Origin of the sequence: Couchioplanes azureus (genome assembly GCF_014648355.1) — a bacterium.
Lineage (GTDB): Bacteria > Actinomycetota > Actinomycetes > Mycobacteriales > Micromonosporaceae > Actinoplanes > Actinoplanes azureus.
This window is the reverse complement of record NZ_BMQY01000001.1, coordinates 918,392-976,062: the sequence shown is the minus strand read 5'-3', so window position 1 is coordinate 976,062 and position 57,671 is coordinate 918,392. Positions and strand designations below refer to the sequence as shown.

48 protein-coding genes and 5 pseudogenes are annotated in these 57,671 nt (G+C 69.1%); 33 read left to right on the top strand and 20 right to left on the bottom strand.

The features are described 5' to 3' along the window. Positions 1-63 precede the first annotated feature (63 nt). Entirely contained in the window at positions 64-1,965 is a 1,902-nt protein-coding gene (locus IEY99_RS04555) for a UvrD-helicase domain-containing protein (RefSeq protein ID WP_229798229.1), read from the bottom strand. Further along, entirely contained in the window at positions 1,965-4,010 is a 2,046-nt protein-coding gene (locus IEY99_RS04550) for an ATP-dependent nuclease (RefSeq protein ID WP_189199527.1), read from the bottom strand. Before IEY99_RS04550 ends, IEY99_RS04555 begins: the two co-directional genes overlap by 1 nt. Positions 4,011-4,487: 477 nt before the next feature. On the opposite strand from IEY99_RS04550, the gene IEY99_RS04545 reads away from it, so the two are divergent. The 6 genes and pseudogenes from IEY99_RS04545 (at position 4,488) to IEY99_RS35190 (ending at position 10,433) form a co-directional block, all read left to right on the top strand. Further along, a complete protein-coding gene (locus tag IEY99_RS04545; RefSeq protein WP_189199525.1) occupies positions 4,488-4,829 on the top strand; it encodes an STAS domain-containing protein in 342 nt (113 codons plus the stop codon). A gap of 106 nt (positions 4,830-4,935) precedes the next feature. Next, on the top strand, positions 4,936-6,822 hold the full coding sequence (locus IEY99_RS04540; RefSeq protein WP_189199523.1) for a SpoIIE family protein phosphatase: 1,887 nt from the start codon (positions 4,936-4,938) through the stop codon (positions 6,820-6,822). A gap of 2 nt (positions 6,823-6,824) precedes the next feature. After that, a complete protein-coding gene (locus tag IEY99_RS04535) occupies positions 6,825-7,283 on the top strand; it encodes an ATP-binding protein (RefSeq protein ID WP_373293281.1) in 459 nt (152 codons plus the stop codon). A 90-nt stretch (positions 7,284-7,373) separates the two neighbouring features. Then, positions 7,374-9,251: pseudogene (locus IEY99_RS35200) on the top strand (PAS domain S-box protein); the annotation flags it as partial. Next, positions 9,247-9,567, top strand: a pseudogene (locus tag IEY99_RS35195) (PAS domain-containing protein); the annotation flags it as partial. The pseudogenes IEY99_RS35200 and IEY99_RS35195, both read left to right, overlap by 5 nt. A 20-nt stretch (positions 9,568-9,587) precedes the next feature. Next, positions 9,588-10,433, top strand: coding sequence for a sensor histidine kinase (locus IEY99_RS35190; protein ID WP_373293300.1), 846 nt, complete (start codon positions 9,588-9,590; stop codon positions 10,431-10,433). A gap of 216 nt (positions 10,434-10,649) precedes the next feature. On the opposite strand, the gene IEY99_RS04525 is transcribed toward IEY99_RS35190, so the two are convergent. Together IEY99_RS04525 and IEY99_RS04520 are read right to left on the bottom strand one after the other, a co-directional pair. After that, entirely contained in the window at positions 10,650-11,480 is an 831-nt protein-coding gene (locus tag IEY99_RS04525; protein WP_189199518.1) for an ATP-binding protein, read from the bottom strand. A 258-nt stretch (positions 11,481-11,738) separates the two neighbouring features. Next, on the bottom strand, positions 11,739-12,038 hold the full coding sequence (locus IEY99_RS04520; protein ID WP_505661148.1) for an STAS domain-containing protein: 300 nt from the start codon (positions 12,036-12,038) through the stop codon (positions 11,739-11,741). Positions 12,039-12,531: 493 nt separating this feature from the next. Here IEY99_RS04520 and IEY99_RS04515 point away from each other — a divergent pair, with 493 nt between their 5' ends. Then, positions 12,532-13,014 (top strand): ATP-binding protein, encoded by a 483-nt coding sequence (locus IEY99_RS04515; RefSeq protein ID WP_189199514.1) that lies wholly within the window; start codon positions 12,532-12,534, stop codon positions 13,012-13,014. Positions 13,015-13,300: 286 nt separating this feature from the next. Here IEY99_RS04515 and IEY99_RS04510 read toward each other — a convergent pair whose 3' ends face one another. The 3 genes and pseudogenes from IEY99_RS04510 to IEY99_RS04500 all read right to left on the bottom strand — a co-directional run. Then, the gene (locus IEY99_RS04510; RefSeq protein ID WP_189199512.1) at positions 13,301-14,482 is read right to left on the bottom strand and encodes a tyrosine-type recombinase/integrase; all 1,182 of its coding nucleotides are present in this window, start codon (positions 14,480-14,482) and stop codon (positions 13,301-13,303) included. A gap of 3 nt (positions 14,483-14,485) precedes the next feature. Beyond that, positions 14,486-14,695, bottom strand: coding sequence for a helix-turn-helix transcriptional regulator (locus IEY99_RS04505; RefSeq protein ID WP_189199510.1), 210 nt, complete (start codon positions 14,693-14,695; stop codon positions 14,486-14,488). Next, positions 14,692-15,168: pseudogene (locus tag IEY99_RS04500) on the bottom strand (site-specific DNA-methyltransferase); the annotation flags it as partial. The gene IEY99_RS04505 and the pseudogene IEY99_RS04500, both read right to left, overlap by 4 nt. Between IEY99_RS04500 and IEY99_RS04495 the strand changes: the two are divergent. Both IEY99_RS04495 and IEY99_RS04490 read left to right on the top strand, forming a co-directional pair. Beyond that, positions 15,152-15,466, top strand: a complete 315-nt coding sequence (locus IEY99_RS04495) for a winged helix-turn-helix transcriptional regulator (protein ID WP_189200626.1) — start codon at positions 15,152-15,154, stop codon at positions 15,464-15,466. The pseudogene IEY99_RS04500 and the gene IEY99_RS04495 sit on opposite strands and share 17 nt — an antisense overlap. A 3-nt stretch (positions 15,467-15,469) precedes the next feature. Beyond that, a complete protein-coding gene (locus IEY99_RS04490; protein ID WP_189199508.1) occupies positions 15,470-16,132 on the top strand; it encodes an A24 family peptidase in 663 nt (220 codons plus the stop codon). Positions 16,133-16,162: 30 nt separating this feature from the next. Here the strand turns inward: IEY99_RS04490 and IEY99_RS04485 are convergent, their stop codons facing one another. Both IEY99_RS04485 and IEY99_RS04480 read right to left on the bottom strand, forming a co-directional pair. Continuing rightward, on the bottom strand, positions 16,163-16,660 hold the full coding sequence (locus tag IEY99_RS04485; RefSeq protein WP_189199506.1) for an SLOG cluster 4 domain-containing protein: 498 nt from the start codon (positions 16,658-16,660) through the stop codon (positions 16,163-16,165). Between the two features lie 24 nt (positions 16,661-16,684). Then, positions 16,685-18,088 (bottom strand): NsdA family TPR-like regulatory protein, encoded by a 1,404-nt coding sequence (locus tag IEY99_RS04480; RefSeq protein WP_189199504.1) that lies wholly within the window; start codon positions 18,086-18,088, stop codon positions 16,685-16,687. A 643-nt stretch (positions 18,089-18,731) separates the two neighbouring features. Here IEY99_RS04480 and IEY99_RS04475 point away from each other — a divergent pair. The 9 genes and pseudogenes from IEY99_RS04475 to IEY99_RS04435 form a co-directional block, all read left to right on the top strand. Next, positions 18,732-18,971, top strand: coding sequence for a hypothetical protein (locus IEY99_RS04475; RefSeq protein WP_189199502.1), 240 nt, complete (start codon positions 18,732-18,734; stop codon positions 18,969-18,971). A 33-nt stretch (positions 18,972-19,004) separates the two neighbouring features. After that, the gene (fxlM, locus tag IEY99_RS04470; RefSeq protein WP_229798107.1) at positions 19,005-20,627 is read left to right on the top strand and encodes a methyltransferase, FxLD system; all 1,623 of its coding nucleotides are present in this window, start codon (positions 19,005-19,007) and stop codon (positions 20,625-20,627) included. A gap of 67 nt (positions 20,628-20,694) precedes the next feature. Beyond that, the gene (locus IEY99_RS04465) at positions 20,695-20,886 is read left to right on the top strand and encodes an FxLD family lanthipeptide (protein WP_189199500.1); all 192 of its coding nucleotides are present in this window, start codon (positions 20,695-20,697) and stop codon (positions 20,884-20,886) included. Positions 20,887-20,966: 80 nt separating this feature from the next. Further along, the gene (locus tag IEY99_RS04460) at positions 20,967-24,080 is read left to right on the top strand and encodes a lantibiotic dehydratase (protein ID WP_189199498.1); all 3,114 of its coding nucleotides are present in this window, start codon (positions 20,967-20,969) and stop codon (positions 24,078-24,080) included. Further along, positions 24,077-25,237 (top strand): lanthionine synthetase C family protein, encoded by a 1,161-nt coding sequence (locus IEY99_RS04455; protein ID WP_189199496.1) that lies wholly within the window; start codon positions 24,077-24,079, stop codon positions 25,235-25,237. The genes IEY99_RS04460 and IEY99_RS04455 overlap by 4 nt, the downstream gene beginning before the upstream one ends. Continuing rightward, the gene (locus IEY99_RS04450) at positions 25,219-26,151 is read left to right on the top strand and encodes a thiopeptide-type bacteriocin biosynthesis protein (RefSeq protein WP_189199494.1); all 933 of its coding nucleotides are present in this window, start codon (positions 25,219-25,221) and stop codon (positions 26,149-26,151) included. The genes IEY99_RS04455 and IEY99_RS04450 overlap by 19 nt, the downstream gene beginning before the upstream one ends. Next, positions 26,148-27,299, top strand: a complete 1,152-nt coding sequence (locus tag IEY99_RS04445) for a hypothetical protein (protein ID WP_189199492.1) — start codon at positions 26,148-26,150, stop codon at positions 27,297-27,299. The genes IEY99_RS04450 and IEY99_RS04445 overlap by 4 nt, the downstream gene beginning before the upstream one ends. Positions 27,300-28,249: 950 nt before the next feature. Further along, entirely contained in the window at positions 28,250-30,220 is a 1,971-nt protein-coding gene (locus IEY99_RS04440; protein WP_189199490.1) for a Vgb family protein, read from the top strand. Positions 30,221-30,588: 368 nt separating this feature from the next. Continuing rightward, positions 30,589-30,711 (top strand): annotated as a pseudogene (locus IEY99_RS04435) (transposase); the annotation flags it as partial. Between the two features lie 118 nt (positions 30,712-30,829). Here the strand turns inward: IEY99_RS04435 and IEY99_RS04430 are convergent. Continuing rightward, positions 30,830-31,636: a GAF domain-containing protein gene (locus IEY99_RS04430; protein WP_189199488.1), complete on the bottom strand. Its 807-nt coding sequence runs from the start codon at positions 31,634-31,636 to the stop codon at positions 30,830-30,832. 62 nt (positions 31,637-31,698) lie between these two features. Beyond that, positions 31,699-32,298 carry a recombinase family protein gene (locus IEY99_RS04425; RefSeq protein WP_189199486.1) on the bottom strand — a complete coding sequence of 200 codons (600 nt, stop codon included), beginning with the start codon at positions 32,296-32,298 and terminating at the stop codon, positions 31,699-31,701. Between the two features lie 235 nt (positions 32,299-32,533). Between IEY99_RS04425 and IEY99_RS04420 the strand changes: the two genes are divergently transcribed. Further along, positions 32,534-34,189: an ATP-binding protein gene (locus tag IEY99_RS04420; protein ID WP_189199484.1), complete on the top strand. Its 1,656-nt coding sequence runs from the start codon at positions 32,534-32,536 to the stop codon at positions 34,187-34,189. 188 nt (positions 34,190-34,377) lie between these two features. Then, positions 34,378-34,791, top strand: coding sequence for a response regulator (locus tag IEY99_RS04415; protein ID WP_189199481.1), 414 nt, complete (start codon positions 34,378-34,380; stop codon positions 34,789-34,791). Positions 34,792-34,910: 119 nt separating this feature from the next. Here IEY99_RS04415 and IEY99_RS04410 read toward each other — a convergent pair whose 3' ends face one another. Further along, the gene (locus tag IEY99_RS04410; RefSeq protein ID WP_189199479.1) at positions 34,911-35,189 is read right to left on the bottom strand and encodes a hypothetical protein; all 279 of its coding nucleotides are present in this window, start codon (positions 35,187-35,189) and stop codon (positions 34,911-34,913) included. Positions 35,190-35,269: 80 nt separating this feature from the next. Beyond that, positions 35,270-35,941 carry a hemerythrin domain-containing protein gene (locus tag IEY99_RS04405; RefSeq protein WP_189199477.1) on the bottom strand — a complete coding sequence of 224 codons (672 nt, stop codon included), beginning with the start codon at positions 35,939-35,941 and terminating at the stop codon, positions 35,270-35,272. Between the two features lie 318 nt (positions 35,942-36,259). Between IEY99_RS04405 and IEY99_RS04400 the strand changes: the two genes are divergently transcribed. Then, positions 36,260-36,949 (top strand): GAF domain-containing protein, encoded by a 690-nt coding sequence (locus IEY99_RS04400; protein ID WP_189199475.1) that lies wholly within the window; start codon positions 36,260-36,262, stop codon positions 36,947-36,949. Next, positions 36,946-37,554 (top strand): IS1096 element passenger TnpR family protein, encoded by a 609-nt coding sequence (locus tag IEY99_RS04395; RefSeq protein WP_189199473.1) that lies wholly within the window; start codon positions 36,946-36,948, stop codon positions 37,552-37,554. The genes IEY99_RS04400 and IEY99_RS04395 overlap by 4 nt, the downstream gene beginning before the upstream one ends. Positions 37,555-37,620: 66 nt before the next feature. On the opposite strand, the gene IEY99_RS04390 is transcribed toward IEY99_RS04395, so the two are convergent. Continuing rightward, positions 37,621-37,938, bottom strand: coding sequence for a hypothetical protein (locus IEY99_RS04390; RefSeq protein ID WP_189199471.1), 318 nt, complete (start codon positions 37,936-37,938; stop codon positions 37,621-37,623). A gap of 326 nt (positions 37,939-38,264) precedes the next feature. On the opposite strand from IEY99_RS04390, the gene IEY99_RS04385 reads away from it, so the two are divergent. The 5 genes and pseudogenes from IEY99_RS04385 to IEY99_RS04365 all read left to right on the top strand — a co-directional run bounded on the left by IEY99_RS04385 (position 38,265) and on the right by IEY99_RS04365 (position 42,767). Continuing rightward, positions 38,265-38,630, top strand: a complete 366-nt coding sequence (locus IEY99_RS04385) for an STAS domain-containing protein (protein ID WP_189199469.1) — start codon at positions 38,265-38,267, stop codon at positions 38,628-38,630. A gap of 198 nt (positions 38,631-38,828) precedes the next feature. Continuing rightward, positions 38,829-39,611, top strand: coding sequence for an ATP-binding protein (locus IEY99_RS04380; protein ID WP_189199467.1), 783 nt, complete (start codon positions 38,829-38,831; stop codon positions 39,609-39,611). A gap of 211 nt (positions 39,612-39,822) precedes the next feature. After that, positions 39,823-40,173 (top strand): annotated as a pseudogene (locus IEY99_RS04375) (transposase); the annotation flags it as partial. Positions 40,174-40,714: 541 nt separating this feature from the next. Then, a complete protein-coding gene (locus IEY99_RS04370) occupies positions 40,715-42,292 on the top strand; it encodes a glycosyltransferase family 39 protein (RefSeq protein ID WP_189199465.1) in 1,578 nt (525 codons plus the stop codon). 52 nt (positions 42,293-42,344) lie between these two features. Then, positions 42,345-42,767, top strand: coding sequence for a GNAT family N-acetyltransferase (locus IEY99_RS04365; protein WP_189199463.1), 423 nt, complete (start codon positions 42,345-42,347; stop codon positions 42,765-42,767). Here the strand turns inward: IEY99_RS04365 and IEY99_RS04360 are convergent. The 3 genes from IEY99_RS04360 to IEY99_RS04350 all read right to left on the bottom strand — a co-directional run bounded on the left by IEY99_RS04360 (position 42,764) and on the right by IEY99_RS04350 (position 44,871). Next, a complete protein-coding gene (locus IEY99_RS04360) occupies positions 42,764-43,525 on the bottom strand; it encodes a hypothetical protein (protein ID WP_189199461.1) in 762 nt (253 codons plus the stop codon). The genes IEY99_RS04365 and IEY99_RS04360 overlap by 4 nt on opposite strands. 30 nt (positions 43,526-43,555) lie before the next feature. Next, positions 43,556-44,020, bottom strand: a complete 465-nt coding sequence (locus IEY99_RS04355) for an MSMEG_6728 family protein (RefSeq protein WP_189199459.1) — start codon at positions 44,018-44,020, stop codon at positions 43,556-43,558. A gap of 74 nt (positions 44,021-44,094) precedes the next feature. After that, positions 44,095-44,871: a hypothetical protein gene (locus IEY99_RS04350; RefSeq protein ID WP_189199457.1), complete on the bottom strand. Its 777-nt coding sequence runs from the start codon at positions 44,869-44,871 to the stop codon at positions 44,095-44,097. A gap of 97 nt (positions 44,872-44,968) precedes the next feature. Here IEY99_RS04350 and IEY99_RS04345 point away from each other — a divergent pair, with 97 nt between their 5' ends. The 4 genes from IEY99_RS04345 to IEY99_RS04330 all read left to right on the top strand — a co-directional run bounded on the left by IEY99_RS04345 (position 44,969) and on the right by IEY99_RS04330 (position 52,882). Beyond that, positions 44,969-46,765 (top strand): potassium channel family protein, encoded by a 1,797-nt coding sequence (locus tag IEY99_RS04345; protein ID WP_189199455.1) that lies wholly within the window; start codon positions 44,969-44,971, stop codon positions 46,763-46,765. 128 nt (positions 46,766-46,893) lie between these two features. Continuing rightward, complete coding sequence (locus tag IEY99_RS04340; RefSeq protein WP_189199453.1) at positions 46,894-48,042, top strand: PASTA domain-containing protein; 1,149 nt, start codon at positions 46,894-46,896, stop codon at positions 48,040-48,042. A gap of 23 nt (positions 48,043-48,065) precedes the next feature. Then, positions 48,066-51,149: an ATP-binding protein gene (locus IEY99_RS04335; protein ID WP_189199451.1), complete on the top strand. Its 3,084-nt coding sequence runs from the start codon at positions 48,066-48,068 to the stop codon at positions 51,147-51,149. After that, the gene (locus IEY99_RS04330) at positions 51,146-52,882 is read left to right on the top strand and encodes a hypothetical protein (protein ID WP_189199449.1); all 1,737 of its coding nucleotides are present in this window, start codon (positions 51,146-51,148) and stop codon (positions 52,880-52,882) included. The genes IEY99_RS04335 and IEY99_RS04330 overlap by 4 nt, the downstream gene beginning before the upstream one ends. A gap of 16 nt (positions 52,883-52,898) precedes the next feature. On the opposite strand, the gene IEY99_RS04325 is transcribed toward IEY99_RS04330, so the two are convergent. Beyond that, positions 52,899-54,092, bottom strand: a complete 1,194-nt coding sequence (locus tag IEY99_RS04325; protein ID WP_189199447.1) for a DUF4032 domain-containing protein — start codon at positions 54,090-54,092, stop codon at positions 52,899-52,901. A 112-nt stretch (positions 54,093-54,204) separates the two neighbouring features. Between IEY99_RS04325 and IEY99_RS04320 the strand changes: the two genes are divergently transcribed. Together IEY99_RS04320 and IEY99_RS04315 are read left to right on the top strand one after the other, a co-directional pair. Beyond that, positions 54,205-55,563, top strand: coding sequence for a trypsin-like serine peptidase (locus IEY99_RS04320; protein WP_268245087.1), 1,359 nt, complete (start codon positions 54,205-54,207; stop codon positions 55,561-55,563). Positions 55,564-55,592: 29 nt separating this feature from the next. After that, the gene (locus IEY99_RS04315; protein WP_189199445.1) at positions 55,593-56,270 is read left to right on the top strand and encodes a phosphatase PAP2 family protein; all 678 of its coding nucleotides are present in this window, start codon (positions 55,593-55,595) and stop codon (positions 56,268-56,270) included. Here IEY99_RS04315 and nagA read toward each other — a convergent pair. Together nagA and IEY99_RS33970 are read right to left on the bottom strand one after the other, a co-directional pair. Then, positions 56,236-57,333 carry an N-acetylglucosamine-6-phosphate deacetylase gene (gene nagA, locus IEY99_RS04310; protein ID WP_189199443.1) on the bottom strand — a complete coding sequence of 366 codons (1,098 nt, stop codon included), beginning with the start codon at positions 57,331-57,333 and terminating at the stop codon, positions 56,236-56,238. The two genes, IEY99_RS04315 and nagA, sit on opposite strands and share 35 nt — an antisense overlap. Next, positions 57,330-57,671 (bottom strand): ROK family protein (locus tag IEY99_RS33970; RefSeq protein WP_229798105.1); only part of this gene is annotated, 342 nt, incomplete at its 5' end. The genes nagA and IEY99_RS33970, both read right to left, overlap by 4 nt.

Here is a 57,671-nt window from a genome sequence, read left to right as displayed (position 1 = left end):
GCGCGCCAACTGGTGCCGGGCGCAGCTCCGGGATTGAGAAAGATCGTGCCTCGACCCGGCGCCCTACACCGAAGCGGTTCTTGCTGTCAGGGCATGCCACGGGCCGGCTGCTCCCGCGGGTGTCAAGATCATGAGGCGTTGCGCTGCCCGAGACATCGCCACGTACACGATGCGCTTGACTTCGCACTCGGCCATTGAATGTTCGAGGATCTTTTTCCAGGCGGTAGCGTTCTGCGGGCACTTGCATTGCCCTGCGGTCTTCTTCGTCACCAGCAACACGGCGTCGTGCGTCTCGCCCTTGGATGCGTGGGCAGTGGCGAAAGCCACCCGTACGTCTGCGTGCTCGTGGTGGTGCCTCCAGGTGCGGGCTTCGCGTGCGCTGAAGAGGGCCGTCAGGAGGCGGTTCTGCTTACTTTTCGCGTCAGTGTCGAAGCTGGCGCAGTCGGTCTTGAATGCTCTGAGTTGGTTAGGTGCCACAGCGCGCAGCGAGGTGTCGCAGAGTGCCGCGCAGTCGGAGATCCGCAGGCCATCCTGGTCGGGCAGCTTGGCCTTGAGTGCGTTCAGGTCGCCGAACAGCGCGACGCGGTACGGCATGTCGGCATCTTCTGCCATGCCCCATTCCTGGCGGATCGCGGCCCGGCATGCTGCTACCGATGCGTGCCCGCCGAGCTTTCGGAGCAACGTTTCGTATGCCTCGACGGCGCTGTATTGGTTGCCGAGGGACAGGTGGTATATGACCTTCAGGAGGTCACGTGTGAGGGGTTGCCGCCACACGGTGCGTTCGGTTGGCTTGGCGTCGATTCCGGCGTAGCCGGCCTCGAGGTGGAGGCCGTGGTCGGCTCCCCGGGTGAGGACGAGGAGCGACTTGATGTTGGCGCTGTTCTCGTCGTGGGCCAGCGAGCCAGTGAGGCTGTCGGCGAGTCGGTCGACGGCGGCTCTGACCGCTGCGACCGCGTCATCGTCGCTCATCTCCTCAACGGTGACCGGATCCGGATAGGTCTTGTTCTTGCCGTCGTCGGCGGGGATGAGTGGTGAGCCGTCATCGGCGAGGGCGGTCAAGGTTTCACAGATGGAGGGGCTGCACCGGTAGCTTTGGGTCAGTGCAGTGGGGGTCCAGGGGTCCCATGCTGCCTTTGCGGTGAAGAGTGCGGGTCGCGCGGTGTTCCACTCGTAGATCGCCTGGTTCTCGTCACCGACGAGGATGATGTGCGGGTGGCCGGCCGCGACGAGGTGGTCGAGGAGAGCGTGCTGGATCTCGGTGAGGTCCTGCGCCTCGTCCACGATGAGGACCGGGAAACGGCGGACGATCGCGGTGGTCAGGGCAGGCGACGAAGACAGGGCTTGGTAGGCCAAATAGTTGGCATCCGACTGCAGCGCGAGGCCCTGAGCCCAGACTCGTCGCTTCATGGCAAGGATCTTGCTGGCGTTCCCGCTCGTGACCGGCTGCACACGTATGTTCCCGAGGCGGCGCTCGTCATCGATGCAGATCGGGACGCCGTTGAGCCCGATCGTGTAGCAGTCGAACCACATCGTCTTGTACTCCCCAGCAGGAGCGTCGTTGCTCCATCCGGGTGGGATCTTCCACTGCTGGTAGGGCTCACCGACGAGTGTGGGACGGTCACCGGGGAAAGCCATGCACTTGGTGGCGTGCGGGAGGAACAGGTACTGGTTGATGAACGCGTCGACCGTTCCCACGAAGTGCGGGTTCTGCAGCAGGGCTGCCGCTTTCCCCGCTTTGTGGATCTTGCTTTGCAGTTCGTCCTTGGCGACGTTGGTGTAGGAGAGCATGGCGATGCCCTGCCACGGTTGGTGCTGCTGAGTCCAGCGTCCGGCCAGGTCGATGCAGTAGCTGGTCAAGGTAGTGGTCTTGCCGGTGCCGGGGCGCGCGGACAGTAGGCGGTGCCCGCGCAGCGGTACGCCGCTGGGATCCCAGAGCGCTGCCCGTTGTTCGCTGTTGAGCGGCATCACGAGGCCATCGGCGAGGGCGCGGAGGCGGCTGCCCCGGTGACGTACTCGATCGCCTCGCGAATGTATCGAGGCACGGTGAATCGACGTGCCGCCTCCCCGTCGGACAGCGCGGACAGCGCCTCGTGCAGGTGGAAGGCGAACTCGGACTTCACCTTTTTGAACGGGGCGTTGGTGTGCCAGGTGGCGTGCCAGTCATCGTCGGCGACAAAGGTGCCCTGGGTCTTCTGCTTCATCTTCCGGTAGGCCAGCGACGGGTGATCGGCGTCGAGGAAGTCCCTGAGGAATTCGTCCATGTTGCCGGTGTTGATGCTAGGCGGGGCCGCCTTGCGGAGGGCGTCATGCAAGATCGCCAGCATCTCGACGTTGCGGGTTCCGGCGACGGCCGTGCGGAGCAGGCCAAACTCAAGGGTTCCGTAGCCGCGCGCGATCGCGGTCTGGCCGTCGACCTCCAAGCCCTGGTCGAGGGACGCGTCTACGTCGGTGAAGAACTGCTCGTCGGTGGAAACGGCCTGGGGATCTTCATCACCGTCGGTGATGAACACAGCTCGGTGGTAGGGGCCGTCGGCGCCGGCGAACAGGGGCCGGAAGTGCTCGTATCCCCAGGCGGATCCGATGGTGACGATCTCGATGCCGTGATCGCGAAGGTTGCGGCCGATGAGCTCGGAGAAGCGTTGCATCAGCATGGCTTCGGTGACGCCTTCGACGAAGACGGCGCCGGTGGCGAACAGCAGTTGGGAGCGGGAGACGTCAAGGAACTTGTGCAGGTAGCGCTTGTCGGTGTCGCGGTCGCGAAACTGGTCGGCCAGGTGCAGGGGTGCGGCGGGCCCGTCGTCGGCGCCGCGCCGCATGACGATGATCTTTTTGATGTCAGTTCTCGCCGTGATCGTCGGTGAGTGCGAGGTGACGAAGATCTGGTGATCGGTGATCTTGTTGAGCGCGTGGAAGAAGGAGTCCTGCAACTGCGGGTGTAAGTGGGCTTCGGGTTCCTCGATGAGGAAAAATCGGTGCACATGCTGGTCGACGGGGGTGTCGCCGCGGCGTGACAGCACGATGCTGGCGTAGATGAGCTGGTTGATGCCGAGGCCGTTGCTGCTCAACGGCAGCCCGCCGTCGCCGTGCAGCGAGTGCGCGAAGACGGGTGCCATGGTGCGGAACAGCTCTTCGGAGATGCCTCGGGGCTCGAAGGTGAGGCTGTCGTCGCCGATGCGGTAGGGCCGGGCATAGGCAGCGAGGTTGTTGCTGGCCGCGGCGTGGTGCTTCCCGCCAGTAATGTCTACAACAAGCTGCTTGAGCAACGCGCGGAGCTGGTCGGGGATGTCATCCCGCATTTTGATCTTGGAGTCAGCGGTGTGGCTGATGATCAGCCGTTCGATCTCTGCGCCTACGCGGGCGCGATCGTTGACCAAGTCACGCAGGGGCGCCAGGTAGACGGCCTTCATGTAGTCCATGACGTCGTATGGCACGGGGTTGGACAGGGTGGCGCCGCCCCGGATTTCGCCGCGGCCAGGTTCGTAGCGTCTCCGATTCGGGTTGTACTCGAAGGACACGCGGTAGCTGAGCTTAAAGACTGTGTACTCGATCGACGGATCTCCTAGCTTGACGGTGTCGTCCGGACATGCCAGCTCCAGGAACTGCGCCGGCAGGTCGGAGTCCGTGCGGCCGTAGAACGTGGCGGTGAAGGAGATCTGCCGCGGCGCCTGGTCTGCTTTGTCGCCGAGACACACGTCGGTAGCAACCAGCCGGATGGTGTCCTCGCGCTTTTCGAAGCTCCCAAGGCCCAGAAGCAGCCGAAGAGCGTCGATACCGGCGGTCTTCGCCGCGTTGTTGGCCCCGATGAGGACGTTGAGTCCCGGCTGAAACGTGAAGGTCGCATCCCGGATCGCCCTGAAGTTCGTGACCTTCAACGACTTGAGGAAGAAGTCAGGTGCACGCGTCGAGGGGGCGTCGTCGACGATGTTGCCGATCAGCGCCTGGGCTGGCTCACTCGTCGCGTCGGGCGGTAGAGACATGACTTGCGTCCGATTCTGCTCGTGCGGCTTCACTGCCGCTCGACGCTTACGGTTCTCGACGAGCTGGCTAGATCCATAGGCTCAGCGTTCGCAAGACGAGACCGTCGGACACAAGGTGCGGGTCCGGCACATCAACATCATCAGGGCAGCGGCATAGCGCCGGATCCTGCTCGCAAAAGCCATCCCGCCCTGGACTTCGCCGTCACTACGGTTCGCAACAGATCCGCCGCCCCGGCGAATCCGGCGGACGCGCCGAGCCCATCAGCAGTATCGGACCGCTGACTTCTCGGCCGATGCCGGCGCCATCCCAGGCATTCCCCGAGACCCGGGCCTCGACATCAGCCGCGCGTGGCGACCGTGCTTCGATCGGCGGCGGTCGGCCATGCGGCGTACCTGCGGGCGTGGTATCGGCGTCCGGTCGGGCCATATGCAGGCGGACCAGTGTTCGGTAAACCCCTATGGAGTACTGGCGACTTGGCTTCGGCGGGTGGTCGCGGGAAGGTGGCGAGTATGGGTCCGTTATCGGCGAGTGTTGATCAAGAGGTGCTCCGTCTATCGCTGCGGGGTGATATCGACTTCGCCAATGCAGAGTTGATCACCGATGCGATCCGGGAGGCTGTCGTCCAGGGCCGGCCGAAGCTGGTGCGGTTGGACGTGGCCGAGGTGACGTTTTTGGACTCCTCCGGTCTCGGCGCGTTGGTGGCTGCCCGGCGGGCGGCGATGGACTGCGGTGCCGCTTTCCGGGTGGAAGGTCCCGACGCCAATGTGTACAGCCAGTTCGAGATCGCTGGTCTGGTGGAATTGTTTGGTCTGGCCAGCTCCGATGGCGGCCCCGGCGCTGCTGGGCCGTGAGTGATGACGCTACCGGTGGAGTGGCCGAGCACCCGCCGCACGGTTGGGATGCCGGCGCAAACGGTCTGATTGGGCAGGTCGGGTCCGCCCGCCGAGGAAGGGCGTGATGAGGGTGGAGCAGCATCATGACTACCGCCGGCGGCTGGCCGCGCTGGATGAGAAGGTGGCGGGGGCACAGCTGGATCCCGCGGCGCAGGTCCAACGGGCGGCGGGACTGCTGGCGGGCCGGGTCGGTTGCCCGGTCGACGAGGCCCACACCTATCTGCTGAATCGGGCGGCGCAGCAGGGCCGCCCGGTGGCTGCGGTGGCCGGCGACATCCTGGCTGCTTTGCAGGGCCGGCCGGGGCCTGGGTCGCGATCCCTGGACGCGGAGATGAACCAGGCGCTTCGCCCCCGCAGTCGAAGCCCGGTATCACGGCGTCGTCATGCCCGCGTCCACGCACCGTCGCAGGTGGTGGACGACTGGGGTGCGCTGGTCCAGCAGGTCCTCGACGCGATGCCGGGTGACCAGATGGTGCTGGCGCCGGTGTTCGGAGACGACGGCGAGGTTACCGACTGGGTGATTGTCGCGGTGAGTCAGGCGACGGCTGACTTCTCCGGCCAAGACGTGGCCCGCACGGTAGGTCAGCGCATCAGTCAGGCGTATCCGGCCACGGTGGAGACGCCGGTGTGGCAGGCATGGCGGGAGGTGCTGGCCGACGGCCAGCCGCGGGAGGTGGGTCCGTTTCCGTATGTGAGCCGCAGTGACCGGTCGCCCGGCGATGTGCTGATGACCGCCTGGGTGTCGCAGGTCGGTCCGGGGGTGCTGAGCCGTTGGGTGCGTCACGACGAGCAGACCCGGCAGGCCGAACGGATCGCGCAGACCGAACGGCTGGGCCAGCTCGGCTGGGGCGAAGCCGATCTGGTCACCGGGCAGATCGTCTGGTCGGACGGGCTGTATCGCATCTACGAGCGCGACGCGGCCCTGGGGCCGCTGTCCAGCGAGGAGCAGAACGCTCTGACCCTGCCCGAGGACGAGCCGATCCGCCGGCAGGCGACCGAGGGTTTCGGTCGCGGAGACACCGTCGACTTCACCACCCGTATCCGCGTCGGCGGGCGGGTCAAGTATGTACGCAGTGTCGTCGACGCGGTCCGCGACGTGCAGGGGCGGCCGCTGAAGGTGTACGGCATCGTGCAGGACGTCACCGTGCAACAGACCACCCGGGCGCAGCTGGCCGAGGCAGAGCAGCTGCTGCAGCAACACCAGCACAGTCTCGCCGTCGAGCACGAGCTCGCTGCCCAGCTGCGCCAGATCGTGCTGCCCGTGCCCGCGCAGCCGTTCGACCTGCCCGGTCTGCGCGTCGCCGTTCGCTACATACCCGCCGAAGAGGCCAGCCGGGTCGGCGGCGACTGGTTCCACGCCGCCTCCGCCGACGACGGCTGCGTAGTGCTCGCCGTCGGCGACATCGCCGGCCACGGCATGCACGCCGCCACCATGATGGCTCAGCTGCGGCACATGCTCGCCGGCCTGACCGTGACCACGACCACCGACCCGGCGCAGCTGCTGTGGCATCTCAACCGTCTGCTCTACTCCTGCGCCACCACCGCGACTGCCGCGGTGGCCCGCTTCGATCCGGGCAGCCAGTCGCTGACGTGGGCGCAAGCAGGACACCCGGCACCGCTGCACGCCCGCGCCGGCACCACCACCGCACTTCCCCGGCCGCACGGGCAGCTGCTCGGCGCTGACCGCGACGCGCGCTACGACACCGCCACCGTCAGCCTGGACCCCGCCGACCTGCTGCTGTTCTACACCGACGGGCTGATCGAACACCGCAGGCACACGCTGGCCGAAGGACTCGCGCCCGTGATCGCCACCCTCAATGACATCTCCGCCTCGGGCAGCTCGCAGCCATTGGCCGACCTGCTGTCACGACTGCGCCGGGCGAACCCCGATGACGACACCTGCCTGCTCGCCGTGCGACACCACACCGCGGCACCGCCCACCGGAAGGTAACGATGCCTGAACCTCACCATCCTGCGAATAGACCGTCGAGCCCGTACGCCGACGGCTCGCTACCGGCCCGCGCGTTCGCCTACGAAGACCTCCGTATGCTGCGCCAGGACGTGACACGGTTCGCCCAGGCCAACGGCCTCACCGACCCCGCCCTGTACCGATTCGTGCTCGCCGTGCACGAACTCGCCACCAACGCCGTGCGCCACGGCGGCGGCAAGGGACGACTCGAACTGCACCGTACCGGCGACCAGCTGCGGTGCCGGGTCAGCGACCATGGAGCCGGCATGCCGACCGCGCATCCTCCCGCCCGCCCGGCCCCCGACGCACCGCGAGGGCGCGGCATATGGCTTGCCCACCACGGAGGAGACCTCTCGTGGGCCAGCAACAATCACGGCACCACCTTCACGTTGACCTGCCGACTCTCATCACCGCCACCGCGCAGTCGAAGCCTTCCGACCTGACCAGCAGGCGAGCATGCGATACCTCTCGGGACCTTCCGCCGCATAGCGTGGCAGATCAGCAGCTACGAGGCACCGCGGCCGCTGGTTACCATGCCGTTAGCCGGTCGGTTGCCATCCGGTTGCCGGGCCTCAGCGCGGGCGGGATATTGGCCGATAGGCCAGGTGATGGCCGGTGATGGTGAACGTCGAGAGGTCGGTGATCGGGTCGGCGATCCCGATCGGTTGCGCGCGCTGCGAGGCACGGGGTTGCTTGCCAAAGGCTCATATCCGGCGTTGGACCGGCTGACGTCGCTAGCGGCACGCCTGCTCGGTGTGCCGGCGGCGGTGGTGTCGCTGGTCGACGCCGACCGGCAGGTGTTCGCCAGCGGCTGCGGGCTGGCCGGTGAGCTGGCCGAGCAGCGGCAGACACCGCTGTCGCACTCCTACTGCCAGTATGTGGTGGCCGACGCGGCGCCGGTGATTGTGGCGGACGCCCGGACTGATGAGCGGCTGCGAACCAGCCCGGCGGTCACCGCCTACGACGCGATCGCCTACGCCGGGATTCCGCTGCAGTCGCCGGACGGGCAGGTGCTGGGCTCGTTCTGCGTCATCGACTCCCGGCCGCGGACGTGGACGCCGGAGCAGGTCGAGATCCTCACCGACCTGGCCGCGGCGGCCGAGTCGGAGATCGCGCTGCGGGTGGCGCACGGTGACCTGCTGCTGTCCTCCGCGCGGTGGCAGGCGGTCCTCGACAGCGCGCAGGACGCGTTCGTGTCGATGGATACGGCAGGGCGGGTGACGGCGTGGAACGCCGCCGCGGAACGGCTGTTCGGCTACTCGGTCGCTGAAGCGTTGGGCCGCTCGGTCACCGAGTTGATCATCCCGGCGCGGCTGCAGGCCGCGCACGCCGCCGGCCTGGCCCGGGTACGCGCCAACGGTGTCTCCGAGCTGGCCGGACACCGGCTCGAACTGGTGGCGCTCGACCGTGCCGGCCGGGAATTCCCCATTGAGATGACCTTGCAAGTCAGCGTGGAACGCGACGAGATGGCGTTCCACGCCTTCCTGCACGACATCACCGACCGCGTCGAGGCCCGCACCCAACTGGAAGCCGAGCGGCAGCGGCTCGCCGACGAGCGGGCTTTCCTGCAGGCATTGCTGGACAGCCTGGACACCGGGGTGGCCGCCTGCGACGCCGACGGCGACCTGGCCCTGGTCAACCAGGCCCTGCGTGACGTGCACGACGCCCCCGAGGCGCCGCCGCCGGCTACCGCGTGGGCTCCCACGTTCGGCCTGTACGCCGAGGACGGGAACACCTTGCTAAGCCTCGAGCAGCTGCCGTTGGTGCGTGCGCACGCCGGTGAGCACGTCCGCGGCGAACACCTCGTGATTCGTCCCCCAGCCGGTGGAGTACCGCGGCGCTTCGTCGTCAACGCGCGCCCGATCACCGCGGTTGACGGCCGGCACCTGGGCGCGGTCGTGGCGATGCACGACATCACCGAGGCCCACCGGGCCGAGCAGTTACGCCGGGTCCGCCATGCGGTGGCCCAGGTGCTGTCCGAGGCCACCAGCGCCGAACAGGCCGCCACCGCGGCGGTCGCCGCGATCGCCGCGGAGCTGGGCTGGATCTGTGGCGAGTACTGGCAGGTCGACGACGATCGTCAGCGCATCCACCGGCGCAGCTCGTTCACCGCACCCGACGTCGACCTGAGCGACTTCACCGGCGAACAGCCCCTCGCGTTCACGCGCGGCGAAGGTCTACCCGGACTGGTGTGGCAGCGCGGTAGCGAAGTGTGGACCAGCGTCGTACCCGGCGACGTACTCTCCGCCGGCCGCCGGACCGCCGCCCGACAGGCAGGCATCCGCACCGGCATCGGCGTACCCGTGCGCAGCGAGAATCGGGTACTGGGGGTGCTGGCCTTCTTCACCACCACCGACACCGCCCGCGACGCCGACGTCGCAGCGATGCTCGACGCGGTCTGCACCCATGTGGGCCGGTTCGTCGAACGCCGCCGCGCCGAAGACCTCACCCTGGCCCTCGCCGCCGCGCGCCGCGACTTCCACCGGGTCATCGCCCAGATCCACGACTACGTGTGGACCGTTGAGGTGCGCCCCGACCACACCGTGCGCTCGGTATGCCAGCCCCAACGCCTCCGGGATATTCGGCGCCGACCTACCCACCGACACCGACCTGGCCACCATCCTCGCCGCCCGCATTCACCCCGACGACCAACACCTGTTCGCCGACTTCCACGCCACCGTCTCCGCCGGGAAACCAGCCGAGACCGAGGTCCGGGTGCTCGGCTACGACGGCGTCACCCGCTGGGTGTGGACCCGCGCCGTCCCCCGTCGCGACGACGACGGCACCGACGGCGCCGACGCGAGGCTGTTCATCGACGGCATCTGCACCGATGTCACCGAGCGCCGTCAGCTCGCCGACCAGCGCGAACAACTGCTGGCTGCCGAACAACAGCAGGTTGCCCGCTTGCGGGAACTCGACCGGATGAAAGACGACTGGTCGCCGTGGTCAGCCACGAACTCCGCAACCCCATCGGCGTCATCCGCGGCTACACCGAACTACTGCTCGACGACGCCGACCTCATCGCCGGATACCAACGCGAGATCGCCGTCATTGACCGCACCAGCGCCCACCTCATGCAACTGGTCGAAGACCTCCTCGACCTCGCCCGCCTCGATGCCGGCCACAACGGCATCGACGCCACACCGCTGTCACCATGCCGGCTCATCCGCGATGCCGTACACGCCCACCAGCCCGCCGCTGGCGCCGCCGGCGTACAACTGCACTCCGACATCGGCCGGCTGCCCGTCATCACCGCTGACGCCTCCCGCCTGCGGCAAGTGCTCGACAACTTGCTGTCCAACGCTGTCAAATACACCCCGGCCGGCGGCTGCGTCACGATCACCGCCCAACCCAGCGACACGGGCATCACCATCGCGGTTACCGACACGGGCATCGGCATCCCCGCCGAGCAGTACCCGAAGTTGTTCACCCGTTTCTTCCGCGCCACCACCGCCATCAAACGCGGCATCAAAGGCACCGGCCTCGGCCTGGCCGTCACCAAAGCCATCATCGACGCCCACCACGGCACCATCACCGCGCACCCCGCTCCCGGCGGCGGCACCTGCTTCACCATCACCCTGCCCCACCAGTAAATGCAGTGGAACGACACTCCGCCGCACGCCCGTTGCGCTCACTGTGGTGATGAGTGACGACGGTCCGCCGACTGCGGCCACCGAGGCGAGGCGGCGACTGGTTCCAAGGGCTACCGAGACTATGGCCGCCTTCGAGGAGGGCGGAAAACCTGACGAACATGCACGGACCTGGCGGACCGCGCTGGCCGCTCTCCTGCAGACCGCTGCATCCCTTGATCACCGCTGGCTGCGCCGGACGCATGTCTCGTGGCAAGTGATGGTGGCCCACACCATTTTGCCGGTATGGGTGGGTAACGCTCCCCAGGCAGTGGCGGCGTGGTCCACCGCGCGTAGCCCGAGGCCGCGTTCGGTGATGTCGCCGGGTTCCGTGCCGGAACGGCGGTGCAGGTGCGGTAGGCGAGGCTCACCGTCGTAGACGGCGAGGTGCACGCCGGCCGGAAGGCGGGTGACGGCCACCTCGACGCTCGTGGCGGCGTGTTCGATCGCGTTGACGACCAGCTCGGAGATCACGAGGCGGGCGCGTGTCTGCAACTCGGATGGCTGCCAGCAGGCGCAAGCCTCGGTGACCAGTCGGCGGGCTTGAGCAACTTCCGCTAGATCGGGTGCCAGGCGCAGCCGTGGCTGCGCCTGGCCGGGTGTTGTGCGGCCGTTGATGAGGGCGGCGCGGGCGTCGGGCACGCTCGCATACGTCGGCACGGCTTGACGCCCGCCCCGACAACGAAGGGCCCACGGCGCCTTGGTGGGAAGGCACGCCACGACCGGCACCGAGGGCTGCACCCGCTGGCCCCACTGGCGCACTCCCGGCCACAACGTGGCACTGGCACCGCTGGAGTCACCAAGGTCGCGCAGATCCATAATGATCGCTGCAGGATGAGCGGCGAGGCAGCCGCGCAGGATACGGGCGGTGGCCTGATGCAGCCGGCGGTCCCACCGGCCGCTGACCGTCACCTCGACGATCATCGTGTCCGCGTCGGCGATCACCCTCACCATACGATCGTCATCGCCGAGGTGACGTTGCAGCAGTATCGGTGACCGGCCAAATTCCATCCGTGCATCCTTCTACGGCCGACCCGTGAGCAAGCACTACACAGCGCTGCGTCGGGCACAGATGACCATTCGACACTCTGTACCACACCGGCATCGTTGCAAACGCTCTCTGGTCGCCCACTTTGGATGCATCATCGGCCTACCGGGCACTCGGTGATCCTGCCTAGCAGGGTGCCTCTGGTAGCTACACGGTTCTCACCTGCTACACCGGGCGCAGGGTTGGTCCACTACTGTAGAGCGCCGGTGCCGCCATGCCGGCTACCGTTCGTGTGGCTCGGGGTCCCAGGCTCGCTCGCCAAACAGGTGCAACACCAATCGCACCGCCCGGTGAGCCGCCACCAGCACAACCGTGATCTGCTGCTGGGCAGCCCGATCGCGCAACGCCAGTAGCTCCCGGGCGCCTGCCGCGTCGCAGAACCCCACCCCTGCCAGATCCAAGTCAACCACCCGGACGGGTGCTGTCAACAGCGCCGCCATCTGGTCACGAAACGAAGCCACGACGCACGCCTCCAGGTCACCGATCACCCGGACTCGCAGCCTGCTTTCCTCCCGACGCACACAGGTCACCACCAGCGGCCATGGAGTTTGGCGCCAATATCCGTACTAGCCATCGTCATGCTCCCGTCCACTTGGGTAACGGGTCGGTCCCCGCGACAAATCCGGCGAGTCACCCGAACATGGCTGCGTTGCCACTGTCCCACTCCCGGCACCAAGATCGATATCCATTGACGTAGGGGCAACCGATGGATCTTGGCGACGTTCGCTGCCTGATCCGCGCTGCTCGATGGGCGTTGCTTTGCACTTCTACCGTGGAGTGTCCGCAACCTCCGTCCATGACGTCAGGTTGGTCGGCGCGAAGCGGCATTGACTCGGGGCCCCTCACGCTATCGGAGCATAGTGACAGGCGACGCGTGCCATATGGCAACAGTGGACCATAGGCAAGTATTTGCGCCCTGCCTGATCCGCCCTCCGACCCACATTCGCTGTAGCGGTAAATTCGTTTGCGGATAGGCAATTATTCTTGCCCTATCTGACTCGCTACGGTGTGTACATGCTGAACCTCGCACCGACCCTGCCTCCAGCGGACGCAGAGGTACTGCATGTCTGGGTGCTGGACGAGCGATCACAGCTACCGACGTTGAAGGCGTCTCTGCTGGACGTCGTGATCCAGCAGAGACCGTTGGCGCAATACGCAATCGGTACTGTCGATAAGATGATGTTGGTTGCCACCGAGTTAGCCGCCAACGCCATCACATACGGATTGCCGCCCACCGTCGTGCGCCTGTTCGCAGACGGGCCCAGCCTGATCGTGGACATCGCTGATCACGACACCCAGATCCCACCCGAGTTCGCCGACGCCCAACCCCCAGGAGCCGGCGGCCTCGGCCTGCGTCTCGCCCTCAAATTCGCCCTCGCAGTGGGCTGGTATGCCACCGACACCACCAAACACATCTGGGCCGAGTTCCTCAACGACGACACCGAAGCGACATCTCGCGCGACCGCAGCCGGAAGCAAACCTACAACCGCTGCCTAAACCAATGGACTAGTTGGCGAGTTCTCCCCTTTACCTTGTCGTCGGATCTGCGGTCAGCCCACGGGCTCCTCCACCAAGTGGGTGACCGCAGACATCCATGAGGTTCAGGCAGATTTCATCGGAGGTCGCGGGTTGCGGCGCCCGCTCGCCCGGACAGTCTGATGCCCCGACCCGTGGTCGGGGCATCAGAACTGCTTGTTGTTTTGATGGGCCGGTACCGGAGAGGCGGGTCATTCCTTACGTGCGGCGCCCTGTGACCGGTGATCTTGCGCGCGTGGCGTCTCGTCTACCCGGTCGCCCGCCGGTCGCCGAGCTGTTCAAGGATCGCGGAGTTGTCCGGTGCGAGCGCGGGCTTGACGATGTAGTGCTTCTTTGTGACCTCTTTGCTTCCGTGTCCGAGCTGCGCGGCGGCGCTGTCGGTGTCGGCCTCCTTGTCGATGAGGGTTGCGACGGTCTTGCGGAAGGTGTGTGGGGTGACCCATTCGAGCCCGGTCTCGGCGCGTACTCGGCGCCACTGGCGGCGGAAGTTCTGGGGGGATAGCCAGGTGCCGCGCCGAGAGGCGAAGATCGCATCGTTGGGGTTGGCGTTGGCGGTGAGCTTGCGTGCCATCAGCATCCCGACCGCGAACCGGGGCAGGACGGTGCTTCGGAAACCGGCGTCGGTCTTCGTCCATTCCTGTCTGTAGAAGCCCTTGCCTTTGACGTAGACGATGGTGCCGCAGATGGTCAGGGTAGGGCGTTCGTCGGCGAGGTCCAGGTCTTCCCACCGCAGGGCCAGGATCTCGCCGATGCGGGCGCCGGTGGCGAGCATGAGATCGACGATGTCGGCCAGATCGCCGGTCGGCCGAGGTCCGCTCTTGCCGGGGGTGGGCTTCTGCCACTCGCGGATGGCCGAGCGGACGCCGTTTAATTGCTCGTGGTCAAGGGCGACGACGACCTTGCGCCTGGGGTTACGTAGTCGGCCAGTTTCGCGGACAGGGTTGGTCGTCAGCGCCCCTCGGCGTACTGCCAAGGCGAACATCTGGCGGAGGGCGACCTTGGCGCCTCTGGCTGCTGCCGGCCGGTCCTTGGCGACCTCTCGTAGGAACTTGTCGAGACGCCCGGCGCCAGCCTCTCGGATGCGTAGTTTGCCGAGCGCAGGCACGATCGAGACGCGGACGCTGATCTCGTACCGGCTGATGGTCTGTGGCGTAACTTCTCCCGCAGCGATGATGTCGTCCAGCCAGAGGTCGGCGAGTGTGCTGATGTGGGTTTCTCTGGTGATCTCGTCGTCGTTGGGGGCAACACGGTCCCTCAGCTTGACCTGTAGTGCTCGAATGGCGGCCGGGCCGGTGGTGCCGATGGCCTCGACGTCGCGCGTTGTGCCGTCGTAGTCGCGGAATCGAGCTCGGGCACAGTGCCGGTTGGGGCCGAGCTGCTCCGTGCGGATCTTGCCCCAAGTGCCGACGGGTAGTGGAGGTCGGGCCATGGCTCAGCGCTCCGGGTCGGTGTGGGAGTCGAGCCAGCGGTCTACCTCGCTACGCCGGTAGCGCAGGGTGTTGCCGACTCGGATGGCGCGCGGTCCCTTGCCTCGGCTGTGCCAGGCGTAGAGGGTGTTTTTCGGCTTGCCCAGCCAGGCCGCGACGTCATCGACGGTCAGGAGAGGGTCGGGCCGCCACTCGGCGACGGTCGAGGCGCTCATCGCGAACCTGCCGTGTCGGGCGTACCGGTAGGCGGACACGGCCCGTCGGGATCGGTATGCCGCCGATGGGTGGTGGTGTCGGGCCGTACGGCCCCGGCGATGGGGTGTGGATAGGGCGGGCACGGATCGGCTGTCCTTTCAGTGTCCCGACCCGGGTAGGGCCGGGTGTCGGGGGCGCTGCGGCCGGGGTTGGCATGTCCGGGGTGCGCCGGGTGTGCGCGTCGATCCACGCGTGCGGGGGTGAAGGCATCAAGCCAGTGGTCGGTGTGGGCGTTGACGCCGACGGGCTCTGTGTCTGCGGAGTCCTGCGGCTGGCCGAGTCGAAGGATGATGACGTCCTCGTGCTGGGTCAGCCATTGCGGGTCTCCGGCGGCGATGGCGTCTCCAACGTTCTTGATCTGGAAGAACGACGCCCGCGGTACGAGGAGGCCGTTGCGGATGCCGGCCATCAGAGCGATGCACTCCTCGACCAACATCACCAGGCGGAAGCTGAACCTGGCCATCCTGACCGCTCTCCGAGACGGACCGCTCCGATACTCCAGGCTGCATCATGCTGTGTCACAGACAAGCCTGGAGGTCGTCCACGCCCGCACCCTGACCCGCACGCTGACCCACCTCCAGGAGGAAGGGCTGGTTGAGCACCATCAGGAAGCGGACACCGCCGACTACCGCCTCACCATCGCCGGCACAGAACTGGTCGACCTGCTCGCCGAACTCGAACGGTGGACCCGGGAACACCGCACCGACGACCGCGACGAGGACGACCGGTAGCCGATGAACGCTCTTGCCGCGAGCGGCATCGCCGTCGCTGGCGCGCTCGCTGGTGTCCCCATCGCCGCCATCGCGTACTCGGCACCAGAACGCGGCAGCGTCCGGGTACCTGAACGGTGGTGGCGCGGCGCGCCAGCGCGCCCGACGACTGTCGCAGTCGTCTCGGCCTTGACTGGTGCGGCGGCCGGGCTGGTCGCGGTCTGCCTCCCGCTATCGCTGACACTGCCCGCGTTCTGGACCTTTGCCGTGCTTGGGGTGGGCTTGGCGATCACCGACCTACGGCGTCACCGGCTCCCGTACGCCCTCACTGGCACGCTGGCGGCGGCGTGCACGATCTGCTTTACCCTGCCCGTCGTCATGGGCGGAAGTTCGGTTCCAGTACTGCGGGCGCTCACCGCTGGCTCGGTGACGGTCGTCGCGTTGCTGATCCTGGCTCTGTCACTGCCGGGACAGCTCGGGCTAGGCGACGTGGCCTTGGCGGGCGTCGTCGCATTAAGCCTCGGCTGGTTGAGCTGGCAGGCCGCGGCGGCCGGTGTCCTCGGTGCCTTCCTTATCCAGCCTGCCGTTGTCCTCGTGAGCAAGCTTCGAGGCGCAGGTCGAGTGACGCCGATGGGGCCGGCGTTTCTGGTGGCATGGCTCGGTAGCGTCGTCGCACACGGAATGTAGTCGCACTCGTGAGTGATGTTCGGCATCTGGTTATGCAGTCGTCTTCGGTGCTTCTTGCGCGGCGCTAATTGCTGCCGCCACAGCGTCTGCGGGTGTGTCTACATAGCGAATGCCAGGGACGGTTTCCCCGTCCGCTTGCACGACTCTCCAGCCACCGAGCGCCACCACCGGAACATCACCGCGCCGCATAGCGAGGGCGACCTCGCTGAGGGTGCCCCAGGAGCCGCCGATGCTGATGACTGCATCTGCGCTCCAGACGATGATGGCGTTCCGCGCTTCCCCCATGTTGGTGACGATGGTCGCCGACAGGTCGGGCGACGCGCCCTCCTTGCTGCCGTTGGGTCGGATGCCAATGACCAGGCCGCCTTTGGTTCGGGCGCCCTCCGCCACGGCAGCCATGACACCGACCCCTCCGCCGCAGACGATCACCGCGCCTTGCTCGGCGAGCAGCTCCCCGACGCGTCGAGCACGCTTGGCGTCCTCGTCGGTGCAGTACCGGGGTCCGCATACGGCTACTTGAAGGGCCACGCTGCCATGCCTCCAGGGTCGGTGTCAGTGGGGTAGTGCAGGCAACTCACGGGTTGCCGTGTAGGCGCAGAATAGGTGGATGCGTTCGCGCAGCTCGACAGCGAGGGCGGCGTTGGCGAAGCGTTGGCTGGCCAAGGCGTGGTCTGTCGTTGCAACTCGCTTCACCACCGGGAGCGTGCGGCTCTCTGTGGGTAGGGCGAAGACGGGAAGCAGGTGCTCCTCCGCGCCGTTGAGATCATCTTGCGCAAGATGGGCCGCTACGAGATCGAGTTGCGCGGCAGCGAAGAACTCCGGACAGTGATCCGACTCCGGTTGGGCGGCAAAGAGTTCCAAGGCTTGCTGTGCGTCAGTCGCGGCCTGTCGGTAGTTCTCCTTGCCGCCCAACGCCAAGCGAACCTCACTTGCGTAGTAGGCCGCTTTACCCGGGGCGAATCGAAAAACTCCGCCCGGCTCATCGTCTCCTGGGCCGAGATGGGCTCGCGCCGCCTGCGCCGTGCCCAACGCCGCGTCCGCCGCCTTATGATCTGCTGCGGCGGCGTGGGCTCGCGCTTCTTGGCTAGCTAGCCGAAGCAGGCTGGTGCCCATGGTGGCGTAGCGTTGGCCGCTGTGAGCGTGCTCAGCGGCGCGCCGGTAGTCGCCGTTCCAGTAGGCGACGTTTGACTGCACCCAGCGGACATACGCGCGGAGCGGATTGTTCTCGGCAAGATCCGCGCATAACCACGCGGTACGGGTATGGGTGTCGGCGGCATACGCCTGACCAAGATCCGCGCACGCGTGCGCCAGTAGAGCGCAAAGTTGGCCAGCGACCCGGTAGAGGCCCGGGAGTACCGTCGGTCGTTGCCGCTCCTCAAGCAGCTCAAAAACTTCCGTCCGTAGTCGTGCCAGAGGCCGGAACATCATGTATGGCGGCCGAGCCAGGTAGTCACGCGCCATCTGCTGGACATCGTCGTCTAGCTGATCAAGTACGTCCTGATTCACAGCGCCACGCGCTCGGCGCACGAAACGCGCCGACTCCTCCGCAGCCATAGCGATCTCCTCGCCTAGGGTGCCGTCAACAGTAGAGTGCGCCTTCTTGGCGAGCACCTCCTCTGACGGTACGTCGCTGCGACCGGGCGCCGGCGCCGAAGTCGGTGGCGTCACAAGGATCGATGGTTGCCCGGAGAGGCTGAGGACCGTAGTCGTAGAGCCGCTGGCGAAAAGCTGTGGCGCGGCGAGGCCAGGGAAGAGCCCTTCAAGGATGCGACATGCGTCCGGGTGAGGCAGGCCCTTAAGGTCCCCGGCCAGCCATCGGGCGAGTTGAGATCGGCTGGGGTAGGCGCCGACGAGGTCGGGATCGAGCTGGGTGGCGACCCGGTCCCACTCCTTGCAGAAAGTTACGTACTTCTGCCAGTGCCGCTCGCGCAGCAGTGCCTTCAACAGCGTGGTCACAGTTCCCGTCCTTCAGCCAACGCACGTCCGGGGTGTCCACAGGGTAACGGCGCCGTAGCCCATCAGCCCTGATCAACATTAGTGACGCGCCAGGCGACGCATGAACGCGACATACGCGCGACAAAGATGCGGAATCCGCGACTAGCGCGCCGTCGAAACGCGGCGACCTGTCGATCCACTCTGTGATGACACGGCTACTGGTGACCCTAGGGTCCGACCGGGCCGCGTTTGTACGGCCACACCACGATTCAGGCTGACTCCCCGCCGTTCTGTGCTAGCGAGCCGGGGCGGTGGGTGACGGATCGGGCGCATCGCATCGCACCGCGACCCCCGTCGCTGATGCTTACGCGATGCGCCCGGTCCCCTTCGGGTAGGGAGCAAATGTGACGACGTATCCGGGAGGCGAGCAGATTGACTGCGCGCAAGCGGCGTTGCAGCGGCACCTGACTTCCAGCGGCACCGGATTGTGCGTGACCTGCGAACTCCCGGGACCGTGCCATGAATACGAGCAGGCCATGAACGTCTTCAAGCTCTCGCATCGACTACCTCAACGGACGCCCGGTGCGAGCCGCCCAGAACTGATCAAAGCGCGGCGAGTAGATGCACGCGCCCTGTTCACAAGGGTGGGTTGAGGTGCGTCGGGATGCCAGGCGACCAGCAAGGCCCTCGGAGGCTCCGCGCAGGCGACATGGTGCATGTCAGCCGAGCGGCCAGCGTTCAGTTTGCCATCGGCTTCAACTTTCGAGTGATCCGAGTGGACGACAAGCCGACGTACGAGGGCTGGTGCTGGCTGGACGGCTACCAAATGGACGGAGATGGAATGGCGATCGAACGCCGAAAGATCTTCGTGCAGGTCGCCGGCCTTCGCCCGGCGCGCCAATAGCAACAGCCGGTCCGACAGGGAGGTGGTCCTGATATGCAGATCAGCACGGTCGAGCGACCCACCCAAATCCTCAGCGAGCCGGGCATCTCGGCTGATCCGTCACTGAGCGCTGTGATGGCGCAAGCCACCGCCGTCGCAGCGGCCCACACGAACGAGGACGGGTTTTGCGGCGAGTGCCTTGCCGCGTGGGGTCGGCTGGCGTTGCATCCGTGTTTGTCAGCTCGATGGGCTGACGCCCTCCTGGCGCGGTGCAGCCCGGAGCCGTTGAGCACATTGCAAGGTTCGCCAACGCGCCGGCCCGCCGCGATTGCCTTGATGAACTCCCAGAACGTAGTGCAAGACGTGTCAGTAACGAAGGGAATCCCTGTGACCGAACCAGCCACTGAGTCTCACGACGACGACCACCGAACCCATACGGCTGCCAGCCCTAGGGAAAGCCTCCGCACTGACCCTGCGGGCGAGTTGCGCTCAGCGCTTGTGGAAAGGCTTCGCGCCGACGGGAAGATCACCAGCGCTGCGGTGGAGGCGGCCGTCCGTGCCGTGGCCCGGGAACGGTTCCTCCCGGCTGACACGCCGCTGGAGGTCGCGTACGGCGTGGACAACTCGGTGGTGACCAAGCGCGATGCGCACGGCGTGGCCCTGTCGTCGGTCTCGGCCGCGTACATCCAGGCTCGGATGCTGGAGCAGGCCGAACTCCAGCCGGGCATGTCGGTGCTGGAGGTGGGGTCGGGAGGTCTCAACGCGGCGATGATCGCGGAGATCGTCGGTCCGGAAGGCCACGTGCTGAGCGTGGACATCGACTCGGAGGTCACCGACCGCGCGGCCCGGCTGCTGGACGAGGCCGGCTACGGCAAGCGGGTGCGGGTCATCGCCGCCGATGCGGCTGAGGGACTACCGGGCGAAGGCCCGTTCGACGCGATCATCGTCACGGTGGGCGCCTGGGACATCGCGCCCGCATGGCTGGAGCAGTTGAAGGACGGCGGTGTGCTCGTCTTGCCGCTGATCATGAACGGAGTCACCCGCACGATCGGCTTCCGATTCGACGGTGAGGCCCTCGCCAGCACCTCGACTGAGGTGGCCGGCTTCGTGCCCATGCAGGGGATCGGGCAGCACCCGGAGCGGGTGTTCTTGCTACCGGACGCCAACGGCAAGCAGGTGAAGCTGCGGTTCGACTCTGGGGCGCCGCAGGACATGAGCGCGCTCGACAGCGTGCTCGCTACCGATCGCGTGCAGGTGTGGTCGGGGGTGACGATCCCGCACGGGGTGTCGTTCGCCGACCTGCATCTGTGGTTCGCGTGGTACCTGCCCGGGTTCTGCCTGCTGGCGGTGGACGAGGGCACGGAGCTGGCGGCCGAGTACGGCAAGTGGTTCCCGTTCGGTGTTGTGCGAGGCTCGGCGTTCGCGTATCTCGCGGTTCGTCCGGCGCTGGACGGGGGCGGCGTCGAGTTCGGTGCCAGCGCGTACGGCCGTGACGGTGAGCTGGCCGCAATGGCGATGGTCGAGCAGATCAAGGCGTGGGACCGCGACGGTCGGCACCGCGACCCGAGCTTCACCTACTGGCCGTCCGGCACGGAGAAATCTCTCCGTTCGGCAGATGTCGCTGTCATGGACAAGACGCACGGCGTCCTCACGATCTCCTGGCCCGCGCGCGGCTGAGCACTTCAGTCGGCGCGATTCAGGTGGCAAGAACCCAACCCCTTTTTATGCAAGGAGAGTGATCTCGATGGCTCCGCAGAGCGCGGTCCTCGATGGCCCGGCCGACACGGTCGTCACGGACGACGACGACTTCGAGCTGGACATGCGCGTGATCGAGTCGTCCACGCCGCTGGTGATCATGATGTGCAGCACGAGCGACGGCTGCGGCAGCACCTGCAGCACCAGCGCGTGCAGCACGTCCTCCTACGACCCGGCCTGACCAGGACAAACAACCCCCGTTCGCCGGAGCCCGTCGCCTGGTGGGTTCCGGCACACCACCCCTTTGCCTGGAGCTATGGCATGCCCCTCAACTTGCGCCAGTACCAGCCGACCGGCCCGATACTCCTGCGTGCCAGCACCCACCCCGGCGACATCGCGCAGGACAGCGACGCGACCGGGAGCTCGGAGCGGAGTCTTGCCTGGCTCATAGAACAGTGGTCTCGTCCTGAGCTGCGCGAAGCCGTCACGATGGCGAGCCCCACGTTCGCCGAGCGAGTCGGACAACTCGTCCACGCCGGCGATGCCGCTTCACCGAACGCGGTCCGGCGCGCGGTACTCGCATTGGCCTCCTACCTAGCCCGGTGGCAGGGGCGAGCGACCCCCTTCGCACTCTTCGCCGGGATCAACATCGCCACGGTGGGCGCAGCGACCGGCCGGGTAGGGGACCAGCACACCGCCGTCGTGCGTGCTGACGCCGACTGGCTCACCAGGGTCGTTGACCGCCTCGAACGCCTGCACGACCTGCGGCGGGTCTTAACTGTTGTCGCGGACGGTGCGGCGATCGTCCGGGATGGCCGTCTGGTCATCGCGGCGCGGCCCCAAGCCGGTGAACGTCAACCCGGGCCATTACGGGAAGCGTCCACGCGGTTCACCCACGCCGTCGAACGGGCACTGGCCCACGCGGCGCGGCCGGTCCACTTCCGTGAACTTACCGTCCAGCTCGGCACCGAGCTTTCCCACGCCGCCCCGCACCGGATCGAGTCACTGCTGCACGGCCTGATCGACGGCGGCTTCCTGATCACGAACCTTCGCCCACCGATGACCGCCGAAGATGGCTTGGCCTATGTAGTCGATGTTCTGCACGCTGCGGGCGGGCCGGGTCTGCCCGAGGTGGCTGTGGTCTTGGGGCAACTGGACGGGATCCAGGCGCGAATGCTGCGCCACAACGCTGCCCGGACGGTGCGTGAACAAGCGGCGATCCGGGCGGAGGCGGTCGAAGCTATGACTGCCCTCTCCCCTGGCAGCGAGTACCCGCTGGTGGTGGACCTTCGGCTCGATGCTGAACTCAGCGTGCCGGCCGGCGTGGTGAACGAGGCTGCTCAGGCGGCCGGTGTGCTGCTGCGGTTGACCACGCAGCCCTTCGGGTCGGCGGCCTGGCTGGACTATCACACTCGCTTCCGCGACCGCTACGGTCCCGGCGCCTTGGTGCCCGTCAAGGAGCTGGTGGCCGACTCGGGGCTGGGCTACCCGCGTGGCTTCCTCGGTGCGCCGCGGGCACGCCCCGCCTGGCGAGTTCTGACCGAGCGCGACGCCTACCTCCTGGCCCTCATCCAGCAGGCGACGCTTGACGGTGCCCAGGAAATCACGCTGACGGACGCCGACATCGACGCCATGACGATCGGCGATTCGAGCGCCGCCGTGCCGCCTGCCCGCATTGAGCTGAGTCTGACGGTCAACGCCCCCAGCGTGGAGGCGCTGAATAAGGGGACGTTTGCGCTGTGCATCACCGGCGCGCCCCGCTCATACACCAGCATGGCCGGGCGGTTCGCCTACCTGCTTGACCCGACCGCACGAGGCGAGCTGGCGCGCTCGTACACCGATGCCGCCAACGAGAACACGCTCACGGCACACCTGTCGTTCCCGCCTCGACGGGTACACAACCAGAACGTCACGCGGGTGGGTCGACTGACTACCTCGGTGATCTCGCTGGGCGAGCACCCCGACGGCGACGACATCGGCGTGGATGACCTCGCCGTCACGGCTGACCCGGATCAGCTTCACCTCGTGCAGCGATCCACTGGCCGACGCGTCCTCGCGTACATGCCGCACGCCCTGGACATCACCGTCCAGACCCCGCCGCTGGCCCGATTCATCGCCGAGGTGGGCCACGCGCGCAGCGCGGTCTTCGGACCCTTCGACCTGGGCGCCGCCGCCCGAACCCTGCCCTATACCCCTCGCATCCGATACCAGCGCACCATCCTCGCCGCCGCCCGCTGGACCCTGTCCGCCACCGACCTCGCCCCACCGCCCCCGACGACCGGTGCGCAAGCGCACGGCCCGCTGACCGTCGGGCCATCTGAGCGGTGGGAGAAGGCACTGTATGAGTGGCGGGAACGCTGGCGCGTTCCCGCCCGGGTGATCGCCTGCCACGGCGAACTGCGCCTGCCACTCGACCTCGACCGAGCGCTAGACCGGGCCTTACTGCACCACCGACTGACGCGCGCCGAACGCCTCGAAATCCGGGAAGACGCCCCTGCAGACGCCCACCGCTGGGTCAGCCACGCAGCCGAGCTGCTCATCCCCATGACCTTGAAGGCACCGGCACCGCGCCCGCTTCCTGTCATGGACTCACCAGGGCAGACCCTGCGCCCCGGCGCGTCCTCGCTCGTACGAGCGCACCTCATCGGCAATCCCGCCCGCTTCGATGAGCTTCTGACCAAGCACCTTCCCGCCCTCGCCGACAGCCTCATCGATGGAGGTCTGCTGCGCTGGTGGATTCGCCGGCACCGCGACATGATCCGCCTTGACGCCGACCAGTACCTTTCCATCGAGCTGCGCCTGCGGGAGCCTGCGGCGTTCGGCCCGGTCGCGGCCCGGCTGGCGGCCTTCGCGGACACCCTGCACCAGTCCGGCTTGCCCGCCGAAGTCCTCCTCGCCGCGCACCATGCGCACCCGGCCCGCTACGGCCTCGGCCCTGCGATGGAGGCGGCTGAGCAGGTGTTCGCCGCTGACACCACCGCCGCGATCAGCCAGCTCCGCATGAGCGAGCAGGCAGGAATCCCGAGTCACGTGCTGGCCGCCGTCTCGATGGTCCGGCTGGCGGCCGGGTTCGCCCCCGACCCCGCATCCGGGTACATGGCGCTGCTGACCTGCCTTAAGGGCCATACTGAGCCCGCCGATCGCACACTCACCGAGCTGGCTCGAACCCTCGCGGACCCGACCGCCGGCCACCAGCACCTTCGGGACCTACCCGGCGGCGACGTGGTCACGGTCGCCTGGCACCGCAGACAGGACGCGCTGCAGACCTACCACGCCCGGCTCAGGGAGCAACGCGATCCGGCAGTGGTCCTTCGGACGCTGCTGCATGAGCATCACGTCCGCGCCGTCGGCGTAGATCCCGAGTTCGAGCGCAAGACCAATCACCTCGCCCGCGCCGTCGCCATGCGCTGCCTCGCCCCGGTGAGCACCCGATGACCGCCTCTCCCGCCGTCGTCACATCAGATGAAGTCGATGCACAATCGCTGTCCTCCGGCGCCGTCGGTGCTGCTCTGTTGGCGGTGGAGCAGGCACTCGATGGCAGCGGCGACTGGGCCACCGTGCGGCAGCTCATCAAGGCCGCCACTGCCGGGCCGGTCGACGCCGCCCCCCACGTCGGTCTGTACTACGGTGCGCCCGCTATCGCCTTCACGCTGCACGCCACCACCGCCGACGGCCACGACCGCTACCTCGGCGCCCGGACCGCCCTCGACCAGCACCTACGACGGCTCATCCGGGACCGCCTGAGAACCGCCAACGAGAGACTCGACAGCGGCCAGCCAGCAACGTTTGCCGAGTACGACCTGTTCTACGGCCTCACCGGACTCGCTACCCTCCTGGTGCGCCTCGCGCCCGGCAGCGACGAACTCGGCGACCTGCTGCACTACGTCGTCCGCCTGACGCAGCCACGTCGGGAGGACGACCTTGTGGTGCCCGGCTGGTGGGTGGACCACGACCCTGACCCGTTGCTACCTACCCCTGGCGGGCACGCCAACGCAGGCATGGCCCACGGTGCCGCCGGGCTCCTCGCCCTGCTGGCCCACGCGCATCTGAACGGGCATCAGGTCACCGGTCAGGCCGATGCCATCTCGCGGCTGTGTGCCTGGTTCGACGAATGGCAGCAGGACACGGCGCATGGTCCCTGGTGGCCGCAATGGGTTACCCGGGAGTGCCTGTGTATCGGCCGCCCGATCCAGCATGGCCCTGGCAAGCCCTCATGGTGCTACGGCGCGGCAGGCGTCGCCCGCGCCCAGCAACTCGCCGCCCTCGCCACCGCCGACCACACGCGCCGAGCCGCCGCCGAGCAGGCACTCGCCGCCTGTCTCCTCAGTCCACAGCTCGACCGGCTGAGCGATGCGGGCCTCTGCCACGGAGTCGCCGGCCTTTACCAAACCGCCTACCGGGCCGCCGCCGACGCCACAACCCTCGCCATTGCACAGGAGCTTCCTGCCGTCGCCGAACGGCTCACGGCCACAGCAAGCCGCGATGCCGACGGCGGGTTCCTGACCGGCCGCACCGGCGTTGCTCTGACTCTGCACACGATCCGATCCGGCCAACCGCACACCAGGTGGGACGCATGCTTACTGATCATCTGACACGTACCGCTGACGAGCTCGCGGACCATGTCGAAGCTCTCCTCGGTGGCGCCGCGGCTGACGACAGTCTCGAAGTGGCAGACGCCGTGGAGACCTACCGCAACGCCGGGCGCGCCGCCCTGCAGAAAGGCCAGGAGCGAGCCACCTTCCAAGCTCACGTCCGGCCGCTGGACTGGGTCAAGGTCGAACCGGCCTTCGCCACGCTGGTCATGCCGCACCTCGACCGGCTCGAAGGATACGGCTGGTGGTTCCTGCGCAAACACCCCGACTGGCGCCTCCGAGTGCGCACCCGTCACCACGACGCAGTTAGAGGACTGCTTGACCGCCTCGTCAGAGAAGGCGTCATTGCAGGCTGGCAACAGAGCATCTACGAACCCGAGACCGGGGCGTTCGGCGGTCACTACTCGATCAACATCGTGCACGACCTATTCTGCGCGGACAGCCGAGGTGTGCTCGACTATGTCCGGCAGGACACGCCAGCCATGGGACGCCGAGAACTGTCTCTGCTGCTCGTCCGGGCGTTGCAACAACACGCCGGCCTTGACCCGTTTGAGGCAGGCGATGTCTTCGACCGTGTCACCCGCATGCGACCTCCCATCGATGACGTCGACCGAGTAGGCGCCCTGGCGACCCGCATGCAGCAGATCCTCTCCATGCCGGTCCGAGAGGACAACCCGCTCTTCGCCGCCGACGGACCGCTGTCTTACGCCGCCCCCTGGCTGGCCGCCCACATCGACGCCGGACGGCGACTGCGCCGAGGCGCGGTCGACGGTCTCCTCGAGCGAGGGCTACGGGCGATCCTCGCTCAAGTCGTGATCTTCCACTGGAACCGGCTCGGGCTGTCCGCCACCGCCCAGAGTGTTCTCGCGCACGCCGCCAAGTCAGCCCTCCTGCCTGGGGAGTCGGTCCGATGAACGACGCCATCCAGGCCGCCACCCGGCGATTCCCCCTGCTCGGCCGCCCCCGCCCGGCCTGCCCCGCCTTGCCGCAACGAATCCAGGAAGTTACCGACGCCGTCACTGCCGCCGAGCAGAAGGGTGAGCAGGGATTCGCTGACGCCGCCCACGCCCTCAACAAGGCGGCGCTGATCGCCAGCGACTGCGGCCTTCCGTACCTAGCCGAGCAACTCTGCTGGCAGCACATCCACGTCTACCGGCACCTCGGCCGCCCGTTAACCATCGTGGAGGCGCGCTACCTGCTCGAACCGGTCCTCAACCTCGCCCGTCTGCACATCCGCGCCGACCAGGGCAACGCCGCCATCCAACTGCTGGAGGCGATGTACGACGCGGTCACCCGACGCCAGAACCTCACCGTCGGCGACTATCTCCTCCCGACCGCCGAACTCACCGGGGATCCACTGGAACGGCGCCAGCTACGCGAATGGGTGTGGCTGCAACTCATCGGCGAAGGGGTGCGGGCGCTCGCGCTGGCGGGCCGCTGGACTGCTGCCGCCGAGCACGCCCGCGCCCACAAGGGCATCGGCATACACCTCATGGAAGGCCGCCAAGCAGCCATCATCGCGGCCATCTTGAACGACGACCTCCCACAGGCCCGGAACCTGCTCGGCGAAAGCGCCCTTACCCAGCCCTGGGAATTGGAGGTCCTCAGCTGCTTCAACCTGATGTGCGCTCGGCCCGGTGTACTGAGCAGCGAGCGGCAGCTCGACGTAGCCCTAGCCGGCTACCGCGCCCGAGGGCCAGTCTCCGGCTACGCCTCCTATCGAGCGCGACTCGGGCTCACTCTCGTCACGCTCGCCTACCCCACTCGCCCGGACACGGCCGCCATCCTGCTCCGCGAGGTCGCTGAGGAGACAATTGCCGCCGCCGACGGATACGCCGCGCGCGACCTGCTTAGCTTCCGGGGACCCGTGGACGGCATCACTCCCGCCCAGCGCACTCGCCTTACCAACATCAACGCGGAGTCCAGGCTCGGCCTCCGCACCCTTCCTGACCTAGCCCTACAGCAACTGACGTCCTCCACCCTCGCGGCCGAGACGGCACTGCGCACTGCCCTTGTTACCTGCCGCAATGCCGTCACCGGGCCCAGCGCTGGGCACCACTGATACTTACCGCCTAATCCGTCAGAGCACGGTCGCAGTCGAGGGCGTGTCCCTTCTCCGGCCAGGACGCCATTCGTACTGCGTTCTAGGGAGTGGGGCCAGGGGTTCGACCAACCGGTATGGCTGAACGAAGCGTTAGCAAAGCACAAGTGGGAAGTCGTCGGGCGGCTGAGCTGCGATGGGTCCTGCGGCCAGCAGGGACACGGCCTGCACACCCGCGGGCGCTCGGAGGCGCTGTGGTTCACGGCACCGGCCCGGCCGGACCGGATGGCGAGGCTCAAGTGATCTTGGTCGACAGCACCCACCTCCGCGCGACCTCCTGGAGAATCGATGGCGGATTGTCGAGGGCGGCCGGGAGCTGGTGGGGTCAGCGGCGGCCGCGAGAAGCAATCTGCCGAGCAGAGTCAGTTGCGAGCGAGTGGCACGCGGCCGGCCAGCTCTGCGGAGCGTGGCTCTGCTGAGGTCAGGTCCGCTGAGGCTCGCCTCAGTTAAGACTCCAGGGGTGAAGGCGCCGGCGCGAATGTCCATCAGCTCCGTAACGGCGTCAGCTGCGGAACGGGCCGACCACTGCACACTGCTCATCGCTGAGGTCACTCGGGAAAGCATTGCGTTCGCCACGCCCGACGCAGCCCGGAGCCGCCCACCCTCATACCCCACGGATCCCCACGCTATCGCGCGATGACTAACGCCCAAACTCACTAACCGGCCTCTCATTGGCGTGTGCACGACGGCACCCGATGGAGTTAACCGCCAAACCGATACGGGCGGATCAGTTCAACGTTTTCCCTGTTCGGACGATCGTCCGAGCCGTGTCGAAGGTGGACATCCGAATGTCGGCCGAACGATGATCACCGTGTGGAGGCGTTTTCGCCGTCCGCTCGATCGTGCAGCCCTTTGCGGGCGCCCGTATTCCCCTGTCATCGTTCGGAGTCTGCTCCGGAAAGGACACTGAAGTGTTCGCAAGAAGGCGAGTTCTCGGCGCCGGAACGGCATTGGCCCTCGTTGCCGTTCCGTTGGCGCTCACCTCCCAAGGCGCGCAGGCGGCGCCGGGAGCGTCCCACACTTATACCCTGAATGCGGACTTCGACGAAGGCGTTGCCAACAACGTCGTCCACAGCACGCCGGATCAGCTCCAGCTCGACGACACCGTGACGGCCTTCCCGTTCATCTGGGTGGCGTTGTCGGCCCGCGGCACCATCGCGAAGATCGACACCGTGACCGGTGCGGTCAAGGGCGAGTACGCCACCACGTCGGACGGCGACAACCTGCACAACCCGTCGCGCACCTCGGTGGCCAACGACGGCAGCGTCTGGGCGGGCAACCGCAACCAGAGCTCGGTCATCCACGTCGGACTGGTCGAGACCGGCCAGTGCGAGGACCGCAACGGCAACGGCACCATCGAGACCTCGACGGGTTACGGCAACGTGCTGGCCTGGCCGGGTGGCAGCAACGGCAACTCGTCCGCGGCGAGCGCCGCCCTGGACGAGTGCATCCGGCACTACGTGGACACGCAGGGCTCCGACGCCCGGCACCTGAGCGTCGACGCGGCCGGCGACGTCTGGGTGGGCTCCACCTCGAGGGCCTTCCAGAAGGTCGACGGCGTGGACGGCACCATCGTGGCTGGGTCGGCGAGGACGATGCCGTGCGGCGGCTACGGCGGCCTCATCGACGGCAACGGCGTCCTCTGGTCCGCCGTGGGCGCCTCCACGCTGCTGCGCTGGGACCCGAACGCCGTGGATTCCGCCACGAACCCGCGCTGCCTCAACGTGCCCGCGTACGGTCTCGCCTTCGACAGCCAGAACAACGTCTGGGCCTCCACGCTCAACTCGTCGCAGCTGGTCTACAAGGTGTCGCCGGACGGTGCCACGGTCCAGTCGTTCTCCATGCACCACCCGAACGCCCAGGGCCTGGCCGTCGACGGCAACGACCACGTCTGGATCAGCTCCAGCCTGATCGGCGGCGCGAACCGCATCGCCCACCTGAAGAACGACGGCTCCTTCGTCGGCGAGGTCACCGGCGCCGGCGACGGCAGCACCGGGGTGTCGGTCGACGCGGCGGGCAAGATCTGGACCGCCAACATCAACTCCAGCGACGCCACCCGGATCGACCCGAACGCTGGAGATCTCGGTACCGACGGCGTGACGCGCATCGGCGCGTTCGACCTGACGGTCGCCCTGCCGGGCGCCGGACCGTACAACTACAGCGACATGACCGGCAGCGCGCTCACCGGCAAGCCGAAGTCCGGCACCTGGTCGGTGGTCTACGACAGCGGCATCCCGGGCGCGCAGTGGGGCACCGTCGACTGGACGGCGGACACCCCGAGCGACAGCAAGCTCACCTTCACGGTTGCCAGCAGCTCCGACGGCGTGACCTTCGGGCCGACGCAGAGCACGACCGACGGCGCGGACCTCAGCGTGGCCGACGGTCGGTACCTGCGGATCACCGCCACCTTCACCCGGGCCACCACCGAACCGGCTCAGAGCCCGATCCTGTACGACGTGACGGTCGCCACCGCGGACCTCAACGACGCCCCGGTCTGCACCGGCGCCACGCCCAGCGACGCGGTGCTGTGGCCGCCGAACCACAAGATGGTGCCGATCACCATCAAGGGCCTGACCGACCCCGACGGCGACACCCTCACCACCAAGATCACCGGCATCCGTCAGGACGAGGTCGTCAACGGCCCTGGCGACGGCGCCACGGCCCCGGACGGCGCGGGCGTCGGCACCGACACCGCCAAGGTGCGTGCCGAACGGGCCGGGACCCCGAAAGCTCCCGGCGACGGCCGGGTCTACCACGTGAGCTTCTCGGTGGCAGACGGCCAGGGTGGCACCTGCACCGGCACGGTGAAAGTCAGCGTCCCGCACGACCAGCGCGGCGCCGCGGCGGTCGACGGCGGACCGCTGTACGACTCCACCGTCTGAGCAGCAACCGCCGATCAACCGGGCCGGACAGCCGTCAAGCTGTCCGGCCCGGCTGATTTCCCGCAAATGGACACCGGGTCGCACCACGATCTGCCGCGGCGTCTCGGATGTCAGGAGAGGCGGACCCGCTCGCCTCGCTCGAACGGCCGGTGTACCGCCCCTCCTGCACGAGTCGACGCTGATCAGCAGGCTGAGATCACCACGACCCGCCGTGTCCCTGCTGGCTGGCCGTCGCGACGTGCGTATCGCCTGCTTGCGCCCCTTCGGCAACCGCCGGGCGGTTCCATGGAGGCGTGCATCAGAAGCAACTGCTGTACTTCCTGAATCTGATTATTCCGTAATAGAACTCTTGTCCGGGTCCTGACCTCGTGCCCGGCATCGGGGTCAGGACCGCAGCCCGCATCCTGCTCGAGGCCGGCGACGGCACCGCCTTCAAAACCCCCGCACACCTGGCCGCCGGTACATCGGTTAGCGGTAGTAGTGATCTTGGTTAGAGATTGCCCAAGCAGCCAGTGCTCCACGAGGCTGGTAGCGGCGGGTGCGCGCGTGGCGGGCGGTCACCGGCTGCCGGTGCCGCACGGGGCCGGGGAGGTTGGTTCGCGGTGACGGTCAGCGGTTGAGGTAGGCGGCCAGGCCGCCGAGTTCTTCGCTGGCGATGAACACCGAACGGACATTAAGAATGGCCTCTTCGACGTGGGTGGTGCAGCCCCAGGCCGAGTCGCCCCACGAGTCGGCGATCTTGATCTCGGCTGGTGCGGTGCAGCCGACGGTGCCGCCGAGCTGGCAGTGCTCAGGGTGCGGCGTGGTGGCCTGCACCGCAGCCGCGGCGCGCATCTGGGCGGCGAGTTCGGCGGCGGCGGCGGCGCGTTGCTCGGCCTCGTCGCGCAGCTGACGTTCGGCGCGTACCGCCTTGATGGTGGCCAGGCGCAGCTCCAGGTGCTGCGCGACCTGGTCGGCGAGATGGCCGAGCACGGTCGTCTGCGTCTCGGTCAATTCCCGGGGCATGGCGTCGATCGCGGTGACGGTGCCGAGGTGGTGCCCGTCGGCGGTGACGATCGGGGCGGCGGCGTAGAACCGCAGCCCCAGCTCGCCACGTACCAACGGATGGTCGAGGGTGCGCGGATCCGTGACCGCGTCGTTGACCACGTACGGGCCCTCGGTGCAGAACGCCGACGCGCACAGTCCCGGTTCGGTGCCGACCTGCGCGACGCCGTCCAGTCCCTTGGTCGCGGCGAACCAGACCCGGTCGGCGTCGACGATGCTGACCGTGGCGATCGGGGTGCCGCATACCGCTGCGGCGGCCGCCGCGATGGTGTCGAATTGGCCGTCGGTGGGGGCGTCGAGGATCTCGTAACGGCGTACCGCAGCGAGCCGGGCGGGGTCGGTGAGGGCGGTCCTGTCAGCGGTGATCGACATGGTGTGGTGCTCGCTTCTGATGGGGGGTGTTCAGGCCGGGGTGGAGTACGCGGTTGCGGCGGTCATGCCGCACCCGCTGTGGCTGTCGTGATGCTGGCGCGTTCGAGGACTCGGTACACCGTCGGGCGCGACACCTCGAACAGTTCCGCCAGTTCGGCGATGCTGTGTTCGCCGGCGGCGTGCAGTTTGATCAGGTGCGCCTGCCGGGTCTTCGACAGTTTCGGGGCCCGGCCCTTGAGTTTGCCCTTCGCCTTGGCGATGGCCATGCCTTCGCGGGTGCGCATGCGCAGCAGGTCGACCTCGAACTCGGCGAAGGTGGCCAGGATGTTGAAGAACATCTTGCCCATCGGGTCGCCCGGGTCGTAGATCATGGTGCCGAGCTGCAGCCGGATGCGGCGCTCGGCGAGGGAGTCGCCGATCTGCCGGGCGTCCGGGACGGAACGGGCGAGCCGGTCGAGTTTCGGCACCACGAGGGTGTCGCCGGCGCGGACGGCGGCCAGGGCCTGGTCGAGGCCGGGCCGGGCGCGGGTGGTGCCGGAGTACGCCCGGTCGAGGTAGATCTGATCAGCGGGCACGCCGAGGTCGAGCAGGATCTGCCGGTTGGCTTCCAGGTCCTGTTTGTCGGTGGAACAGCGGGCGTAGCCGATCAGCACGGCGGTCATGCCGGTGAGCCTATCGGTAACGGATAGCCCCCGCTCACCGGACAGATCACCGGACACCCTATGTGAGACAGGTCGCGTCGCTGGTCACCGTGGCGCGGGGAGCAGGGGAAGGGTGTCCATTGGGGGTTCCTTCAACGGACGGCGGCGGTACGCTGCCCCTGCAGCGCCTCCTCCTTATTCCCCCCGACCGGCGCCCGCACAGTCCGACGGTGAGCACAGCGGTGGGGGGAGTGCCATGGACCTGCCCGACGTGGCACCGGTCATCTGTGACCATCGTGTGCTGCACGAACCCGAGGCCGTACTCGCTGCGGCGTTGGAGGCATACGTCGCCATCGACGCCGCCGACCGGGTGGTCGGCTGGAACACGGCCGCCGAGGCCCTGTTCGGCTACCCCCACGCCGAGGCGTGCGGCCGGGACGTCGCCGAGCTGATCATCCCGGAACGGTACCGGCAGCAGCACCGCGCCGGCCTGGCACGGGTGACCGCCGGCGGCCCCGGCCGGGTACTCGGACAGCGGCTGCAACTGGCGGCGATCCACCGTGACGGCCACGAGTTCCCGATCGAGTTGACTCTGACCGCCACCGACACCCCGACCGGGCCGGTGTTTCACGCCTTCGCCCATGACATCACCGCGGCGGTGCGCGCAGGCCGGTTCGCCGCCGTGGAGGGCGCCGTCTCGCACGGGCTGGCCGAAGCTAGCTCCAGCCGCGCCGCCGCCACCCGGGTGGTGGAGGCGCTCGGCGTGAAGATGGGCTGGCCGGTGGCCGAACTGTGGCTGGCCGACCCCGACCGGCAACTGCTGTGCTGCGCCGCCCGGCACACCGAGCCCGGCCGCCGCCTGGGTGGCTTCGCCATGAAGGAGCTGGACTACGGCATCGGGCTGCCCGGCCGCGTCTATGCCGAACGCCAGCCGCGGTGGATCCCGGACCTAGCCACCGACGCGACATCGGTGCGCAGCCGCGCCGCCGCGGCGATCGGTCTGCACGTCGCGGTCGGAGTGCCGATCATGGCCGGTGGGCTCACGCTGGGAGCCCTGTGCGTCTACGGCGATAGAGTCGAAGACCCCGAGGACACACTGACCGGCTTGCTGTCCGGTCTCGCCGCCCACGTCGGGCAGTACCTGGAACGCCGCCGCGCCGAGGAACTCGCCATCGAGCTAGCTCGCACCAAGGACGAGTTCCTGGCCCTGGTCACCCACGAGCTGCGCAATCCCCTCGCGGTGATCACCAGCACCGCGGAAATGGTCAACGAGGAAGCCGGTACCCTCGCCCAGGACGAGCTGCGCCGCTACCTGGACACCATCAGCCGCAATGCGCAACGGCTCACCGTGATGGCCGAAGACCTCCTCGACCTCGCCCGCCTCGAATCCGGGCATCTCGCCATCGACACCACCGCTACTGACCTCACCGACATCATTGACGCCTCGGTCGAGGGCCTCGCCGAACTATCTGCCGACAAGCAGCTCACCGTCACCGTGAACACCCCCGCGCGGTTGCCGCTGCACGCCGACCCTCACCGGCTGCGACAGGTCGCGGACAACCTGCTGTCCAACGCGATCAAGTACACCCCGACAGGCGGCACCATCACCATCACCGCCCACACCCACACCCACAACGAACCGGCCGGCGACACCACCACAGGCGGCGGCGAGTGGATCATCTGGTCGTTCACCGACACCGGCATCGGCATCCCGGCCATCGACCGCCCCAGACTGTTCCGCCGCTTCTACCGCGCCTCCACCGCGCTCGACCGCCGCATCCCCGGCACCGGGCTCGGCCTGGTCATCGCCCGCACCATCCTCGAACGCCACGGCGGCACCATCACCCTGGCCGATCGTCCGGGACCGGGCACCACCTTCACCATCGAGCTGCCCACCAAGCCCCCGCAGTAGAGCCAACCGCCGAATGCCATGGCCTGCTGTGGCGGCCATGGCACTTAGGTCCTTGCGTGGATTCGCTCGGTCCCATCTATGCCGTCTACCGGTCTGAGCGCGGCATCAGCGGAACAATGAACTTGATCAGAAGCACTCCGCCACCGTGGGGCCGCGCGAGCGGCAAACGCCCGAGAAAGGATCTGCTGATGGCCACCATTCTCGTCGTCGAGGACACAGACGATGTCCGCATGGCTCTGCACCGTCTCTTCAGCCGGGCTGGATTCACGGTGATGGAGGCGGAAGACGGACGCGCCGCCCTGGAACGGGCTCACCGGCAACCACCCGATGTCATCCTGACCGATCTGAACATGCCGCATCTCGACGGCCTCCAACTGTGTCAGGCCATTCGCGAAGACGAAGGGTTGAGCGACATCCCCGTGGCGATCCTTACAGGAGGGGTTCAACCCGGAGATCCGCGCTTCGCGCACAGCCACGTCTGTGGTGTGTGGCTCAAACCGTTCAACAATGCCGAACTCGTCGCTGCAGTGCAGCGCCTGGTACAGGGCGGCCGCCACCGCCACTTCGACGATCCTTCGTCCTGCCCATATCGCGCCGCGTGAGGGACGCCCGCTGAGGGCGGGTCACTCGGTGGTCAGGGCACCGGTCGGCCTCGGCGCGACGGCGGAACCGGCCGGCGGGGTGGATGTGTAGTGGTTGCGACTGCCGACACGTCTTCGGGTCAGGTGACCGACGGTGTCAAGGTCTGCGCGTAGCGGACGATCCGGTGGGCGGACGGTTCGTAGCCGCAGTAGCGCACCCGCAACGGCGCGGTGAGGCCGCCGTCTGAGTCGAGGTCCTCAACGACGAAGCCCGGGGGATGGCGGTCGGCGTGGAAGTCGCGCGGGTGGACCTCGCGTAACGCGGTCCGGATGACTTCGGCGTCACGGTCTCGGGTCGTGTGCAGTGCACAACCGAAGCGGTCGTAGCCGTGCGAGAGGACGGCACCATCGCTCTCCATAGCCCCTAGTGTCCCGTCGATGCCTCCATAATCCTCACTCTGGTAGCGGGCAGCTACAGGGTGTGTGGTAGCGAAGCGGCTCACTGGCCGGTGGGCGGGTGGATCCGGGTGACGTAGCGCCGGTAGGCCGGCATCCCGATTCGCGAAAAGATGAACCGTACGGGTGCCGGCATCTGGGCCAGGATGCCGGACCGCTCGGCGGCGGTGGCGTCCTGCAGCATCATTCCGAGGAAGACGAGGCCCTGACGCATCGGCATGCTGCGTCGACCCCGGCGGCTCAACTCCCGCCACTGCGCCACGGTGATGTACTCGGCAACCAAGGGCAGCAGGTTCGCCTCCTCGTCGTCCAGGTGCTCGACGAGCACGGTGTGCAATGCGGTGAGCGTCTGCGCAAGCTCCTCCCGGAGGACCGCGTCGGCGTCGGCCGCCCAGCACGGTGTCAACTGGTCGACCTCGGTCAGTAGGGCGGCGGCCCGCTCATGCTGACTCTGCATGCGCTCGGTCACCGCAGTGCTGACCTCGGCAGCGGCGACGAGCCAGGGCCAGAGCAGCGCGTCCTCGTCGCTGTGGTGATGATGCAGCGCCCTGGTCAGGAAACGGCAGTGCTCGGCCACCTCACGGGCGCGGGCGCGGTCGCCGTCCGCCACGCCGCGGACCAGGGCGGGCAGCAGGCGAAACTCGCGCCGGTACACCTGATGCACGATCACCATCTCATTGGTGTCCGGACGTTCGCCGCGCTGCGTCACAGCCACTCTCCTCACCTGCGGTCTTGGTCCGGCGGACAGCCTCCCACCCGGACGGCCCGTCGGGCCTCCGCCACGGCGGCATGAGTCATTGAGGCGGACCGGCAAGCCGGCAGTAGAGCCGCGCCGACCACGACAGGTCACTGGCTCGCATACTGCCGGTGTGCACCCGTGGAGTGGGGCTTGAGATCAAGCGGTTGACTCCTCGATGCGGTGAGCGCCTCAAGCAGCCCGAACAGGATCGGAGAAGGGCCGCCCAACCCATTGACAATGGGCCGTTCGACGTAATTCACCCCCCATGGTGAGCAATCGGGACGATGATCGCCGATGGGAGGCGTCCTGACGGATGACGTCAGTCTCGGGGTGCGCTCGTTGACTCTGCAACGTGGGCCAACGCCCCCCACCGATCGTCGCCGCACCCTGACCGGACCGGCGATATCCGAGGAAGGTTCGGTGATGATGTCGGACGGCAACTACGGTGCTGCAGACCTGTTGTCTCGCCTGTACCTGCTGCTGGAAGCAGCCCTGAGATCACCGGGCGATCCGGCGGTGGTGGAGGTGGCGCTCGTGCAAGCCGTCGCCGGGTCCGGCGCCGACAGCGCAGTGCTGGGCACGATGACCACCGACGGCAATCTTGATCTGATGATGATGCCGAGCGGCTGCGGGCCGTTGCGTCCGGCAGGGGCGCTCACGGTGGGACCGCACAATCCCCTGACGGACGCAGTGGTGCGCGAGGACTCGATCTGGCTGTCCTCGCCGGTAGAGATCAGGGCGGCGTACCCGTCGGCGGGTCTGCTGTGGGGTCGGGCCTTCGCCGCCGTGCCGTTGATGGTGCGCCACAAGCCGGTCGGTGTGCTGGGCATCATCCATGACGCGGCCGTGCACGTCTTCACCGCCAGCGAACGTGAATACCTCGGCGCTGTTGCCAGTACCTGCGCCACCGTGGTGGCCCAACACGCCTGCACAGTCGGGCCGTACGGCGCAATCCCCTCTGTCGGGCATGGTGGGCGCTCATGACCATTGGGTGGCCAGCAACGTGGTGGTCGGTGCGGGTAGAGCTGCTCGGCGGCGGAAAGGCGGGTGCGGTGTGGCCAAGGCCGGGGCGGGTGTTCGCCGTCTCCATCCGACACTCCTTCTGCGCCTTTGCCGAGGCGATCGATCAGGCGTTCGCTCGCTGGGACCGCAGCCACCTGCGTGAGTTCCGACTGCCGGACGATCGCAGCGTCACTGAGTTTCGCCACCACGACGACATCGACGACCTCGACCCGGTCGGTGATCTCGACGCCGACGCGTGGGCCCTGGGTGCGGTCCTGAAGATCGGTGACGAGTTCGGATACACCTTTGATGCCGGCGACGGATGGCGGCATCACTGCTCGATCGAGTCCGAGATCGAAGACCCTTTCGCCGGCCTGGGGGCTGTGCCGCCACGGCCGCTTCCGATCTGGGGCTGGGGCAGCATCCCCGACCCTTACGGTCTGCTGTTCGACGGAGACGACGGCCATGCACCGATCCCCGCGCCTCCGCACGAGCCGTGGCCCTGCGCCGACCCTCCCGAGCCGAGCATCGTCGTCGAGTCCGTTCCCGGCCGGTACACCCGTACCCTGCGCTGCAGCCCAGCTTGACCATCGACGAACGATTGGACCTATGCGTCTTCCGTCAGCCGGCTCCGCCGTCCACCTTTCCACCCGTCAAGGTCGGCCAGGCTCACCCGTTCGGGACTGTTCGTGATGCCACGCCAACACCGCCGCAGCCACCTCCCGATCCGCGCCGGCCTCGCCATACAGGCGGGCAAGCTGACGAGCCGCCTCCCACCCGTCGATCTGCGCCATCGCAAGAGCTCCCGCCATCGCGACACCTAGCACCACCGGATCGGCGATCTGCTGTAGCGACGCCACCGCTTCGTCACGCGGCCGATGTTTGAAACTGCCGAAGCACCATCGCTGACCCGCGCCGGTGACCGCTGCCAAGGCCAGGCGTTGTTGATCGCTTAGCTTCCCCGGATCCACCTGGTCAACCTACGATGACGCCGTCCTTCGTGAGTTAGCGGCTCTGCGCTGGCTGCCGGACAAGATCAGGAAGCGCACTCCGTCGTCGGCACCCCGGCAAAGCGGGTAAGGCGCGGCGCCAACTCCGCCACATCTGTTCTGACCTGCACACTGGATCACCCCTCATCCCACCCGAGGTCTCGGTGGACTTGGGCCTCTTCCGTCCGGTCGCGGGATGGTGACCATGGTGCACGACAGGTTTGCTATGTCCGCACGAGCTATCGCCATTGATGACTCGCCGAGCGCACGGGGGACCGACCGTCACAGGAGAGGGCGGAAAAACGATGATGACTAGCACCGATCTCGGCCGCTTCGCGCCACGAGGGCTGGTGGTCTCCAGTTTCGGTCTGGACGATGGCGCGTTGCGGATCCGGGTGATCGGTGACCTCGAGGCAGCCGTCGTGGCCAGCTTTCGTGACCAGATGACCAGATTGACGAACCGCGCTCAGGGCAGGATCGAGCTGGATCTCGCCGGAGTGGCCTTCTGCGACGCCGCGGGCGGCCGAGAGCTGCTGACCTTGCGTGCTCAGGCCGCCGAGCGACAGGTCCCCATGGTGCTGGTCGCAGCCCATCCCGCGGTCCGGCTGCTGCTGCACCTGATCGGGGAAGACGCCTTTGGACAGGGCCTCGACGGGCATGGACTCGGTACATGAGCCCCGGGTGACTTTCTGCCCCCCGCTGCTGTGAGACGAAAGCTCCTCCGACCCCTCGAGTACCCCTGGGGGCGACGCTTCGGCGCCGAACCGCGTTTGCGCCGGCCGCGCCGGGTAAGTCCTCTGTGAAGGTCGCCCCCCTGCCTGGAGTCCCACGCGATCAGCAGTGGCACCCGGCACCGACCACGAGGAGAGAGGATGAAGCTCGGTCGGTCACCGATCTTGCTGCCGCCGCAGATCGGCAATGACGCGCACAGGGTGGCAGCGGTAGCGGACGTGGAGACTGCCGTCATCGAGGTCGCCGTCAGTGGCTGCTGGAACCGTCAGTTGCAACTGGCATGTGCCGGCGTCCTGCGCGGTTGTGTGGCCGCGCGGCCGGCCGGGATCCTCTTGAACCTGCAAGATCTTCATGATCCGGACGGTGCGAGCGCCGCCTTGTGGCGCACCGTCCGAGGCTGGACCACTCCCGCGTGCCCAGTCGTCGCCCATGCGCCCCTCGAGCCTCGACTGGCCGGTGTCCGCGAGCGCTGTGAGCAAGGCGGAAACCTGCGCATCTACGAGACCTTGCCGCAGGCCCGCGCAGCCCTCGACCGCGGCGGACCAGGAACCGACAGGCTCCGGTTGTCCCTGGTAGCCGACCCGGCTGCTGCCGCGCAGGCCCGCGAGCTGGTCACCGACGCCTGCACCCGCTGGCAACGCACCGAGCTGGGGCTACGCGCCCGGATCCTGATCTCGGAACTAGTCGTCAACGCAGTCGAACACGCCTGCGCCGGTATCGAGGCCACCATCACCCGCCTGCCCACCGGCCTCCACCTTGGCGTCTACGACGACGATCCACGCCTGCCACAGATGCGTCCCGCCGGCTCAGAACCCGGCGACGTCACCGCTCGCGGCCTCGGACTGCGAGCGGTACACCACGCCGCCTCCATGTGGGGTGCGCTCCCGACCCGCACCGGCAAGATGGTCTGGGCCATCACCTAAACCCGGGCATTGCAGTGCAACGCCGGATGTCGGCTGCTGCCACAGACTCATCCCGCAGGCAGTGCTGCCAATACTCACGCGACGACTCATCGCTGCGGCAGTGCCCTACGGCTGTGCAGAGCTGGCTTGGGGACCCGATCCTTGCCGTCGAGGCATCGCGGCGGTGCACGAGATGGTCCGTCGCAGACGGCGGCGATATGGCGTTGGCCCCGACACCGCTGCCGCTCTGCTGCTGGCGGCCGGCGACAACCCCGAGCGGCTCACCAACGAAGCATCTTTCGCGGCGCTCTGCGGAGCCAGTCCGATCGAGATGTCCTCGGGCAAGACTCAACGACGTCGCCTCAACCGAGGCGGCGACCGCCAAGCCAACTCCGCCCTCTACATCATCGTCATCGCCCGCCTGCGCTGGGATATTCGCACCCGCGCCTACATCGACCGACGCATCGCCGAAGGTAAAACCAGACGCGAAGCGATCCGCTGCCTCAAGCGCTACATCGCGCGAGAACTTTTCGCCGTCATCGCCCGGCCAACCAGGCTCAACACCAGTCCATCGACGGCTTGACATCCATAGGGGCATCAAGCTCGCCGTGCGCTACGAAGCCACCCTCACCATCGCCGCCATTAACCAATGGCTCCGCGCATTACGAAACACGGCCTGATTCCGGGCGTCCACAGGGGTAAGGGAGGCGGGTCGCGACAGCGGCGGATGTCCGCCGCTGCGGCAGGCTGAGGCGCCTACTGCGTCGCTTCCAGCGACGCGAGATGGGCCGCGCGGCGTCCCGGGACCGGTCAGCGTCCCCCGTTTACCCCCCGAAAACCCTTGCGAAGCGTTGACTATCAGCGACTAACGTCGATCACATCATGATGGCGTTTGAGCAGCTCAGTGGCAGAAGTTGACGACCAGCCACAACTTGCGGACCGTAACGTTCGGTAACAGGATGTCGTCGGTTCGATTCCGACCGGGGGCTCAGGGAAAGGCCCTGACCGGCAGAGGTGCCGGCCGGGGCCTGATGTTTGTCCGGGCGTCGTGAATCGCCTTCGGAGATCCGGTCGCGGCGATCGGCCGAATAGGACAAAAGGGTCAAAGACCATATAGTTCCGACATGCAGTCGCCTCCCGTGGTCGAGACCTGGACCGGCCTTCCGGCCGGCAGTGACGTCGCCGTCCCCGGCGGCGCGGAGGCTCCCGGGGTGACGCTTCCACCGTCGCGCGGCGAGCGGCTGTGGCGGTGGGCGCCCGCGCTCGGTCCCGGACTGCTCATGCTCGTCGTCGCGATGGTGGGGGCCACCGGCCCGGTGCTGAGCTGGGACGAAGTGGCCACCGCGGACACGGCCGGGCGCTCTGCGGCGCAGATCGGGCTGCTGGCGCGGTCGATCGATGCCGTCTTTGCGCCGTACTACCTCTTCATGCACCTCTGGACGGCTGTGCTGGGCGCGACCGACCTCACCCTGCGCCTGCCCTCGGTCATCGCCATGTCCGGGGTGGTGGCGCTGACCGGCGAGCTGGGCCGCCGGCTCTTCGGCCCGTTCACCGGCATGGTCGCCGCCCTGCTGCTCGGTTCGATGCCCAACATCTCGCGGTACGCGGCGGAGGCCCGCCCGTATGCGTTCGCGATGTTCTTCGCCCTGCTCGCCCTGCTCCTGTTGCGGCGGCAGCTGCAGCGGCCCGGCCCGGGGCGCTGGATCGGTTACGTGACCGCGGTGCTCCTGGTCGGCCTGTCGCACGTCGTCGCACTGACCACGCTGGCCGCACACGTCGCCATGCTGCTGGCCCGCCGGCGTGACGCCGGTTTCCGCCGCATCGTGCTGCGCTGGGTCGTGGCCGGCGGCGTGGCCGTCCTCCTGTTGCTGCCTCTCCTCTGGCTTGGCCTGCATCAACGCGACGACCAACTGCACTGGCTGGCGGAGCCGACCCTCCGCTCGCTGCGCGCCTTCCCGGGCGAGGTCGCCGGTTCGGAGCCGGGCGCATGGCTCCTGGTGGGCCTGGCCCTCGTCGCGCTCTGCCGCCCGGTACGCCACGCCGGGCCACTGCTGGTGCTGACGCTGGTCCCCATCGCCGTCGTGTTCGCGTTGTCGTCGCTGGGCGCGCCGATGTGGGTACCGCGCTACCTGCTGATCGTCCTGCCGCCGCTGGCGCTCCTGGCGGCCGCCGGTTTGCGGCATGCGTCGCCCCGGCGGACCACCGGCGCGCGTCGGGACGCGATCGTCCTCGGAGGACGGACGTTGGCGGTTCTGCTGCTGCTGGCCTTCGTCGTGCTTCCCGATCAGCGCCGGGTACGCAAGCCCTTCGCCAAGAGCGGCCAGGACTACCGAGGCGCCGCAGCCATCATGGCGCGCGACGGGCAGCCCGGCGACGTGCTGGTGTATCCACCTCGGTCACGCCATTTCCGCGCCGGGCTCGACCATTACCTGTCGCGGGTACCGCAGCGGCCGCGCGACGTGTTGATGGCACGTTCGGCCGCTGAGGTGGGCAGCCTGCGTGCGGAGGAGCACCGGGACGCCGCGGCCCGGGTGCGCGGTACCGCGCGGGTGTGGCTGCTCGCCTACGACCGCCCCCCGGACCCGGCGACGGGGCGGCCCGACCTGCGCCCGCTGCTGGCCACCGAGTACCGGCAGGCCCGGATCTGGTACCTGGATCACGCCACCCTCGCCCTGTACGTACACCGGGACGCGGCCGTCTGATCGCACGGTGTCCCCGCCTCGCGCGACCCGGGCCCGCCACTAGGGTGTCGCCATGCGTATCGAGCGGATGACGGATGCCGCCGAGGTGCTCCGGGCGGCCGACCTCTTCGACGGCCCGCCGCTGCCCGACGCCACCGAGAAGTTCCTCGCCGCCCCCGGCCATCACCTGCTGCTCGCGTATGACGAGGACCGGGCGGTGGGGATGGTCTCCGGGGTGGAGATGACCCATCCCGACAAGGGTACGGAGATGTTCCTCTACGAGCTGGGCGTCGCGCCGCACGCCCGCCTCCAGGGCATCGGAACCGCGCTGGTCGAGGCGCTCGCGGCCATCGCCCGGGAACGCGGCTGCTACGGCATGTGGGTCGGCACCGAGCAGGACAACGAGGCCGCCCAGCGGACGTACCGCAGGGCCGGCGCGAACGAGGAGGAGCCCTTTCTGCTGTTGTCCTGGGACGTCACCGGCGGATCCGCCTAGCTCGGGGCCATGAGGTCGTCCAGATCGGTGGGAAGCGGGTGGGACGGCGAGTAGAGGTGCTCGTACGTGTCGTCCGGCAGCTCCTCGAACTTGGCAGGTGCCTGCTGCGCTGGCGATCGGCCGTACCCGTCGATGGTGAGCGTCCACGTGGCGGCCGGTCGCACCGGGTCGTCCTTACGGGCGGGAATCTTCAGGACGAAGTGGACGAGGCGTCCCTGATCGTCCAGCCGAGCGGTGAACGGCGCCTTTCCCAGAAGCCCGCCCGGAGTTCCGGAAGGAACCAAGCTCGACGGTAGATGAGTGCCGTCGATGTGCCCCGTCATCGTGCTGCCGTCGACGGTGACGTCTCTGGCCGCGGCGAGCAGGGCGGTGGCGCCTGTGCGGTCCGGCTGCTCGCGCAGGCTCGACGGGCGGCGCTTCGCCGGCAACCGGGTGTAGTCGGTGTGCTGCCAGCCGGACGCATCCGTTCTGACGTACTCGTCCCATCCGACCCTGACCCGGTGGAACACCTTGCGATCGAGGGCGATGGTCTCCTTCGAGCTGTTGCTCGGCTGATGGAGCAGCCCGTCGGTCTTTCTCCTGGGCGACGACATCGTGAAGTGGTAGTTGCCGGTGGCCAGCCCGGCGGTCGCGGCCGACAACGCCGTCTCGGCGGTGGCGCTCGTGGATGGCGACGACGGTGTCTGGGCCGTCCCGTCGGTGCAGGCGGCGAGCATGCCGAGGGCGACGATGGCGAGAGCCGGACGCAACGGATTCACGGCGGTGATCATAAAGGTCGTGGACGATTCCTAGGTGCGGTCGGAGGCCGGCCAGACGTACGGGAGGTCGTCCGGCACGTCGCCGAAGAGCGGGCGGTAGAAGTCCGGGTCCTTGCGGACCAGGGCCGATCGGTGGCTCACATGCAGCGCCTCGTCGCCCAGCCACGGCGGCAGTTCGCCGGCCGCGGCGAGGTCCTCCTGCGCGCGGACCTCGGTGACACCCCGGGCCGCGGAGAGGTCGGTGCGCATCGTCTCGGCCGTGGTGTCCGCGCGCCCCGTCGCCACCCAGACGCCGCACATGTCCAGGCCGTAGCGGACAAGGGCCTCCTCGTAGCCCTGCCACATCTTCACCGCCGGGTGGTGGCGCCAGCCGTATCCCGGCCGGGTCAGGCCGCGCAGGACCTGGATCGTCTCCACCCGTTGCTTGCCGAGCCGTTTCTGGTCGAGCGCGTGGGCGCTGGCGACGAAGTCCGGGTACGGCAGGAACGTCTGCATGCGCCCATGATGCCGCCCGATATGCGAAGAGCCCGTCCCACAACGCCGGGGGACGGGCTCTTCGGGTCTGCCGGTCAGCGGAACTGGGCGTCCTCGCCGGCGACCGGGCGGCCGTCCGCGGAGAAGTTGCGGGCCTCGTCGTCGACCGGGTGGATCCGCTGGTCCTTGACCTGGTCGCCGCCGGTGGCGTCGTCGCCGTGGGCGGACGGGGTCACGTCGGTGCCGCCGGCCGGGAGGCCGCTGGTGGCCGGGAGGGTGCGGTGGTCGTCCGGGTTCTGGAAGATGGGCAGCAGGCCGCCGAGGCCGCCGAGCAGCGGCAGCCCGCCGGTGAAGGGGCCCGACTCCTGCGGTGCCGCGGCCGTGGTGCGCCCGTCCGGGGTCAGTCCGCCGAGGAGCGGTAGCCCGCCGAGCAGGGGCAGACCACCGAGCAGCTGATCGCCGAGGGCGTCGGTCGGGAGACCGCCTCCGGTCTGGGGCAGCACCCCGCCGACCACGCCGGCGCCCGGGAGGTCGCCGGCCGGCAGTCCGGTGCCCGGCCGGCGATCCGCCGGCTCGTCCGCCTCCTTCACCGACCGGGGCGACACGCGGGACGTCACGTCGCTCAGATCGGCCGAGTTGGTGCCCGGCTTGACCGCGACCAGGTTGCCGCCGCCGAGCGGGTTGACCAGGCCCAGGCCGCCACCCGCCGGGTTGAGGCCGAGCCCCTGGCCGAGTCCCTGTCCGGCATCCGTTGTGGACGTCAGCCCGGTCAGGTCGCCGACCGGGGCCGGCGCGCCGTCCTCGGCGTGCGCGGGTGCCGCGCCGAGCAGCAGGCTGCCGACCACCGCCCCGGCATAGAACCACTTGCGCATGCGATCTCCTCCTGCGGACGAAAACATAGGGGATGAAAGCCTCAGAAGGGGCAACGAGCGGGCCCGGCGAGCGGTTCCGGCTGATTACGATGCGGCCATGGCCGTCGATCCCCTTCGCGAGGTGTCCCGCAGATCGCTGGTGTCACGGCTGCGCGAGGGACTCCCGCGCAACGGCGACACCCGGCCGCACTTCGTGGTCTGCGGCGCCGACGCGCTGGTCTACACCGTCGCCGAGGAGCTCGCGAACACCGGGCACCGGATCCGGCTGACCGTCGTCGTGCCGCCGAAGTTGCGGGCCGACGTGCCGGATCTGGGCCTGCTGCGCGGGGTCCGGGTCGTGCGGTCCGAGCGCCTCGACGAGCGCACCTTCCGTGCCGCCGGGCTCGCGGGTGCCGCGGCGCTGGCCCTGGTCATGCCCGACGACGTGGTCAACCTGCACGGTGCGCTCTGCGCCCAGGCGGTCGAGCCCGACCTGCGGCTGGTGATCCGCATGTTCAACTCCGGCCTGGGGTACGGCGTCCGCCGCCTCTTCGCCGACTGCGCCGTGCTCTCCGACGCGGCGATGGCCGCCCCCGCCTTCGTCGCCGCCTCGCTGGGTGAGGTGGCGCCGACCCACGTCCGGCTCCCGGGGCGCACGGTCTACGTCGCGCGGCGTGCGGACGTACCCCCGGAGCATGTGATCTGTGCCCTGACCGCCGCGGACGGTGCCGGAAGGGTCGACGTCCTGCCCGCCGAACCGCCGCCGGAGGCGCGGCGGCCGGCGGATCTGGTCCTGGCCGAGGCGACCGGGCGGCCCGCCGGCCAGACCCTCGCCGCCCAGCGGCTGGCCGGCGCCCGCAAGCGCCGCCGCCATCCGATCGCCACCTTCGGGCGGGCGATGCGGGCCGCGCTGAGCCGCAAGCTCGGCATCGCGGTCATCATCACGCTGGTGGTGACGGCGATCTCGGGTACGGTCCTGGCCCACGCCGACAACGTCGACGGCTTCTGGAAGTCCATCTACGTCACGTTGCTCACCGCGGTGGGCTCGTCCGACGTGGAGGAGGGACGCAACCCCGTGGCGCAGGCCGCGCAGCTCGTGCTCACCATCGCCGGGCTGGCGCTGCTGCCGCTGATCACCGCGGCGGTGGTGGAGGGCATGGTCAACGCCCGGCTGGCGCTGTCCCGGGGCGCGGTTGCGGACGACCGGCAGGACCACATCATCGTGGTCGGGCTCGGCAACGTGGGCACCCGCGTGCTGCGCCAACTGGTCGATCTGGGGCTCGACGTGGTGGCGATCGACCGCCGGGCGGACGCGCGCGGCGCGAAGGTGGCGGAGCAGCTCGGCGTGCCGCTGGTCGTCGGCGACGCGGGGCTCGAGGAGACGCTGCGCGCGGCGTCGGTGGCCACCAGCAAGGCGCTGGTCGTGGTGTCGACCGACGACGTCACCAACCTGCAGGCCGCGCTGAACGCCCGGGAGGTGCGCCCGGATCTGCGGGTGGTGCTGCGGCTCTTCGACGACGACTTCGCCCGGCGGGTGCAGACCGCGTTCAGCATCGACATCTCGCGCAGCGTGTCCCGGCTGGCGGCCCCCGCGTTCGCCGCGGCGATGCTGGAGCGCGACGTGCTGGCCACCATCCCGGTCGACCGGCATGCGCTGCTCGTCGCCACGGTCCGGGTGCTGGCCGGCTCCCCGCTGGACGGTGCGCCGCTCGGTCAGGCGGACCGGGAGCTGAGCGTACGGGTGATCGGCCTGGCCCCGGCCGACTCGGAACGGGTCGACTGGGTGCCGGACCCGCGCCGGGTGCTGGCCACCGGCGACCGCATCTTCGTGGTCGCCCGCCGCGCGGGGCTGCGGGCCCTGGTCGAGCGGGCGACCCCGCCCGCGGAGCCGCTGATGCTGGACCAGGCGCCCTGAGCCGGTTCCGTCGGCGAGGACCCGTGTCGGCAACCCGACGGTAAGTCGGTTTTATTTTATATCGACCGATGGGAGAAATTTGCGGCGATAGTGTGTGGCGCATCGCCTCGACCTGCTCGGAGGTTCGGATGGCCTCACCAGAACTCCCTCCTCGCCAGGACCACCTCGTCGGCGATCCGCTGGCCGACCACACCCGAATCGGGGAGATACCGGCTCAGCCGCCGCCGCCCTCCTTCGCGGAACCGGCGCCACCGCCTCCCCGCCGCCGCGGCCTCGCCGGGCTGTTCCGGCGACCGCGACCGGAGGAGGTGACGGTCTTCGGTGTCGCCGCCCACGTCGACCGGCGGTCCGTGGCCGCCGGACCGAATCCGGCCGCCCGTGCCGAGGTGCTCACCCTCCGGATCGAGTCGTTCTCGCCGACCGGCGAGCGGCGCCCCCCTGTCGCGGTCGAGGTGCGCGCCCCGGAACTGCATGGCTCGGTCAGCGCCGGGGACCGGGTGATGGCGGTCGGTGCGTACCAGGACGGCATTCTCCGCGCTCACCAGTTGATCCTGCAGGACCAGCAGGCCGTGATCCGGGGAGAACCACTGCGGCCTCCGCGGAGCAACGCGCTGGGCCTCGCCGTCATCGCCGCGGTACTGGCCATCCTGGCGCCGCTCGGCTGGTTCGGGGTGACCGAGCTCCTGCCCGGCCTCGCCAAGATCGACAAACCCGTGGTGCTCGGTCCGCGGCCGGGCCTCCCTCCGGACGTCCCTCCGGCCGGGCAGACGCCCGGCCTGCCGTGGCAGGGAGCCGGGCCGCAGGGCAAGCCTGGCGGCGGTGCCCCGCCCGACGAACCGTCCACTGCCTCGCTCCCGTCGGTCGCCGGCAAGTCCGCGGCCACCGCGATACGGACGATCCGCAGAGCGGGATTCGACACCGTCGTCGCGTGGGAGCCGGATGACAAGGCGGGCAGTGGCGTGGTCATCCGAACTGAGCCGGGAGAGGGCGTACAGCTGCCGCGCGGGACCACGGTCACGGTTGTCGTCTCATCCGGACGCGGGGCCGCCCCGATCGAGGACTTCAGCGATCGGGTCGCCGAGGAAGCCGGTGCGGAACTCGACGCGAAGGGGCAGCCGTACGTCGTGCGGAGCGCCGCCCCCGGTGACGTCGCCCCCGGCCGGGTGGTCGAGCAGTACCCGCCCGCCGGTGCCGTCGTGCGGCCGCAGACCACCATCACCCTGTTCGTGGCGCCGGAACCGACCATCGGGGTCAGCCCACCCCCCGAGGGGGGCTGACCGATGACGGCGAGGGCTGACAGATGACCACCTATGGCGCGGTCCACTATGGCGTCACCGCCGGCCACGTCGGCTACCTGCGCCGCTCCGGCGAACCGCCGGACTTCGCCGCCGCGACCGTCGACGGCGGGCAGCGGGGTCACCGCGCCGCTCTCCGGCTCGCGGCCATCGGCCTTCTGGAGGGTGATCGCGAACGCTCGCAAACCCCCAACCCCGGCGCCGGCCAGCGGCCCCGGAAGTTGTGGCCCGGCGAGCTGACCGTGGGCCTGCACACCGCGAGCGTCCCGCTGGCGTTCTCGATCACCGGCAGCGCCGACGGCATCGCGGTCGAGTACGCCACCTGGTCGGCCCGCCCCGACGGCATCCCGGACCGCCTCCACCGCCGCCTCGGCGTGCTGTCCACGGTCCTCAACGCGATGTTCCCGTCGGTCACCCTCAGCCCCGTCACGCCGGACCATCGTCCGATGCCCTTGGCCGGCGTGAGCCTCGGCATACCCGCCCCGGCCGGCGACGAGTGGCCGCTGCCGATCGATCGTGTCATCCGCGGCATGGCCGGACACCAGTGGCGGGCGCTCGTGCTGGCCCGTCCTGTACCGGACACGGTGGCCGCGGCGAACCGTCAGCTGCTCTTGTCGTCCATGCGGACCGCGCAGCAGCAGGCACGTGCCGAGGGCGGGCCGAGCCCGCTCACCGACCAGTACGTGAAGCTCTGCGAGGCCGGCCTGTCCGGCCTGGCCGCGGCCGAGACGGCCGGCGCCTGGCGCACCGCCGTCTACCTGACCGGGGACGCGGACAGCTATCCCCGGCTGGCCGCGGTCTGGCGGGCCGCTTTCGTCGGCGCCGAACCGGAGACCGAACCGGTCCGGGTGTTCACCTGCGCGCAGGCGGCCGCCTGGGCAGCCGGCTGGATCATGCCGGACCTGCCCGCGGCGCCCGGCCCCGACGGCTACCGGCGGCCCTACGAGCTGCAGACCCTGCTCACCTCGCACCAGCTCGGCTGCCTCGTGCAGCCACCGCGGCAAGAGACGCTCGGCTACGCGGTCCGCACCGAGCGCACCTTCGACGTGGAACCGGTGGCACGCGCCGGCACCGAGCGGACGGTGTCCATCGGCCGCCTGATGCGCCACGGCGTCGCGCTCAGCGCCCGGTACGAAGTACCGCTGGACGACCTCACCCGGCACGCCTTCGTGACCGGCACCACCGGCTCCGGCAAGACCAACACCACCTTCGCGATCCTCCGCGACGTCGCCGCCGGCGGCGTTCCCTTCCTGGTGATCGAACCGGCGAAGGCCAGCTACCGCGCGCTGCTCGACAACCCGGGCGTGCCCGCCGACCCGCTCGTCTACACCCTCGGCGACGACGCGGTCGCCCCACTGCGGATGAACCCGTTCGAGGTGCAGCCCGGTACCGCCGTGCAGACCCACCTGGACCTGCTGCGTTCGCTGTTCGTGGCCAGCTTCGGCATGTGGGACCCGCTGCCGCAGATCCTCGAGCAGTGCCTGATGGAGGTGTACACCGACCGGGGCTGGGACATCGGTGCCGGCACCAACACCCGGCTCGGCCCGGACGACGCGGACCGGTCCGAGGCCTTTCCCACCCTGGCGGATCTCGCCGCCAAGGCGGAGGACGTCATCGCCCGCCTCGGCTACGAGGACAAGATCTCCGACAACCTGCGTGCGGCACTGGTGACCCGGGTCAACGGGCTGCGCTGCGGCGGCAAGGGCACCCTGCTGGACACGTCCCGCTCCACCCCGGCCGAGAAGCTGTTCCAGCAGCCGGTCGTCCTGGAACTCGAACGCCTCGGTGACGATGACGACAAGGCGTTCGTGATGGGTCTGATCCTGATCCGGCTGGTCGCCTTCTGGCGTACCCGCGGTTACACCCACAGTCTGCGGCACCTGCTGGTCATCGAGGAGGCACACCGCCTCCTGGCGGGAACCGCGCCCCGGTCCGCCGCCGCGGGCGAGAGTGCCGCGGACCCGAAGGCCAAGGCGGTCGGGACGTTCACCAACCTGCTCGCCGAGATCAGGGAATACGGACTCGGGGTGCTCGTGGCCGACCAGGTGCCCGTGAAGCTCGCGCCCGAGGTCATCAAGAACACCAACCTGAAGGTCGTGCATCGTCTCCTGGCGGAGGACGACCGGACCGCGGTGGGCGGCACGATGGCCATGAGCCCGGACCAGCTGCGTGCCCTGGCCACCTTCGACCGCGGCGTCGCCGCGATGTTCGCAGAGGGCGACGACGCGCCGGTTCTGGTCACCTCCGACGAGGTGAAGCAGAGGCGACCGCCACCGGACGACACAGTGGTCCGCGACCGGATGGCCGCACAGCTGGAACTCGCCACGTGTCCCGCCGGCTGTGCACCCGCCGACCCGTCCTGCCGGGCCGCCGCGGACATCGCCGAACGGCCCGAGGTGGGCGCGGTGGCCGCCCGCGTGCTGACGACCGTGCTCGGCTCGCCCGACCGGGCGGCCGAGCTCTGGCCCGGCGTCGGTGTCCACGCCGACGCCCACCTCAGCCGCACGCCGCACGCCGATCCGGGACCGGCTCGCCGCTGCCTGACACACCGGCTCTGCCGCACCTATGCCGAGCGGCGCGGTGCCGCGGCCGGCTGGTCCTACCGCAGCACCGCAGCCGTGGCCGACGCGCTGACCGCCCACGTCCTGGCCCCTGCGGCGGACACCGCCCGTGCCCTGACGGAGACGGTCGGGCGGGTGTTCCGCCCGGCCGTGTCCCCGTTGCCGCACTGCACGAAGGTGTGTCCCGACCAGCCGTGCCGGTACCGCTACGACGCCGGGCGGGCGGCCCGCGACCGCGACCTGCGCGACCTGGTGGCGAAGGCGGTGCGATACGACCACGACCGGGTTGCCGGCGAGTTGCTGGAGGTGGCCCGCTACGCCGCGGACAGGGTGGTCGTGGCCCCGGTCGACCCGGAAGCGGACCCGTGCGGCCAGACCCGATCCGATCAGGCGGCGCTCTGCTTCGTCCAGCAGGCCCTGCTGTCCGGGTCGGCGACCTCCGTCGAACTGGCGATCCGGATCGGCGGATGGGTGTGCGAGGCGGCGGAGCTGCCCGAGAGATCACAGCGAGACGGGAGCACGACATGAGCGGGGATCATGGAGACGGGCACGGAACCACCGGCCACCAGCCGAGCGAGCAGCAGCGACGGGACCGCGAGGACCGCCGCAACTCCTCCGAGCACCGGCACGGCGAACCGCTCTGGGGACGGGACCGTCACCCTTCCGAACACCATCGCGGCCGCGAGGTGGAAACCAGAGCACCGGGCGAGTCGCTGCGCGACGAGCTGCGTGGCCTGGTCAACGCGGCCCGCTACCAGGAGCGCCGGGCTGACCGGCCGGCGGACGCCGACGGCCGGCCGAACCCGCCGTCTCCCGTGCACGGCCACGCCCCGACAGGGCACGGTGAGCACGGGCGCAGCCAACCAGGGCCCCGCCACGAACGGCCCAGCCACGAACGGCCCGGCCACGAACGGCCCGGCCCGCACACCCGCCGCGACACGGAAAGACCTGACAGCAGCCCCAGGCAGGCGGGCGAGCACAACGCGGACGGCAAGACCGAACGGCGCGAGAAGACCGAACGGCACCACAAGACCGAGCCGGAACGCCCCGGCGACATGGCGCAGAAGCTGGAACAAATCGCCGTGACAACGCCCGCCCGCACCGCACCGGACCAGCAGGCCGCGGCCGGGACCGTGCCGTCCGATCAAGCGGCAGCCATGCGCCCTCCGGCCGCAGCGGACGCCACGGCCGCGACCCGCACCGCCACCGGCGACCCTGCCGCCTTCGGGCGGCCGGCCACAGCCGACGCGGCGGCTGCGACGCGCCCGGCCCCGGACCATCTCGCGGCCGCCAGACAAGCCGACGCGGCAGCCGCCGCCAGATCGGCGGATGCGGCCGCCGCACAGGCAACCGCCGACCGGACCCCCGAATCGCGTGTCTCGCAGCTCGCCGACACGGTGTACCGGGCGATGGTGCCGGAGGACGGTGCCGCCCCAGGCGACCGGATTCTCGCCGGGCTCGCTTCCGGCCTGGTGAAGACGGTCGGCGAGGTGCCGGCCGAGGCGGCCGACATGGCGCGGCTGGCCTATCACGCGGTCGCCGACCCCACGGACTTCCAGCCGGAACGCGAGCAATGGGCGAGCAACCTGGCCGCCGCGATGGCCCGTGCGTCCACTGACGGAGAAAGGTTCCAGCAGGCACGTGACGAAGCCCTGACCGGTGCGCTCGTGGGCGCCACCCCCCTCGTGGGCGAGGTGGCGATGGTGAGCCATCTGGTCTCGGCGATCCGGGAGGGAGACGACCGGAAGATCGGCGAAGCGCTGGCACCGGTCGCGGTCGCCGCCGCGATGCACGCCGCGCGCCGGGGCGCCGGCGAGACGGGTGTCGCCGAACGACCGCCGCGGACGATGCTCGAACACGCCTACCACCACGGCGTCCGGGACGAGATCCCGGAAGGACCGATCGAGGTGTTCGCGCACGGTGCGCCGGAGAGGTTCGTGAACGCGGCGGTCGAGACGGGCGGTGGCAATCTGTCGGCGACCGGCGGCAACCACGGCGGCCAGCTGCACACGCTGCCCTCCCTCGAGCAGGTCGACCCGTTCGCGACGCGGGCCGCGGGCCGCGGCAACGACGCGCCCGGCGTGCTCGGTATCGCCTTGCCGGAAAGCGTCGCACGGTCGATGCGCGAACAGGGCCAACTGGTCCGCGGGCCGGTCGGCAACCCACCGGAGGGCGTGTCGCCGGGCACGCAGCAATGGGTCTTCATGCCGAGTGGCATAGAACGCCTCAAGCAGGAGGGATTCTTCTTCCGTATCCGCTGAGGCCGGACCAGGGGTCCTAGACCGAGCCGATCTCGACGCCGAGGACCGCCTGCTCGTCGGGTTTGTGGGCCAGCACGTCGGTGAGGTACGACTGCACCGCCGGCCCCATGCCGACGTCGCGGCCCGCGCGCTCGGAGAGCAGCCACTTGTGCTGGATGATCTGCGAGAAGATCTCCTGAGGCTCGAGCTTGCGGCGCAGGTTGGCCGGCACCGCCCGGACGACCGGCTCGAAGACCTCGGTCAGCCAGCGGTGGGCGGCCTGCTGCTCGTCGGTGAGGTCGCTCTCGGCCCGGTACGTGTCCAGGTCGTTGAGCAACTGCCGGGCCTGGTTCTCCTCCGCGTCGAGTCCGGTCAGGCGCAGCAGCCGGCGGGTGTGGTAGCCCGCGTCCACCACCTTGGGCCGCACCCGGTAGCCGCCGTCCACCGTGGACAGCGACACCTCGGCGACGTCGAAGCCGAGGTCGTTGAGCCGGCGGATGCGGCCCTCGATGTCGTGCCGCGCGTCGCGGGGAACCTCCTGCTCGTACGTGACCTCGTGCCACAGCCGCTCGTAGCGGGCCACGATGTCGTCGACCACGGACTCCGGATCGATGGCCTCGTGCAGCAGCTCGGCGGCCTGGAGGTCGAGGCACTCGCCGAAGATGTTGAGCCGCAGGATCTCGATGTCCTCCCTCCGCTGCCCCTCGGAGAGCCGGGGATGCAGGTTGCCGGTCTCGGCGTCGACGAGGTAGGCGGCAAACGCGCCCGCGTCCCGGCGGAACAGCGTGTTGGACAGCGAGCAGTCACCCCACGAGAAGCCGGTGAGGTGCATCCGCACGATCAGCGCGGCGAGCGCGTCGAGCAGCCGGTTCATCGTCTCCGGGCGCAGCACGTGCGAGAACAGCGCCCGGTACGGCAGGGAGAACTGCAGATGCCGGGTGATCAGCACCGTCTCGAGCGAGTCGACCCGGTCGGTGACGATCGCGACCGCCTTCACCGCGGGGAAGTCGATCCGCTCCAGCGCGCGGAGCAGGTCGTACTCCTTTTCGGCGATACGTTCCCGGGTCTCCTTCAGGGCGTACACGGTGTCGTTGAGCTTGACGAAGCGGACGACGTGCCGCGAGATGCCCTGGGGCAGCGCGACCAGGTGGTCCGCCGGCCAGTCCTCGAGCGGCAGGTGCCACGGCAGGTCCAGCAAGGCCGGGTCGACGAGGGCCGAGGTGATGCGCACGGACCCAGTCTGCACGGTCGCGGCGGCGCGTCGCCGCCGCCGGTGGCTCGTTACACCGAGCGAGATCGCCCGATTGTTTCTTATGTCGGCGATGTGGCTTTGAGGGACGGGAGTGGATTTGCGACGCGCGGTGAGCATCGTCGCCGGGGCGTGCGCCGCCCTGGCCCTGGTCGGTACGGCCGGTGCCGTGGCCTGGACGCAGACCGGCGACGAGGGCCGGACGGTCGGCACGTGGCAGGAACCCGCGGCCGCCGCTCCCACCCCCGTCGCTGTGCAGCAGCCCGTGGGCGCGACCAGCGAGACTCGGAAGGCCGCCGGTACGAAGGCGGCCGAGGCCCCGGCGGCGGGCGGGTCCCGCGACGGCGGGGCGCGCGACCACGAGTCCGCGGTCAAGGCCGCCGAGGACGGCCGCCAGAAGATCGGCGAGCTGGTCAGCGCCGACAAGCTCCTCGGCTACCGGGCGCCGCACCGCGAGGTCTTCCGCTACCCCGGCGCCTCGTACGTGAAGCTGCACTTCAGCCGCATGACGATGGTGCCCGGCGACTACGTGACCGTCTCCGACGCCGCCGGCAAGGAGTCCTACCGCTACGACGCGCCGAAACTGCTCGACACCGCCACCCCGAACGACCGGTGGGCCATGTCGATCACCGGCGACACCGCCGTGCTGGAGGTGCACCGCGGCGGCGGCGCCCTGCTGAGCTCGCTGCTCGGCCGGCTCGGCGTGCACGTCGACCAGGTGGCCAAGGGCTTCTCCCCGCAGGAGCGGGCGGCGAGGACGCCTCAGCGCACCGGGCGCGAGGAGTCGGTCTGCGGCGGCGACGAGAGCAGCGACGCCGTCTGCTACCGGTCGGCGGACCCGGTCGCCTACACCCGCTCCAAGGCCGTCGCGCGGCTGCTCATCAACGGCACCGAGCTCTGCACCGGCTGGCGGATCGGCACCAAGAACCGGATGCTGACCAACAACCACTGCTTCGACAACTCGGACGACGCGTACGAGACCGAGGTGTGGTTCAACTACCAGTGCGCCAAGTGCGGCGGCTACGACGTGTTCCGGCCGACCAAGGTCTGGGGCGACACCGTCATCGCCACCAACCACGTCTACGACTACACCCTCTTCACCGTCGAGAAGTTCGCCTCGGTGCGCAAGTTCGGCTTCCTGACCCTCGACACCGGCCGTCCGGCACGGGGCCAGGAGCTGTACGTCCCCCAGCACCCGGCGGGCGAGCCGACGCGCATCGCCGGCCGCCACGGCGAGAAGGCGGGCACCTGCGCGGTCGCCGACAACGCCTTCGACGGGTACGCCCAGGACTCCGACGTGTCGTACTACTGCGACACCGAGGGCGGCTCGAGCGGCAGCCCGGTGCTGTCCCGCAAGACCGACAAGGTGGTGGCCCTGCACCACTTCGGCGGCTGCCCCAACTCCGGTGTCCGCGCCGACCTGATCTACAAGAGGATCAAGTCGTACATCTGATCTCGAGGCCGGCCGGTAGCGTGGTCGGCATGCGTGCGCGGGGCTGGTGGGTGGACCTGGTGCTGCTCGCCGCCTTCGTGGCGCTGACCGCCGCACTGGCCCGCGGCCACCTGCTGGCCTTCGACGTCGGCGTGGCTGACTGGCTGGCGGACCACCGGCCGCGCTGGCTCTACTGGGTGCTGCGGGTGCTCAACTACCTCGGGCAGGGCGGCCAGGTGCTCATGCCGGTCGCCGGCCTGCTGACCCTGCTGGCCGCGCGGCGGTTGCGGTCCGTGCGCCCGCTGCTGGTCTTCGCGGGCGCGTTCGTCATCCTGTACGCGACGGTCGGTCCGCTGAAGATCTGGTTGGACCGCGCCGCGCCGGCCTTCAAGGGCCCGAACCGCGAGATCCTGTTCAACCCGGACGCGTCCGGGGTGAACGCGATGAGCTATCCCTCGGGCCACATGGCCAACTCGGTGATCTGGTATTTCGTCATCGCGTTGATGCTCGGCCTGGTGGTGCGTCAGCCGCTGTCGGCCGGCGCCAACCGCGCCCTGCGGATCGCTCCGCCGATGATCGTCTTCGTCACCACGACGTACACCGGGTTCCACTGGATCACCGACTCGGTGGCGGGGCTGCTGCTCGGCCTGGTCCTGGCCCGCGTGCTGGCCCGCCTACCGTGGGGGCTCGACGTCAGACCCACTCCCCGGCCCGCATCACCCGCTTGACCCGCAGGTCGGGGGAGAGCACCACCAGGTCCGCGCGCAGCCCGGCCTCGAGCGCACCGACCTGGTCGCTCAGCCCCAGCGCCCGGGCCGGCGTGGTCGAGGCCATGGACGCCGCGGTGGGCAGGTCGAGGCCCGCGGCCACCGCCCGCCGGAACGTCGCATCCATGGTCAGCGTGCTGCCGGCGATCGAGCCGTCGCGGACCAGCCGGGCCACCCCGTCGGCGACCGCGACCTCCTGGCCGCCCAGCTCGTACCTGCCGTCGGGCATCCCCGCGGCGTCCATCGCATCGGTGACGAGGGCGCCCCGCTGTGGCGTCGCACGCGCGGCGAAGCGCAGCATCCCGTCGTGCAGGTGGATGCCGTCGGCCACGAACTCGCAGACGACCGCGGGGGAGTCCAGCAGCGCGACGACCGGACCCGGCTCGCGGTGGTGCGGCGGCCGCATCCCGTTGAAGACGTGGGTGCCGACCGTCGCGCCGGCCGCCACCCCGGCCAGAGTCTGTTCGTACGTGGCGTCGGTGTGCCCGATCGCGGCCACGATGCCGCGAGCCGCCAGCTGGCGGATGGCGTCCAGGGCGCCGGGCAGCTCGGGGGCGATCGTCATCATGCGGATCGCGCCCGCGCCGAGGCCGGCCAGCGCGTCGAGCTCCGCGAGGGACGGCTCGCGCAGGAACTCCGGGTTCTGCGCCCCGCACCGCACCGCATTGAGGTAAGGGCCCTCGAAGTGGATGCCGGCGAGCACCCCGCGGGTCACCAGCGGCAGGTAGGCGGCGGTCGCGTCGCGCATCAGCTCGTACGGCGAACTGACCAGGCTGGCCAGCATCGTGGTGGTGCCGTGCCGCAGGTGGAAGGCGGCGGCCTTGGCCGCGTCCCCGGCGTCGCCCCGGGTGAAGGTGTGCCCGCCGCCGCCGTGACAGTGCAGGTCCACGAAGCCCGGGACGATGACGTCGTCGCCGGCCTCCGCGGCCTCCGCGACGGACAGGATGGTCGGGCCGTCCACCTCCACGACGCCGGGCACCACCGCACCCGGCCGGACGATCCGGCCGTGGATCTTCTCCGTCACGTGGGGTTCTCCAGGGAGTCCAGGGCCAGCAACGCGGCGCCGAGGGAGCCCGCGGTGTCGCCGAGCGCCGCGCGCACGATCCGCGGCATCCGGTGGAACGTGGTCCGGGCATCGAGGGCGGCCCGCAGCGGGGCCAGCAGCGCCTCCCCGGCCTCGGCCAGGCCGCCGCCCAGCACCACGATGCCGGCGTCGTAGAGCGCCTGCGCGGTGAGCAGCCCGTCGGCGAAGGCCTCGACCGCCTCGGTCCAGACCCGGTTCGCCAGCTCCTCGCCGGCCGCCGCGCGCTTCGCCACGTCGTACGCCGTGATCCCCTCCTCGCCGGAGAGGTCCCCGTAGCG

Coding starts and splice junctions, on each gene's coding strand:
- IEY99_RS04555 (WP_229798229.1), bottom strand. CDS start 1,965: ATGCCGCTCAACAGCGAACAACGGGCAGCGCTCTGGGATCCCAGCGGC.
- IEY99_RS04545 (WP_189199525.1), top strand. CDS start 4,488: ATGGGTCCGTTATCGGCGAGTGTTGATCAAGAGGTGCTCCGTCTATCG.
- IEY99_RS04540 (WP_189199523.1), top strand. CDS start 4,936: ATGAGGGTGGAGCAGCATCATGACTACCGCCGGCGGCTGGCCGCGCTG.
- IEY99_RS04535 (WP_373293281.1), top strand. CDS start 6,825: ATGCCTGAACCTCACCATCCTGCGAATAGACCGTCGAGCCCGTACGCC.
- IEY99_RS04525 (WP_189199518.1), bottom strand. CDS start 11,480: ATGGAATTTGGCCGGTCACCGATACTGCTGCAACGTCACCTCGGCGAT.
- IEY99_RS04515 (WP_189199514.1), top strand. CDS start 12,532: ATGCTGAACCTCGCACCGACCCTGCCTCCAGCGGACGCAGAGGTACTG.
- IEY99_RS04510 (WP_189199512.1), bottom strand. CDS start 14,482: ATGGCCCGACCTCCACTACCCGTCGGCACTTGGGGCAAGATCCGCACG.
- IEY99_RS04505 (WP_189199510.1), bottom strand. CDS start 14,695: ATGAGCGCCTCGACCGTCGCCGAGTGGCGGCCCGACCCTCTCCTGACC.
- IEY99_RS04495 (WP_189200626.1), top strand. CDS start 15,152: ATGCACTCCTCGACCAACATCACCAGGCGGAAGCTGAACCTGGCCATC.
- IEY99_RS04490 (WP_189199508.1), top strand. CDS start 15,470: ATGAACGCTCTTGCCGCGAGCGGCATCGCCGTCGCTGGCGCGCTCGCT.
- IEY99_RS04475 (WP_189199502.1), top strand. CDS start 18,732: ATGCCAGGCGACCAGCAAGGCCCTCGGAGGCTCCGCGCAGGCGACATG.
- fxlM (WP_229798107.1), top strand. CDS start 19,005: ATGCAGATCAGCACGGTCGAGCGACCCACCCAAATCCTCAGCGAGCCG.
- IEY99_RS04465 (WP_189199500.1), top strand. CDS start 20,695: ATGGCTCCGCAGAGCGCGGTCCTCGATGGCCCGGCCGACACGGTCGTC.
- IEY99_RS04460 (WP_189199498.1), top strand. CDS start 20,967: ATGCCCCTCAACTTGCGCCAGTACCAGCCGACCGGCCCGATACTCCTG.
- IEY99_RS04455 (WP_189199496.1), top strand. CDS start 24,077: ATGACCGCCTCTCCCGCCGTCGTCACATCAGATGAAGTCGATGCACAA.
- IEY99_RS04450 (WP_189199494.1), top strand. CDS start 25,219: ATGCTTACTGATCATCTGACACGTACCGCTGACGAGCTCGCGGACCAT.
- IEY99_RS04445 (WP_189199492.1), top strand. CDS start 26,148: ATGAACGACGCCATCCAGGCCGCCACCCGGCGATTCCCCCTGCTCGGC.
- IEY99_RS04430 (WP_189199488.1), bottom strand. CDS start 31,636: ATGTCGATCACCGCTGACAGGACCGCCCTCACCGACCCCGCCCGGCTC.
- IEY99_RS04425 (WP_189199486.1), bottom strand. CDS start 32,298: ATGACCGCCGTGCTGATCGGCTACGCCCGCTGTTCCACCGACAAACAG.
- IEY99_RS04420 (WP_189199484.1), top strand. CDS start 32,534: ATGGACCTGCCCGACGTGGCACCGGTCATCTGTGACCATCGTGTGCTG.
- IEY99_RS04415 (WP_189199481.1), top strand. CDS start 34,378: ATGGCCACCATTCTCGTCGTCGAGGACACAGACGATGTCCGCATGGCT.
- IEY99_RS04410 (WP_189199479.1), bottom strand. CDS start 35,189: ATGGAGAGCGATGGTGCCGTCCTCTCGCACGGCTACGACCGCTTCGGT.
- IEY99_RS04400 (WP_189199475.1), top strand. CDS start 36,260: ATGGGAGGCGTCCTGACGGATGACGTCAGTCTCGGGGTGCGCTCGTTG.
- IEY99_RS04395 (WP_189199473.1), top strand. CDS start 36,946: ATGACCATTGGGTGGCCAGCAACGTGGTGGTCGGTGCGGGTAGAGCTG.
- IEY99_RS04385 (WP_189199469.1), top strand. CDS start 38,265: ATGACTAGCACCGATCTCGGCCGCTTCGCGCCACGAGGGCTGGTGGTC.
- IEY99_RS04380 (WP_189199467.1), top strand. CDS start 38,829: ATGAAGCTCGGTCGGTCACCGATCTTGCTGCCGCCGCAGATCGGCAAT.
- IEY99_RS04370 (WP_189199465.1), top strand. CDS start 40,715: ATGCAGTCGCCTCCCGTGGTCGAGACCTGGACCGGCCTTCCGGCCGGC.
- IEY99_RS04365 (WP_189199463.1), top strand. CDS start 42,345: ATGCGTATCGAGCGGATGACGGATGCCGCCGAGGTGCTCCGGGCGGCC.
- IEY99_RS04355 (WP_189199459.1), bottom strand. CDS start 44,020: ATGCAGACGTTCCTGCCGTACCCGGACTTCGTCGCCAGCGCCCACGCG.
- IEY99_RS04350 (WP_189199457.1), bottom strand. CDS start 44,871: ATGCGCAAGTGGTTCTATGCCGGGGCGGTGGTCGGCAGCCTGCTGCTC.
- IEY99_RS04345 (WP_189199455.1), top strand. CDS start 44,969: ATGGCCGTCGATCCCCTTCGCGAGGTGTCCCGCAGATCGCTGGTGTCA.
- IEY99_RS04340 (WP_189199453.1), top strand. CDS start 46,894: ATGGCCTCACCAGAACTCCCTCCTCGCCAGGACCACCTCGTCGGCGAT.
- IEY99_RS04335 (WP_189199451.1), top strand. CDS start 48,066: ATGACCACCTATGGCGCGGTCCACTATGGCGTCACCGCCGGCCACGTC.
- IEY99_RS04330 (WP_189199449.1), top strand. CDS start 51,146: ATGAGCGGGGATCATGGAGACGGGCACGGAACCACCGGCCACCAGCCG.
- IEY99_RS04315 (WP_189199445.1), top strand. CDS start 55,593: ATGCGTGCGCGGGGCTGGTGGGTGGACCTGGTGCTGCTCGCCGCCTTC.